Source organism: Pseudomonas sp. FEN, from assembly GCF_904067045.1.
Classification (GTDB): Bacteria; Pseudomonadota; Gammaproteobacteria; order Pseudomonadales; family Pseudomonadaceae; genus Aquipseudomonas.
The window spans coordinates 170,442-212,633 of record NZ_CAJFDC010000024.1 but is presented as its reverse complement, the minus strand read 5'-3'; the positions used below and the strand labels follow the sequence as shown (position 1 = coordinate 212,633).

The window sequence follows — 42,192 nt, the reverse complement described above, 5'->3', positions numbered from 1 at the left end:
CTCGTAAAACCTAGACCGTTCCTGAGCCGAATGGCGACCTGAATACCGTAAATTTCCAAGTCAAAAGACTTGCAATCGCAGCTCAGCTTCTATCTTAAATTATGCTAGCTACCCACCACATCCGAAACAACTCATTTCTTAACCCGTATTCACCCAAAAAGTTCATAACCAAGGACAAACTCGTTTAAAAATCTTATATAAGTGTCAATCGGCGAGCGCTTCCTGCATAACGTCATGCAAAACTTGACACGTTTTGTCTATCTCCGAAGAGGCCAGTGTCGGATGCACCATGAACATCAAACTAGTATCCCCCAACTGTCTGGCAATCGGTAAACGCTTCAGCGGCCGCAACTGTGTGTTATCGAATGCCTTTTCCAGATAAACTTCAGAGCACGAACCCGAAAAACAAGGAACACCGCGAGAGACAATTTCATTGAGAATCCGATCCCTATTCCAATCGGGTTTCAATGCCTGAGGCTCGATGAAGACATAGCACTTGTAAGCCGCATGCAAGCAATCCTCCGGGACCGCAGGCACTCGCAGCCCCCTCAGTTGATCTGCAGCGGTCCAAATTCTATGAGCATTGGCCAATCGTGCTTCGTGCCATTGAGCCATACGTCGCAACTGAATACGCCCCAATACTCCTTGCACCTCAAGCATGCGCCAGTTGGTACCAAATTTATCATGCAACCAACGAAAACCTGGCGCATGTACTCGCTCGTAGACGGCCTCCCAACTCTTGCCATGATCTTTGTAGGACCACATGTCGGACCACAAATCACGATCATTCGTCGTGACCATCCCTCCTTCGCCTCCCGTGGTCATGATCTTGTCCTGGCAAAACGACCACGCCCCAACATGACCAATGGAACCGACTGGACGCCCCTTGTATTTTGCACCATGGGCCTGAGCACAATCTTCGATTACCTTGAGATTATACCTCTCGGCCAGGGCCATGATCGGATCCATGTCGCAAGGCCAACCCGCAAGATGGACACACACTATTGCTCGGGTGCGCGATGTCAGGACGGCAGCAATGGTTTGCGCCGTAATATTCTGTGAATTGGGGTCTACATCAGCAAAAATAGGGGTCGCACCAGCATTGACGATACTGGACACTGATGCAAGAAAGGTCCGAGAGGTCACTATTACTTCGTCCCCAGCACCGACGCCCAATGCCTGTAATGCGAGATCCAGAGCAACTGTGCCGTTGGCCAGAGCGACAGCATAATGAGCTCCGCTCCAAGCAGCGAACTCTTTCTCGAACTCACGACACTCCAGTCCGGTCCAGTAATTGACTTTGTTGGAAAGGATGACGTCACGTACAGCGTTGGCTTCTTCTTCCGAAAAGGAAGGCCAGGGAGAAAAAGGAGAGTTCAGCACAGCCCACGTCCATTAATTTCAAGAAATAATTTAGAAAATCAATTAATTACATAAAACCCAACACATGCCACCTACATAGTCGATCTACCCTTACGCTGTAGGCGAGGCCCTCGCAGGTACACCAACAACCAACATGCCATCAGAGACGTCATTTACCACTGACGCGCCCCCCCCGACAATGGCATCAGCACCAATCTTGATCAATTGCCTCACGCAGGCACCTATTCCGATCCAACTCCGATCACCCACACTGACGGCACCAGCTAATCTGGCCCCCGGGCTGACATGGACAGCATCTCCTAATATGCAATCATGGTCGACGCTACAACCAGTATTGAGGATCGCTCCGATTCCAATTTTCGTGTCAACATTGACCACCGCTCCGGCAAAAACTACGGAACCAAGGCCAACGGAGGAGTATTGGCTGATGACCGCCGCCGGATGAATCAATGACACGACAGGCGCCCCCGCGCCGATCAAAGCTGTCAGCTTAAAATGCCGAATGGTGTTATTTCCGATTGCAACAGTGACACCTTGATAGTCTTGGAGTCGAGCGTAAATCGTCGCCAAATCCCCCACTACGGACCAACAGCCATTGCGCTCGACTCCGGGCCATGCATCATCGTAAAAATCTACTTGATCCCAACCGCAGCATTGTGCAGTGTCGGCGACAACTTTCCCATGCCCACCAGCCCCGAGAATCGCCAATCTTCTCATTGCTTACCGCCAGTGAATTTAGACATAGTAACTTCACCTTCCGCGCTGATCCCCTCTTTGACAAGTACCTTCTTCACCGTCGCGAAAATAATCTTGAAATCGAGCAGGCAGGATTGATTGTCTACATACCAGACATCCAATTTGAATTTCTCATCCCAACTCAACGCATTACGGCCGTTGATCTGCGCCCATCCGGTTACACCGGGACGAACCTCATGACGGCGGTTCTGCTCCGGACTATACAGAGGCAGGTACTCCATTAGTAGCGGTCGCGGCCCAACCAAGCTCATATCGCCCTTCAACACATTCCATAACTCCGGCAACTCATCCAGACTACTGGCACGAAGAAAGCTTCCGAAAGGAGTCATTCGCTCCGAATCTGCCAAAGGATTACCATCGGAATCCACGGCGTCGCGCATCGTTCGAAACTTCACCATTTCGAAAGGTTTTCCATCGAGCCCAGGACGAACCTGCTTGAAGAAAACGGGTAACCCGAGCTTTTTGCGGACATTCCAGATGACGATAGCCATCACTGGCGCCAAGAGTATAAGAGCACACAATGAGGCACCGACATCAATAAATCGCTTGAACATTTGTTGATCCGAATATTAGTTGAGCGAGCTTACGCAATAAATACTGAACAACTACACTAAACAAGTGCAGCACAGCCATTAAATAAATAATAGGAGCAGATCGATACAGCCCCACCAACCCCATAACAATCTCAATTAAATACCTAAAAACAAAACACGTGAGAGAGCGAACATTCATCTGGAAGACAATCGCATCCAACGCTTCCCGGCGGTGTAACGACAAGATCATATTCTTTAGGAGATACGAGCAAATCAACCTACTGCTAATCTTGCCCCCTCTCAACCTGGGCAAGGAGTAGATCGCACTGCAGATCATTTCACGGAAGACATAAGCGTCATTGAATTTCATCTGCATAACGCCTAGCTTGCCTGCGATTCACTTGGGAGAAAAGCGCTCTCACAGCAATAAACCATTAGTTCGATGCACTCATTTCCAATGATCAGCCTCCAAGTGGACTCACACACTCTACCCTCTTGACAGATCATGATGGTAGCAACGCAGACCAACGCAGCTTTCACTGACGAATCGATTGCGACGAAGCTCGCAACTGATCGTCGAGGGGCTGCGACGCAGCATAAGAACCACCTCGCAAAAACTGGAATTTACCGAATGACTTCAACGTGACATCCCCTCAGCACAGGATCCAATATAGAGCATCGCGGCACCCTACCTAAGAGCAACGTGTCGCAGCCAGTTTTGCGACTATCGCTTTCATGACTGCGAATGAGAAAATTTCCGCAAGGTGTCACCATACACAGAAACAAACACATCAAAATTCCGAAAGACAAATTTGAAGGTTATCATAAAAACAGCTCCTTTCGTCAAGCATTGAACAGCGCTACCTGTTCTCATAGCCTCCTTGAACGCAATGTAGCATTTCGCCAGTAGATACTGATTGAAGCAGCCTCAAAAAAATCCACCTCGGTTTTTGATGCATTTACCACGAAAATCAGCCCGAATCACTCGCATGTCTAGGCGAACGCGCGCGCCCGTACACCCGCACTCGCAAAGCGCTTGTAGACGCTCAGCTTACGACCGACAAGCACGCCATTCACTCATGCTACTTGCCAGAGCCGCTCCATCCAGTATCATTCAACACCTTCCAGCTCATGGCATCTGCTCGCACGCCATGGCCTTGGAGCCCTGCATGGCGCTCAACTCGCACACACAGAGATAGAGGGCCTCATTCGAAGCCCACAAATCACAACATGCGTTGCGACCCAGAGCCCCCCCCCGGATGAAAACCGGAACGTTGAGAACATTACGTATTCGGCATAGGAAGGTGGAATTGAATAGCTGGCTGAAGAAATCCCTAGCGCTGTATTCAGCCAATGGCTTGAATTTTCTACTGAACATTCTGATTATTCCTATTCTTGTTCACTATGTCGGCTTTCAAGGGTATGGATTCTATTCGGTTTATATTATTCTATCGAGCACACTATTGTTTCTTGATTCGGCCTTATCCAAGTCAGCGGTAAGCACCATTTATTCGGCAAAGGAAGAGCAACGCGCTCAGCTAATCAACTCTTGCCGAGCGGCTTACATCATTGTGGGCATTGCGCTGCTACTGACTACCCCAATAATTGCCATGGGCACTTCAACCCTATTTCCATTGCGTACAGATCAACTGAACCTGGCGTACTGGATCGGTATAGCAGCAGCGGTCGAGTACGCACTGGCCTTGCCAGGTCAGTATTTTCAGATGTTGAATGTCCTACGAGCACGACACTTTACCTACGCGCAATATCAATTGTGCATCCAGCTGAGCCGCTTCTTTGCAGTAGCGATTGTCGCCGCCTCGACACATCAGATCGAATGGGTGTTAGCCGCCGTTGTACTCCGAAAGATCCCCGACTATCTGATTCTTTGGCTGTTCTGGCGCAACCAAGAAATGGAACCCCGCAGTCCAGTCGAGTGGTCTTTGGTGACCACTCTTTACCGACTGGCGGCGCCGATCATCGGAGTCGCTCTCCTGCAAGTGCTTGCGACCGAATTTATATCCATCTATGTCAGTCACGCCTACGGTGCAGAAACACTGGGCAAGTACAGATCCGTCTACGACATACTGAACAAGATCTGGTTCGTTGCAACTCTCTATCCGGTTCTGATCTATCCTAAGATTTGCGAATGGCTAGCCGATACGCACAGAAAAGCATGGCTTAAGGACATGATGTCCAATCTAACACTAGGGAGCGCACTCATTTACGGGGCGTTCACGCTCGCGGGACTCACCATCTATCCGCTACTGGCTCAATGGTTCCCCACACTCCAGGATGCCGGTCCATTCCTTGCAGGACTACTTGCTGGGGTCTGCATGTCTGGGCACGTTCGTCTCGGGTATGAATTTTTACAGGCACAGAAAAATGCAGGAGCTGCACTTCTGATCAATTTACTCTCACTTGGAGCTGGCGCCGCAACGCTTTTCACCTTCTATGGCTGCGCAACAAGAGAAATCGGATGGGCATGGTTCACGTCTCAACTGCTGGCGGTCGCAATTGTCGACGTCCGTAATGGTATACTTTTGTCATCCTCAGTCCGAGGATCTATACTCGGGCTTTTGCCTTGGCTCGGGGTAGGTTTAGGGGTATTTTTGACAACTTCAATCAACGGCATGGTAGGAACAGTTGCGACGCTACTCCTACTTGCTGTTTTCATGATCAGCCTCGCCTTTCTGGCGAAAACTCTGCGCGATCTGAGGCAGGCAAAATGCGCAGAGTGAACTACATCTCAATCGGGGCAGCGCTGATCGCTTTTGCCTCCGTGGCCACGGCACCGCGCTTCGGAAAGCTACCAATCGGAATTGGCGAGCTTGCTGTTATTCCGTTATTTCTGTGGACCTTATGCTACAGACACGCGGTGCGTTATCTGACCCACCCCATTATGCTCTTCTGGATAGGCTTTATTACGATTGCGGGAATAGCCGCACTGCTCAGCCCTCTCGAAGGAGCCAGCTCCGCTCACACAAGTGTGGCATACGTATACACAGCGTGCTTCTCACTTATGGCGCTGACCTGCATTGAGCAGGCATCGCAACAGGAGTTCAATAGTTTCATCAGAGCTCTGAGCTCGATATCAATCATGCTGCTAGCTGTCCCATTTTTTTGCTTCCTGACGGACTCTTACAAACTGGCGGAATTGCTCGGGATCAATGCCGAATACCCGCGCCTTTCCGCCTGGTCCGCGAACCCCAACCAGCTCGCACTCTTCCTGCTGCCGATTCCGATGTGGCTGATGGCTATTTACCGTGACTCGAACTGGCACGGTGCACACTGGCTGCGAAACTTTCTACTTCTCTGGGTGTTTTTTCTAATCGGCATTTCCGTGCGTAGTGACGCACTGTTGCTTTCCTGGTGCATTGGTTTACCGCTCCTAGCAATCATGACGCTTCTCTGGGTAAAACGATCCAACTGGAAAATGCTCACCACAATGCTGGTCGCTTTTGTATTAGCATTTGGTTCATTCAAACTTGTGATCGACGGGCCTGGCCGAGACAAACTCATTGAGGTCAAGATAGCTGTTGCCAGTGCTGCCGCCTCAATGTTTGCTCCAACCGACAACGAAACCCCGCTGTCAGGCCCCCCGATAGCTTCCGCTCCTAGCAAATCGGACTCCATGATCGGAATCGGCTTCGATCAAAATAAGGCCGGAGTGCGCGAAACCCTGTGGGTCCATGCGTACGAAGTATGGCTGCAATCGCCCATTATCGGACATGGCCCTGGCGCGTTTTCCTACCTGGAAGATCCAGCAAAGAAGGAGGAGGCTCACAACATTGGCCTCGATATGCTGACCCAGGTCGGAATAGCAGGCGTGCTGCTGTTCGCCGCTATGTACCTATGGCTTCTCGTCAAGGCATATCAAGCCCGAGACCCTTATTCGCTAGCGGTACTGGTCGTTCTGATGGTTTTTTCCGGGGCTCACTTTATGCTCCGGCAGCCCGTATTCAGTCTCTACATGATCATCTGTGCGCTAGCGGTCAAGAATCACAGTTTTACTACCATGCGTAGAAGCCTCAACCCATCTGATTAAAATGAGATTGTTCCATGTGCGGTATTGCTGGGTTTTGGCACCCTAACAGCCAAGGCAGGTATGACGAGCCAAACGCCCTCAAGCGTATGACCAACGCTATTTTTCATCGCGGCCCCGATGACGCTGGCGCCTGGGACAATGGCGCCGGCCTGTTCCTTGGCCACCGCCGACTTGCAATTGTTGACCTGACTTCAGCCGGTCACCAGCCTATGACGTCACCAACAGGACGTTACGTTATTGTTTTCAACGGTGAAATCTACAACTTCCAGGCACTGCGCAAAGCACTCGACGCAGCACAGCAGAGCCCACTGCCCTGGCGCGGCCATTCGGATACCGAAGTGATGCTGGCGGCATTCGAACACTGGGGTATCGCTGAAACCTTGCGCAAGCTGGTTGGCATGTTCGCGCTGGCGGTATGGGACCGCACCCGAGAAACCCTCACACTTGCGCGTGACCGGATCGGAGAAAAACCGCTCTATTACGGCCTAAAGAACGGCGCGTTAATCTTCGCATCGGAGTTGCAGGCACTCAATGCGCATCCGAGCTTTGACGCAGAAGTTTCACGCGGCAGCTTGGCGCAACTATTGAAATATGCGTACATACCTTCACCAAACTCCATTTATGAGGGTATTCACAAACTGCCACCCGGCAGTTGGATCGAACTCAATGATGCAGTCCTCGCAAGTGGCACGATTGGAGCGCCACAGACCTATTGGGAGCTGCCCACGGTGCAATCGGGGAGTGGCCCGACGCTTTCCGACGCCGAAGCAATCGAACAACTTCATGAGCTGATGCGCACGACGATACGCGACCAAATGGTGGCCGACGTCCCCCTCGGCGCATTCCTTTCTGGAGGCATCGACTCGACTCTGATCGTCAGTTTGATGCAATCACTATCGTCCCAACAGGTCAAGACCTTTACCATCGGCTTCGACAATCCCGGCTACAACGAGGCTGAGCACGCAAAAGCTGTGGCCCGCCATCTCGGCACCGACCATACCGAACTCTATGTATCAGGCGCGGACGCCCTTAACGTGGTGCCAAAGTTATCCGACATATACGGCGAACCCTTTGCTGACTCATCGCAAATACCCACCTATCTCGTATCGCAGTTGGCACGCACCCAAGTCACTGTGAGCCTGTCTGGTGACGCGGGCGACGAACTATTCGGTGGATATAATCGCTATCAGTTCCTACCCAGCCTATGGCGAAAACTTAGTCGCGTGCCGGGACCTGCACGCAGACTGGTCGCCCGACTGATTGAGTCCACACCGCCGAATCGCTGGGACTCTATCGCCAATGGGTTAAACCCAATCATTCCCAGCAGCCTGCGTGTGCGGTTGCCTGGCGAAAAGCTCCACAAACTCGCCGGCATCATGCGCTACGACTCTGCCAGCCAAATGTATGATCGCGTGGTATCACAGTGGCCGAATGCTACTGACGTGGTGATTGGCGCACACACCATGTCAAGCCAGGCATCTGTCGGAAATAGCGACTTCGCTTCCTGGATGATGCGTCAGGACACACTGACCTACCTACCGGACGATATATTGGCCAAAGTAGACCGCGCGGCAATGGCCGTCAGCCTGGAAACCCGTGTGCCATTCCTGGATCATCGAATCGTCGAATTTGCATCGACGTTGCCGATGTCGCTCAAAATCCGCAATGGCAGCACCAAATGGATACTGCGCCAGCTACTCTATCGCTACGTTCCACGAGAACTCATCGAGCGCCCCAAAATGGGCTTCGGTATTCCGCTACACGATTGGCTTCGTGGCCCTTTACGCGACTGGGCCGAATCCTTGTTGGACCCACAGCGATTGGCAAGCGAAGGTTACTTCACACCCGGCCCAATCAGGGCCGTCTGGGAAAGGCACCTTCGAGGACAAGGAAACTACCAGCAACAACTTTGGCCTGTGCTGATGTTCCAAGCTTGGCTCGATAGAAAACGAATCATCTGAATAAAAGATTCCATTATTAGAGTAAAATCCATGCATTCGAGAAAAATATCAGTGGTAGGACTTGGCTATGTTGGCTTGCCTGTAGCTGTGGCATTTGGCAAACACGGACCAGTTATCGGTTTCGACATTAACGAAAACCGACTGCAAGAACTACGCTCGGGACAAGACCGTACAAACGAAGTCAGCCGCGATGAGTTGGCACAGACGCAAATTGAATTTACCAGTAAAATCGAGGTTCTTACCCGGGCGGATTTCCATATCGTTGCTGTACCCACACCGATTGACGATGCTCACCAACCAGATCTGACTCCGGTGGTAAAAGCATCCGAAACTGTTGGTAAAGCGCTCAAACAGGGCGACGTTGTCGTATATGAGTCGACTGTCTACCCCGGCGTCACGGAGGATATCTGTGTTCCAATCCTCGAACGTCTATCAGGCTTGAAATGTGGCACCGACTTCACAGTAGGCTACAGCCGGAACGAATCAACCCGGGCGACAAAGAACACACATTCACCAAAATCATGAAGGTGGTATCTGGACAAGACGCCGCTACGCTCGAAATCGTTGCCGATGTGTACAGCTCTGTAGTCACGGCCGGTGTTTACAAAGCCGCGTCCATCAAAGTAGCCGAAGCCGCCAAGGTGATCGAAAATACGCAGCGCGATCTGAACATTGCTCTGATGAATGAGCTGGCATTGATCTTCGACCGCATGGGCATTGACACTCTAGATGTTTTGGAAGCAGCAGGGACCAAGTGGAATTTCCTGAGATTCAAACCGGGACTGGTAGGCGGACACTGCATCGGCGTAGACCCCTACTACCTGACGCATAAGGCCGAAAAGCTCGGCTATATTCCTCAGGTCATTCTGGCAGGTCGTCGCATCAATGACAGCATGGGAGCCTTTATTGCACAGCAGACAATCAAGCAGATGATCCATGCCGGCCACCCTATTGCCGGTGCCGTAGTTACAGTGCTTGGTCTGACCTTCAAAGAGAATTGCCCTGATCTGCGCAACTCTCGCGTCATCGATATCATTCGGGAACTCGAGGAATTCGGGATCAAGGTACAAGTTTTCGACCCAGAGGCCGAACCGGAAGAAGCCCTACACGAGTACGGCGTCTTGTTACACAAACTCGATGAACTCCAACCTGCTGCCGCAATCGTAGTTGCTGTTGCACATGATGCTTATGCTAGCTGGACAAGCAACGATTATCTGAAGCTTATGCACAACGCTCCCGTTGTGATCGATGTCAAAGGCGTTTGCGACGGCCCGGCTCTAGAAAGTGCAGGTACGCGCTTCTGGCGCCTTTAATGGAGAATGACATGAACACTTACGAATTACTGCGCCAAGAACTAGCCGCTTCGCCGCGCACCTGGCTAGTCACCGGTGTGGCCGGTTTCATCGGCTCAAATTTGCTTGAGGCACTACTTCATCTGAATCAGCGCGTGATCGGTTTGGACAACTTCGAAACAGGCCACCAACGCAACCTTGACCTAGTGCAGCAGACCGTTTCAGATACAACCTGGGCACAGTTCAAGTTTGTGCAAGGCGATATCCGCCAACTGAAAGACTGCCAACGCGCTCTGGAGGAGGATGTCGACTACGTTCTTCACCAAGCGGCACTGGGTAGCGTACCCCGTTCGCTAGAGGACCCGATTCGAACCAACAGCACGAATATCGATGGCTTTTTGAATATGCTAGTTGCTAGCCGGGACGCTGGCGTCAAGCGCTTCGTCTATGCCGCATCAAGCTCCACATATGGTGATCACCCTGGCCTGCCCAAGGTTGAAGATCGGATCGGTCTGCCACTATCACCCTATGCCGTCACCAAGTACGTTAATGAGTTATACGCGGATGTGTTTGCACGTTGCTATGGATTTCAGACCATAGGACTACGGTACTTCAACGTATTCGGCCCAAGACAGGATCCTGATGGTGCATATGCTGCTGTTATTCCAAAGTGGTTTGGCGCACTGCTCCGCGACGAAACAATTCATATCAACGGTGACGGCGAAACCAGCCGTGACTTTTGCTTCGTGGCCAATGCTGTCCAGGCCAACCTGCTAGCCGCCACAACACAAGAAACCAGGGCGTTGAATCAGGTGTTCAACGTGGCTGTCGGCGACCGTACCACACTGAATGAACTGTTCTCCCGTATTCGGGAGCTTGCCTGTGCTGCCAAGCCTGAACTGAAGGATGTGAACCCGGTGTACCGTGACTTCAGAGCCGCCGATGTGCGTCACTCTCAGGCGGATATCAGCAAGGCACAATCATTGCTCGGTTACACACCGACACATCGTATTGCAGAGGGATTACGGGATTCTGCAACCTATTACACAACTCATGTAGGCAAGCATGTCTAAGATTGTCGTAATAGCTGGACTCGCTGAATCACTAATCAGGTTTCGCGGAGATCTTCTGGATGCAATGCGAGCGAACGGCCATGAAGTCGCTGCTATTGCACCGGAGGAGGATGACGTGGTGCGCAAACGACTCGCCGATAAAGGGATTGCATACCATGTTGTGCCGATGGCACGCGCAGGGCTGAATCCATTCGCCGATCTGCGCTACCTGCTACAACTTATCCGGTGCTTGCATAGAATAAATCCCGACGTAGTACTCGCCTACACTATAAAACCAGTGGTCTATGGCTTGCCTGCTGCGTTTCTGGCGCGGGTCAAGCGACGCTATGCCCTGATTACCGGGCTAGGCTATGCGTTCACCGAGGTCGAGGCAAGCTTCAGTCGTGGCCTCATAAATCGCTTAGCATCGATTTTGTACAAGTTCGGATTGCGCTTCGCTAACGGCCTGTTCTTCCAGAACCCGGATGACCGACAGCTCTTCGAGGACCAAGGACTTTTCAACGCGAAACTTCCGACTTGGATCGTTAATGGTTCGGGGGTCGACACAGAAAGCTTCCCGGTAACCCCATTACCACTCCAACCGAGCTTTTTGTTCGTAGGCAGGTTGCTGCGTGATAAGGGTGTAATTGAGTATGTGAACGCCGCTCGCATGCTGAAATCTGCATACCCGCAAGCAACTTTCCATTTAGTCGGACCACTGGACTCCAACCCCTCGGGAATTAACGCAGATATCGTTTCAGGCTGGGAAAAAGAGGGAATAGTCCAATATCATGGAGCAGTCAGCGATGTGAAGCCATACCTCAGTGCTTGCAGCATATTTGTGTTGCCCTCATACCGAGAGGGGACTCCACGATCTGTGCTCGAAGCAATGTCCAGCGGACGAGCTATAATTACCACCGATGCACCGGGATGCCGCGAGACGGTTCAGGACGGGGTCAACGGGTTTCTTGTCCAACCGCGTGACACAGCTGATTTAGCAGCAGCGATGGCTCGCTTGGCAGGCTCGAGCGAGTTACGTGAGCAAATGGGGCTCACAAGTCGTGCCCTTGCAGAGCAAAAGTATGACGTGCATCGTGTAAACGCAGCCATGATCGACGCAATGGAATTGCGCCGCTAATAACCCCGCACCAGCTCGGTGGCTGTAAACACCACCGGGCTGGTAGCATTTCCTCTGTCCCAATAGCGCCCTCCCCATCGTATCGATGAACAATGTAGTGGACTAGTGAAATCCATGGTCATCCATTTAGCCAAGAGTGCTTGGCAGATCAAGGTGTCGGATAGCCAATAACGCCGCTATTTTTCTGCTGAATTGAAACGCGAGGCAGCCTTAGCATCCTGTCGGTGATACGCGAAAACAGGCAAGCTCAAGGCTCTGTAGTTTGATACATGAGTCTGGCTTCATCAGCAATCAGCCAGGTTCTCATGCCTATGAACGAGCAATGGCCGAGTAGCTGAACATCACGAAATTTTTAACCGGAGGCGTGATGCCTTACGACTTGAGCCTAACACGGCGATATTACTTAACTTGCATCTGAATTCAGGAAAAATGGCATTTCCTGTCTGTCGTGCTGTATTTTTTCACACACCGAGCAGCAAGCCAGGCGCTATCGGAAAAACCAAATGCAGGGCAGGCTATCAACTCGTATACGAGCAACGTGGAAGAACTCGGGGCCTGCTGTTTCACTGGAGAATCTAAGGGTTACTCACCAGTTGCTGTAGCGTTATCGCATACGTCGCCGAGGATATTGCTGGGACAATGCTCCATCAGCTAATTGGTCAGATATTCTCTTCATCCTCATCCTCATTCACCCGATCCCGCAACTCCTTCCCCGGCTTGAAATGCGGTACAAATTTCCCATCCAGACTCACCGACTGCCCGGTCTTCGGGTTTCGCCCTACCCGCGGCGCCCGGTAATGCAGCGAGAAACTCCCAAACCCCCGAATCTCAATCCGGTCGCCGGTCGCCAGGCACTGGGACATCTGCTCAAGCATGGTCTTGATGGCCAGCTCCACATCCTTGGATGAAAGCAGCCCTTGATGGGTGACAATTCGTTCGATCAGCTCCGACTTCGTCATATTTTTCCCTTCTTTTTCAAGCAGCTAGGAAAGCACTTCGAAGGTTTTAGCATGCGCGGAGGATTTTGAACAGCCCATCTATTGACTAATCTGCATGAGGAGGAAACATCGAGCTCAACCATCTAATTGCAAATCACAAGCATCGTGCGAGTAACGGCACCTGCCGGATTCCAGCCAAAAAAATACCCTCCCTCCTCATCCTTGGCGTCGCTGGACTTGGTGACGACCTTATACCCCTGAGTCTTACACTCCCGGGCGGCTCGCTTGTAGCACTTATCCCAATCCGATCCCAACCCCGAGCAGTCGATCTCTATACCGCTCACATCGTGCCTGACGTGAGTCTTGGCGTGCGTAGCACACCCTGTCAGCATCAACAGCGCGAGAACAGCCATTAGCTTGCTCATTCATCTCCTTGGTCATGAGGATCCCGAACCACTCACTGCCCCCCCCTGATGACAAAACCTTTAAACTCACGCATGAGACCACCTCACAATAAATTCGTTTCAGGCTTCGAACATCAAATCCCAAACACAAAAAAGGGCGACCGAAGTCGCCCTTTTTCTATGGTCCGACAGAACTCAGTTCTGTTTTTCCATCTGTGCACGCAGCAGAGCACCGAGAGTGGTGTCGACTGGAGCATCCGAAGCAGCTGGCTTGTCGCGCAGGCTCTGGATGGCTTCTTTTTCGTCTTCAACGTCTTTCGACTTGATCGACAGCTGGATCACGCGGCTCTTGCGGTCAACGCTGATGATCTTGGCTTCTACTTCCTCGCCTTCTTTCAGGACGTTACGCGCGTCTTCAACGCGGTCACGGCTGATTTCGGAGGCTTTCAGAGTCGCTTCGATATCGTCGGCCAGAACGATGATGGCGCCTTTGGCGTCAACTTCTTTCACGATGCCTTTAACGATGGCGCCTTTGTCGTTAACCGAGACGTACTCGGAGAACGGATCGCTTTCCAGTTGCTTGATACCCAGGGAGATACGCTCACGCTCTGGGTCAACCGACAGGATAACGGTGTCCAGCTCGTCGCCCTTCTTGAAACGACGCACGGCTTCTTCGCCCACTTCGTTCCAGGAGATGTCGGACAGGTGAACCAGACCGTCGATGCCGCCGTCCAGACCAATGAAGATACCGAAATCGGTGATCGACTTGATGGTGCCGGAGATCTTGTCGCCCTTGTTGAACTGGCCAGAGAAGTCTTCCCATGGGTTCGACTTGCACTGCTTGATGCCCAGGGAGATACGACGACGCTCTTCGTCGATGTCCAGAACCATGACTTCCACTTCGTCGCCGACTTGTACGACTTTCGAAGGATGGATGTTCTTGTTGGTCCAGTCCATTTCGGAAACGTGTACCAGACCCTCAACGCCTTCTTCCAGCTCAGCGAAGCAGCCGTAGTCGGTCAGGTTGGTAACACGAGCGGTAACGCGAGTGCTTTCTGGGTAACGGGCTTTGATAGCAACCCATGGATCTTCGCCCAGCTGCTTGAGGCCCAGGGAAACACGATTGCGCTCGCGATCGTACTTCAGAACCTTGACATCGATCTCGTCGCCAACGTTGACGATTTCCGATGGGTGCTTGATACGCTTCCAAGCCATGTCGGTGATGTGCAGCAGGCCATCGACGCCACCCAGATCGACGAATGCGCCGTAATCGGTGAGGTTCTTGACGATACCTTTGACTTGCTGACCTTCCTGCAGGGATTCCAGCAGAGCTTCACGCTCGGCGGAGTTCTCGGCTTCGAGGACGCTGCGACGGGAAACGACAACGTTGTTGCGTTTCTGGTCGAGCTTGATGACCTTGAATTCGAGCTCTTTGCCTTCCAGGTGCGTGGTGTCGCGCACTGGACGGACGTCAACCAGAGAACCTGGCAGGAACGCACGGATGCCGTTAACGTCGACAGTGAAGCCGCCTTTAACCTTACCGTTGATAACGCCCTTGACCACTTCTTCGGCTGCGAAGGCTGCTTCCAGAACGATCCAGCATTCAGCGCGCTTGGCTTTTTCACGGGACAGCTTGGTTTCACCAAAGCCGTCTTCAACCGAATCCAGCGCCACGTGAACTTCGTCACCGACGTTGATGTTCAGCTCGCCAGCATCGTTGTAGAACTGTTCCAGCGGGATCAGAGCTTCAGACTTCAGACCAGCGTGGACAGTGACCCAACGAGCTTGGTAATCGATATCAACGATAACACCGGTGATGATCGAACCAGCCTGAAGATTAAGGGTCTTCAAGCTCTCTTCAAAGAGTTCCGCAAAGCTTTCGCTCATTTTAATTCCTGTTGATAAGGGCGAAGAATACGCCCATCTGCCACACCCCAGACGATGTGGGTTACGTTCATATGAAAGAAGCCATGCAGGACTATGACTGGTCCCCCGCACGCTTCTTGGTCACCCGGCGATATCGCGAATGGCGATCTCGCTCATGATGCGTTCCAGCACCTGCTCGATGGACAATTCCGTGGAATCCAGCTGTATGGCGTCAGCCGCCGGCTTGAGCGGGGCTACCACTCGCTGGGTGTCACGCTCATCGCGGGCACGTATCTCATCTAGCAGACTCGACAGACTAACATCATCGCCCTTGGCCTTCAACTGCAAGTACCGGCGACGCGCCCTTTCCTCGGAACTGGCAGTCAGGAAAATCTTCAGTGGCGCATCGGGAAACACGACCGTGCCCATGTCCCGACCGTCGGCCACCAGGCCAGGCGGCTCCTGGAACGCCCGCTGGCGCTGCAACAGGGCCTCGCGCACCGCCGGCAACGCCGCCACCTGGGAAGCCCAGGCGCCAACCTGCTCGTTACGGATATCCTCGGTCACGTCGTCGCCTTCGAGAATGATCCGCGCCGTGCGATCGTTGGTCGCACCGACGAACTGTACATCCAGGTGAGCGGCCAGGGCCTTGAGGAGCTCCTCGTTGGTCAGGTCGACCCCATGGTTGCGCGCGGCGAACGCCAACAACCGATACAGGGCGCCGGAGTCCAGCAGGCACCAGTTCAGGCGCTTGGCCAGGATTCCGGCGACCGTGCCCTTGCCCGAACCGCTCGGCCCGTCGATGGTGATAACTGGAGCTTGAATATTCACGACCGTGCCTCTTTGTGATCATCATTGGCGTTCAGGGTGCCCTTGCGGGCACGGCGAGCGAGGATTCTGCCGAAATGCTCGCGCGCCGCCTGCGCACGCTGGAACACCTCCAGCAATTGTGGCCCATCCCCGGCATCGACGGCGTCGCGCAAGACGTCCAGGTCAGCGCGAAAGGTATCCAGCGCACGCAGGACGGCATCCCGGTTCGCCAGGAAGATATCGTGCCACATCACCGGATCACTGCCGGCGATCCGTGTGAAATCACGGAATCCACCCGCCGCGTAGCGAAAAATCTCCAGGTTCTCATTGCGCTTGGCCAACGAGTCCACCAGGCCGAAGGCCAGCAGGTGCGGCAGATGACTGGTCGCCGCCAACACTTCGTCGTGGCGTTCGACCTGCATATGCTCGACATCCGCGCCCAGGGCCCGCCAGAGCGCATCAACCGTCGCCAGCGCCGAGGGATCGGTCTCGGCCAGCGGCGTCAGGATCACTTTGTGCCGACGGAACAGGGCGCCATTGGAGGCGCGCACGCCACTCTGCTCGGACCCGGCAATCGGGTGCCCCGGGACGAACCGCGACGGCATGCCCGCAAACGCGCGGGCAGCGGCACGCACGACGTTACCCTTGGCACTGCCGACATCCGTCAGGATCGCCCGGCCCAGGTCCATGCCCGCCAGCAAGCCGAGCATTTTCTCCATGGCCAGGATCGGCACCGCCAGCTGAATCACATCGGCGCCCTGGCAAGCGACAGCCAGGTCGGCCTCGCAGCGATCGACCACGCCCAGTTCAACCGCCAGCTCACGCGACAGCGGATCGAGATCGACGCCCACCACTTCCCGGCACAGACCGCTTTCCCGCAGCCCCTTGGCAAAGGATCCACCAATCAAACCCAGACCGACCACCACAAGACGGCCGATCATAGGCTCCACGGATTGCATCGGCATGACATCAACCACGAGCCAGGACCTTGGCCAGCGCTTCCAGCAGACGACTGTTCTCACTGGCCAGGCCGATGCTGACCCGCAGGTGTCGCGGCAGACCATAGCCGGCCACCGGACGTACGATCACACCTTCACGCAGCAGCCCCTGATACACCGGGCCCGCCTCACGCGCGACATCGACCGCGATGAAGTTGGCCTTCGACGGGATCCAGCTCAGCCCCAACTGGCGAAACCCCTCTTCCAACTGCTGCATGCCAGCTTCGTTCAGGCGTCGGCTGTGGGCGACATATTCGACATCGTCCAGTGCGGCGCGGGCCGCGACCAACGCCAGGCTGTTGACATTGAACGGCTGGCGAACGCGGTTGAGGATGTCCGCCACGGCAGGCGACGACAGCGCATAGCCGACTCGCAAGGCCGCCAGGCCATAGGCCTTGGAGAAGGTGCGCGAGACCAGCAGATTCGGATAGCTCGCCAGGTAGTCCAGGCCATCCGGCAGATCGACGCCCTCGGCATACTCGATATAAGCCTCATCCAGCACCACCAGGACATCCCGCGGTACCGCGGCAAGAAATGCCTCCAGCGCCCGCGGACCAAACCAGGTGCCTGTCGGGTTGTTCGGGTTGGCGATAAACACCACGCGGGTGTTTTCGTCGATGGCCGCGAGCATCGCCGTCAGGTCATGCCCCCAATCCTTGGCTGGCGCCACGCGAGCATCGGCGTTCACCGCCTGGGTCACGATGGGATAGATCGCAAAGGCGTGCTCACTGAACACCGCGTTCAACCCCGGCGCCAGGTAGGCACGGGCGACCAGTTCGAGAATGTCGTTGGAGCCGTTGCCCAGGGTGACCTGGTTGGCCTGCACCCGGCACAACTCGGACAGGCGCTGCTTGAGTTCGAAGCCATTACCGTCCGGGTAACGGGTCAGATCCGCCAGGGCATGGTGAATCGCCGCCAGGGCCTTGGGACTCGCCCCCAGCGGATTTTCATTGCTCGCCAGCTTGATGATCCGCGCCGGATCGATATCCAGTTCACGGGCCAGCTCGTCCACGGGTTTGCCTGGAACGTAAGGCGACAGTTGTTGCACGCCCGGCTGCGCCAGGGCGAGGAAGTTACCGCTCATGATCAACGCCTTTACAGAACCGCTTTCGGGTAGGAGCCCAGCACCTTGAGGGCGACGGCTTCCTGACTGATCTTCTCCAGCACACCCTTGACCAGCGGGTCACGGTGATGGCCGACGAAGTCGATAAAGAACACATACGTCCATTTACCACTGCGCGAAGGGCGGGTCTCGATTCGCGTCAGGTCAATCCCGTTGTCGTGGAACGGCACCAGCAGCTCATGGAGCGCGCCAGGCTTGTTGCTCATGGAAACGATGATCGAGGTCTTGTCGTCGCCGGTGGGCGGCACTTCCTGGCTGCCGATGATCAGGAACCGCGTGGAATTGTCCGGCCGGTCCTCGATCTTCTCCGCCAGGCGGGTCAAGCCATACAGACCGGCCGCCATGTCGCCGGCAATCGCCGCCGAGTTCCACTCGCCCTTGACTCGCTTCGCCGCTTCGGCGTTGCTGGAAACCGCCACGCGCTCGACATTCGGGTAGTGGGCGTCCAGCCATTTGCGGCACTGGGCCAGGGACTGGGCATGGGAGTAGATGCGGCTGATGCTGTCGGTCTTGGTGTTTTCACCCACCAGCAGGTGGTGGTGAATACGCAGCTCGACCTCACCGCAAATCACCATGTCATGCTCGAGAAAACTGTCGAGGGTGTGGTTGACCGCACCCTCGGTGGAGTTCTCCACCGGCACCACGCCGAAATTCACCGCGCCCGCCGCCACTTCGCGAAAAACCTCGTCGATGGCCGCCATCGGCTTGCTGATCACCGCATGGCCGAAATGCTTCATCGCCGCGGCCTGGGTGAAGGTACCTTCCGGGCCCAGGTAGGCCACCTTCAGCGGCTGCTCCAGAGCCAGGCAGGAAGACATGATCTCGCGGAACAACCGCGCCATTTCTTCGTTGCCCAGCGGCCCCTGGTTACGCTCCATGACCCGTTTGAGCACCTGAGCTTCACGCTCGGGACGATAGAACACCGGCACTTCGCCTTCGGCCAGCGAGGCCATTTTTACCCGCGCGACTTCCTGGGCGCAGCGAGCGCGCTCACTGATCAGCTCGAGGACTTTTTCATCGAGGCTGTCGATACGCAGGCGCAGTGCCTTGAGTTCTTGCTCGGACATCAGCCGTGTTCCTTCTCGAACGCCGCCATGTACGCCACCAGTGCATTCACCGCATGGATGTCGACAGCGTTGTAAATGGAGGCGCGCATGCCACCCACCGAACGGTGGCCCTTGAGGTTCAACAGGCCGCGCTCTTCGGCGCCGGCCAGGAAGGGTTTGTCCAGGCGGTCATCGGCGAGGCGGAATGGCACGTTCATCCAGGAGCGGTTGCTCTTGTTGATCGGGTTGCTGTACAGGCCACTGGCGTCGATGAAGTCATACAGCGTGCGCTGCTTGACCTCGTTGAGCTTGCCGATGGCTTCGACACCGCCCTGCTCCTTGAGCCACTCGAAGACCAGCCCCGACAGGTACCAGGCCAGGGTCGGCGGGGTGTTGTACATGGAGCCGTTGTCGGCCGCGACCTTGTAGTCGAGCATGGTCGGACAGATCGAGCGCGCGCGACCCAGCAGGTCTTCGCGGACGATATTGACGACAATGCCGCTCGGGCCGATGTTCTTCTGTGCACCGGCGTAGATCATGCCGAAGCGGGAAATGTCCACCGGACGCGAGAGGATGTCCGAGGACATGTCCGTCACCAGCGGTACGTCGCCGGTTTCCGGAATCCAGTCGAATTCCAGGCCGCCGATGGTTTCATTCGACACATAGTGAACATAGGCCGCGTCTTTCGACAGCTTCCATTCGTTCTGGCCGGGAATGGCGAAATAATCGTAGGACTTGGCGCTGGCGGCGACATTGACGTTACCGAAACGCGAGGCTTCCTCGATGGCTTTCTTCGACCAGATGCCAGTCTCGATGTAATCGGCCTTGCCGTCTTCGGGCAGCAGGTTCAAGGCGACCTGGGCAAATTGCTGGCTGGCGCCGCCTTGCAGGAACAGCACCTTGTAGTCCGAAGGAATATCCAGCAGGTCACGCAGGTCCTGCTCGGCCTTGGTGGCGATGGACACGAACTCATCGCTGCGGTGGCTCATTTCCATGACCGACAGGCCCTTGCCGTGCCAGTCGAGCAGCTCGGACTGGGCACGCAACAGGACAGCTTCAGGCAGCGCAGCGGGACCCGCGCAGAAGTTAAAGGCTCGTTTGCTCACATCCACTCTCGCTATGCTTTTGAATACACACCGGCCATTCTACGCCACACGCCTGCAGGAGCGAGCTTGCTCGCGATAACGCAAGGGCACCTGGATCCCCCTGACACAACGAAGAGGTCCAACAATGACCGCTTCGCGTTCGATCGCGAGCAAGCTCGCTCCTACAACAGCCGCGACAGGCGCAGACGCTCAATTACTCTTGCGGCTCAGCCTCATCGGTTGCAGCGTCAAACGGCTGATCGTCGTTCAACACGTCGCCGTCAAACTCGACGCCCTCCTCACCTTCCAGCGCCTCGCCTTCGACTTCCGACGGTTCCTGGACACGCTCCAGGCCCACCAGCGTTTCGTCATTGGCCAGTTTGATCAGCGTCACGCCCTGGGTATTACGACCCAGGCTGGACACTTCATCGACGCGGGTACGCACCAGCGTGCCCTGGTCGGAAATCAGCATGATCTCCTCGCCGTCCAGCACCTGCACCGCACCGACCAGACGACCGTTACGCTCGTTGCTGACCATGGCGATCACACCCTGGCCGCCGCGCTTGTACTCGGGGAACTCGGTGATCGCGGTGCGCTTGCCAAAGCCACGCTCGGAGGCGGTGAGGATCTGGCTGCCCTCCTCCGGAATGATCATGGAGATCAGCTTCTGACCTTCGTTCAGGCGCATGCCACGTACCCCACGAGCCGTACGGCCCATGGCACGCACATCGGACTCCTTGAAGCGCGTCACCTTGCCGGCGTCGGAGAACAGCATGACCTCACGCTCGCCATCGGTGATCGCGGCGCTGATCAACACGTCGCCTTCGTCCAGCTCCAGCGCGATCAGGCCAACGCTGCGCTGGCGACTGAAGGCTTCCAGCGGGGTCTTCTTCACGGTACCGTCGGCGGTGGCCATGAAGATGAAGTGACCTTCGGTGTACTCCTCCACCGGCAGCATGGTGGTGATGTATTCACCCTCATCCAGCGGCAACAGGTTCACCAGCGGACGACCACGGGCGGCACGGGAGGCTTCGGGAATCTCGTAGGTCTTGAGCCAGTAGACCTTGCCCTTGCTGGAGAACAGCAGCAGGGTGGTGTGGCTGTTGGCAACCAGCAGGTGGGCAATGTAGTCCTCATCCTTGACGCCGGTCGCCGATTTGCCCTTGCCACCGCGGCGCTGGGCCTGGTAGGCCGCCAACGGCTGGGTCTTGGCATAGCCGCCGTGGGAGATGGTCACCACGCGCTCTTCTTCCGGGATCATGTCGCCCAGGGTCAGGTCCAGACGGGCATCGAGGATCTCGGTACGCCGCACGTCGCCGTACTCGGCACGAATGACTTCCAGCTCCTCGCGGATCACTTCCATCAGGCGCGTGGCACTGTTGAGGATGCGGATCAGTTCGCCGATCTGGTTGAGGATCTCCTGATACTCGGCCAGCAGCTTCTCGTGTTCCAGCCCGGTCAGGCGGTGCAGGCGCAGCTCCAGGATGGCTTGCGCCTGTTCCGGCGACAGGAAGTACTTGCCGTCACGCAGACCGTATTGTGGGTCCAGGGTCTCCGGACGGCACGAATCGGCACCGGCACGTTCAACCATCGCCACCACCGCGGACGACTCCCAAGGCATGCTGATCAGCGCTTCCTTGGCTTCCGAGGGCGTCGGCGAGGCCTTGATCAGGGCGATCACCGGGTCGATGTTCGACAGCGCGACCGCCTGGCCTTCGAGGATGTGTCCACGCTCGCGGGCCTTGCGCAGTTCGAACACGGTACGCCGGGTCACGACTTCGCGACGGTGACGCACGAAGGCTTCCAACAGATCCTTGAGGTTGAGGATCCGCGGGCGACCGTCGATCAGCGCGACGATGTTGATGCCGAACACGCTCTGCAGTTGGGTCTGGGCGTAGAGGTTGTTGAGAATCACCTCTGGCACTTCGCCACGACGCAGCTCGATGACCACGCGCATACCGTCCTTGTCGGACTCGTCGCGCAGCTCGGTGATGCCTTCGAGCTTCTTCTCTTTCACCAGCTCGGCGATCTTCTCGATCAACCGGGCCTTGTTCAGCTGGTAAGGCAGCTCGGTGATGACGATCTGCTGGCGACCGCCGACCTTGTCGATGTCCTCGATGGTCGAACGGGCGCGCATGTAGATGCGCCCACGCCCGGTGCGATAGGCCTCGATAATGCCGGCACGGCCGTTGATGATCGCGGCGGTCGGGAAGTCCGGCCCCGGGATGTACTGCATCAGGTCATCGACGCTCAGTTCCGGGTTGTCGATGAGGGCCAGGCAACCGTCGATGACTTCACCGAGGTTGTGCGGCGGGATATTGGTCGCCATGCCCACGGCGATACCGCTGGAGCCGTTGACCAGCAGGTTGGGGATACGGGTCGGCATGACCGCCGGGATCTGCTCGGTACCGTCATAGTTCGGCACCCAGTCCACGGTTTCCTTGTGCAGGTCGGCCAGCAACTCGTGCGCCAGCTTGGTCATGCGCACTTCGGTGTATCGCATGGCCGCGGCGTTGTCGCCGTCCACGGAGCCGAAGTTGCCCTGGCCATCGACCAGCAGGTAGCGCAGGGAGAATGGCTGCGCCATCCGAACAATGGTGTCATAGACCGCGGTGTCACCGTGCGGGTGATACTTACCGATCACGTCACCGACCACACGGGCAGATTTCTTGTACGGCTTGTTCCAGTCGTTACCCAGCTCGCTCATCGCGAACAGTACACGCCGGTGCACGGGCTTCAAGCCATCGCGCGCATCAGGCAGTGCCCGCCCGACAATCACGCTCATCGCGTAGTCGAGGTAGGACTGTTTCAGCTCGTCTTCGATATTGACCGGGAGGATTTCTTTGGCCAGTTCGCCCATGAGAAGCCTGATTCCTTTTTCTGGTGAAACTTCGTCACATCCATATGGGACGAACGAAGCTCGCCGCCGCGGGCCTGATGCCCTGCAACGACTTACGACAAATCAACGAGTTATGCCTTGGATCTGCGCAGTGAAGGCAGCCGGTTCGGGCTACCCTGGAAACCGTCGGATGTTATCACAATCGCCGCCACGCACCTACCCCGGCATAGGCAAGGAAGTAGACGGGCGGCCACTGCAATCCACCGAGAGCGCGCCGAGAGGGGCCTACAGGCAAGTCGAGCACCTCCCAGCCGCGCAAAATACCGCTCAGCCTGGGACAAAAAGTCGCTCAATGCAGGCGCTTGCGGCACATCAACTGCGCCATCTTCGCGGTGTCCGGACGTTCGACAATACCTTTTTCGGTCACGATGACATCGATGAGGTCCGCCGGCGTCACGTCGAAGACCGGGTTGAAGGCCTCGACCTCGGCCCCGACCCGCTGGCCACCGACACTCAACAGCTCACTGCCGTCGCGCTCTTCGATCGGAATATCGTCACCACTGGCCAGATCCATGTCGATGGTCGAGCTGGGCGCCACCACCATGAAACGCACGCCATGGTGCATGGCGCAGACCGCCAGTTGATAGGTACCGATCTTGTTCGCCACGTCGCCATTGGCGGTAATCCGGTCGGCACCGACGATCACCCAGGTCACGCCCTTGGTCTTCATGATGTGCGCGGCGGCCGAATCGGCGTTCAGGGTCACCGGAATGCCTTCATTGGCCAGTTCCCAGGCGGTCAGGCGCGAGCCTTGCAGCCAGGGCCGGGTTTCATCGGCATAGACCTGTTCGACCATGCCCTCCAGAAAGGCCCCGCGAATCACCCCCAGGGCCGTACCGAAGCCGCCAGTGGCCAGGGCGCCAGTGTTGCAATGGGTAAGGATCGCCTGGGCATTGCCCTGGTGCTTGCGGATCAGGTCGACCCCCAACTGCGCCATGGTCAGGTTGGCCTCGCGATCGCTGTCATGGATCGCCACCGCCTCGGCCTCCAGGGCCGCCAGCGGATCGACGGCGCCCTTGACCCGCTCCAGACGCTCACGCATGCGATCCAGGGCCCAGAACAGATTGACCGCGGTCGGCCGCGAATTCGCCAGCAGGGCAAAATCGGCCTCCATCGCCGCCAACCAATCACCGCCACGCGCCAATCGCGCCCGCGCCGCCAGCACCACGCCATACGCCGCGCTGATGCCGATGGCCGGCGCGCCCCGCACCACCATCGAGCGAATCGCCTCGGCGACCCCCGCGGCGCTGTCGTAGGCCAACCAGGTTTCCTCGAACGGCAGAACGCGCTGATCGAGCAGATACAAGGCACCATCACGCCAATCGATGGCCTTCACTTTTTCCGCAGCCAACAATCGATCGCGCATGATTCACCCCACACTCCGGAACAAAAGCCACCGATTATAGCGATCCGCCCGTGAGGACGCTCGGGTATACTTCGCCATTATTTCAGATAAAGCCCGGAAACCGTCCACGATGCCGAATGCCGCAGCCCCGCTCGATCTTCTCCTGCTACCGACCTGGCTGGTCCCTGTCGAACCCGCCGGCGTGGTATTCAGGGAGCATGGACTGGGCATTCGTGACGGACGCATCGCTTTTATCGGCCCCCGGGCCGAGGCCTTGAAACTCGGCGCCAGGGAAGTGCGCGAATTGCCGGAGACGCTACTCGCCCCCGGCCTGGTCAATGCCCATGGCCATGCCGCCATGACGCTGTTTCGCGGCCTGGCCGACGACCTGCCGCTGATGACCTGGCTGGAACAGCATATCTGGCCCGCCGAAGCCCGATGGGTCGACGAAGCCTTCGTCCGCGATGGCACGGATCTGGCCATCGCCGAGCAACTCAAGGGCGGCATCACCTGTTTCTCGGACATGTATTTCTTCCCTAAAATCGCCAGCGAACGCGTGCACAACAGCGGTATTCGCGCACAGATCGCCATCCCGATCCTCGACTTCCCGATCCCTGGCGCCGCGAGCGCCGATGAGTCGCTGCGCCAGGCCGTCGAGCTGTTCGGCGACCTCAAGCACCATCCGCGGATCAAGATCGCCTTCGGCCCCCATGCACCCTACACCGTTGGCGACGAAAACCTGGAAAAAGTCCGGGTCATCGCCGAAGAACTCGATGCCGCGATCCACATGCACGTGCATGAAACCGCCTTCGAGGTGCAACAGTCGGTGCAACAGCGCGGCGAACGCCCGTTGGCGCGCCTGGGTCGCCTCGGCTTGCTCGGTCCGCGCTTCCAGGCCGTTCACATGACCCAGGTCAGCGATGACGACCTGGCGCTGCTGGTAGAAAGCAACACCAGCGTGGTCCACTGCCCGGAATCGAACCTGAAACTGGCCAGCGGCTTCTGTCCGGTGGAGCGCCTGTGGCAAGCCGGCGTGAACGTGGCCGTGGGTACCGACGGCGCGGCGAGCAACAACGACCTCGACCTGCTCGGCGAAACCCGCACCGCCGCCCTGCTGGCCAAGGCCGTCGCCGGTTCCGCCACGGCACTGGATGCACACCGCGCGCTGCGCATGGCGACCCTCAATGGCGCGCGCGCCTTGGGCCTGGAGCTGGAAATCGGCTCGCTGGAAGTCGGCAAGGCCGCGGACCTCGTCGCTTTCGACCTGTCGGGCCTGGCCCAGCAGCCGATCTACGACCCGGTGTCGCAACTGATCTACGCCAGCAGCCGCGACTGCGTGCGGCATGTCTGGGTCGGTGGCAAGCCACTGCTTGAAGACCGCTGCCTGACGCGCCTGGACGAGCAGCAACTGGGCGCCACCGCCCGGGCCTGGGGCCAGCGCATCGGCAGTCATACGCATTGAATAGAAGATGGCGCCGCCCGGCGGGCGACATCAACCTGATTTCCAAGCTTTAGAGGATAGTCCATGAGCAACGTCGACCACGCTGAAATCGCCAAGTTCGAGGCCCTGGCCCATCGCTGGTGGGACCGCGAAAGCGAGTTCAAGCCGCTTCACGACATCAACCCGCTACGGGTCAACTGGATCGACGAGCGGGTCAAGCTCGCCGGCAAGAAGGTCCTCGACGTCGGTTGCGGCGGTGGCATTCTCAGCGAGGCCATGGCCCAGCGTGGCGCCACCGTCATGGGGATCGACATGGGCGAAGCGCCCCTGGCCGTGGCCCAACTGCACCAGTTGGAATCCGGTGTCAGTGTCGAATATCGACAGATCACCGCCGAAGCCCTGGCCGAGGAAATGCCCGAGCAGTTCGACGTGGTGACCTGCCTGGAAATGCTCGAGCACGTCCCCGACCCGTCCTCGGTGATCCGTGCCTGCTTTCGCATGGTCAAGCCTGGCGGCCAGGTGTTCTTCTCCACCATCAACCGCAACCCCAAGGCGTATCTGTTCGCCATCGTTGGCGCGGAGTACATCATGGGCCTGCTGCCGCGCGGCACCCATGACTTCAAGAAATTCATCCGTCCATCCGAGCTGGGGGCCTGGAGCCGCGAGGCCGGTCTGGCGGTCAAGGACATCATCGGCCTGACCTACAATCCCCTGACCAAACACTACAAGCTGGCCGCGGACGTCGACGTCAACTACATGATCCAGACCCTGCGCGAGGAGTGACCCATGCGTTTGAGAGCGGTTCTCTTCGACATGGATGGCACCCTGCTCGACACCGCGCCGGACTTTATTGCCATCTGCCAGGCCATGCTGGCCGATCGCGGCCTGCCACCGATCAGCGAGCGATCGATTCGCGACGAGATCTCCGGTGGTGCCCGCGCCATGGTCGCCGTGACCTTCATGATGGACCCCGAGTCGCCAGGCTTCGAAGCGTTGCGCCAGGAGTTTCTGGAGCGCTACCTCAAGGCCTGCGCCGTCCATAGCCGATTGTTCGACGGCATGGCCGAACTGCTGGCCGACATCGAGAAGGCCAATCTGCTCTGGGGCGTGGTCACCAACAAACCGCTGCGCTTCGCCGAACCGATCATGCACCAGTTGGGGCTGGCACAGCGTTCGGCGCTGCTGATCTGTCCGGACCATGTGACCAACAGCAAGCCTCACCCGGAGCCGCTGATCCTGGCCTGCAAGATGCTCGACCTGGATCCGGCCAGTGTCTTGTTCGTCGGCGATGACTTGCGTGATATCGAATCCGGACGCGACGCCGGGACCCGCACCGCGGCGGTTCGTTACGGCTACATTCACCCGGACGACAACCCCGATCACTGGGGCGCCGATGTGGTGGTCGATCACCCGCTGGAGTTGCGCAAGATACTGGATAACGCGCTGTGCGGTTGTTGAGCCCTGAGCTGGCAAACACCGCGCCTACACATCTCTGTAGGCGCGAGCTTGCTCGCGATGGTGGTTCAGGCACCGCGGGCTATCAGACGCCCCGCGCTATCGTTGACATCCAGCGCGAGCAAGCTCGGCTCCTACAACGTGCGCGGTGAGCCGCCTATCTGTTTTCTATTTGTAGAGGTTTAGCCATGTTCGATTATTCCGCCCGCCCCGACCTGCTCAAGGACCGCGTCATCCTGGTCACCGGTGCCGGCCGTGGCATCGGCGCCGCCGCCGCGAAGACCTATGCCGCCCATGGTGCCACCGTGCTGCTGCTGGGCAAGACCGAAGCCAACCTGAGCCAGGTCTATGACGAAATCGAGGCCGCCGGTCACCCGCAACCGGTGGTCATCCCGTTCAACCTGGAAACCGCCCTGCCGCACCAGTACGACGAACTGGCGGCCATGGTCGAAAGCGAATTCGGCCACCTCGACGGCCTGCTGCACAACGCCTCGATCATTGGCCCGCGCACACCGCTGGAACAGTTGTCCGGCGAAAACTTCATGCGGGTCATGCACGTCAACGTCAACGCCATGTTCATGCTGACCAGCACCTTGCTGCCCCTGCTCAAGCTTTCCCAGGACGCCTCGGTGATCTTCACCTCCAGCAGCGTCGGCCGCAAAGGCCGCGCCTACTGGGGGGCCTACGGGGTGTCCAAGTTCGCCACCGAAGGGCTGATGCAAACCCTGGCCGATGAGCTCGATACGGTAGCCCCGGTGCGCGCCAACAGCATCAACCCCGGCGCCACCCGCACCAGCATGCGGGCCCAGGCCTATCCCGGAGAAAACCCGGAAAATAACCCGACACCCCAGCAGATCATGCCGGTCTATCTGTACCTGATGGGCCCCGACAGCAGCGGCGTCAACGGCCAGGCCTTCGACGCACAGTAAACACCGGCCTCTCCTCCCGCCCCTGCGTGCCGGTATACCGGCACGCAACGCGCTTAATTTCAAAAAGCCATCAGCACACGTCAAACAACTGCCATCCTTTCTGGCAACGATGTTTTCCCCAAAAAACAAGCCGCTGAATTCAAAGGGATTTTATTCGACTGAAGCGATTGGCACGACTTTCGCTCTAACTTCCTCAGACACGCAGCGTGAGAGCTGTCTGGGGGAGCTGCATCGACCGGGTACAAAAGCCCCGGCCAAAAGGACTAGACTGATATCAATCGTCCTGCGGGACTGATGGACCAGTAAGATGCGTCGCCCCAAGCCGCTCTCGCCCAGCCTGTAAGACCGTATTCCGTGCTTAGGGGCTCGCCACCATGAAAACACCTACCCAGACCAACGCAATTGACTTTGATCGCGCCAGATTGCAACGCCTGGGCTTTGGCCAGCTCCCGCACATCCAGCAACGCCCCATCAGCCTGGTTCAACTGCGCCAGCAACTGGCCTTGCAGTTGCAAGTCAGTCTGGAACCGGAGCGTATCCTGGAGACCTTCTTCCGCGAAATTCAGCGCGTGGTCCCGCTGGACGCCCTGAGCTACCTGCATTCGGGCAGCGATTTGCGCCTGGAGTTCGGCCATCGCGGCCGCCACTCGATCAGCTACAGCCTGAGCCATGAAGGCGAATATCTGGGCGAACTGATATTCCGTCGCAACCAGCGTTTCAGCGAACCGGAACTGGGTAACCTGGAGTCATTGCTGGCGAGCCTGCTGTACCCGATGCGTAACGCCCTGCTCTACCGCGCCGCCACCCGCAGCGCCCTGCGTGACCCGCTGACCGAAACCGGCAATCGTGTCGCCATGGAGCAGGCCCTGCAACGGGAGTTCGAACTGGCCCGTCGCCATGGCCAACCGATCTCGGTGCTGATGCTGGATATTGACCACTTCAAGCAAATCAACGACAACCACGGGCACAGCGTCGGCGACAAGGTGCTCAAGAGCGTAGCCGCCTCGATCAAGGACCAACTGCGTAACGTCGACAGGGTGTTCCGCTATGGCGGCGAGGAGTTTCTGATCCTGCTGTCCAATACCCATCGCGAGGCGGCGGCCTTGGTGGGTGAACGCTTGCGCTGTGCGGCGCAGGCCCAGGATTATGACGGTGACGGCCAACTGATCACCCTGACGGTAAGCCTGGGTTGTGCCACGCTGTTGCCGGGAGAGTCCACGGAAAGCCTGCTACGTCGGGCGGACAGCGCCCTGTATGTGGCCAAACGCGAAGGTCGCAACCGACTGGCAATGGCGGGCTGAGCCCAAGGCACGTACTTGGTTGTAGGAGCCGACTTACCGGCGATGAGGCCCGCAAGAGCGATGCAAACCTTTTAAGGCCGCTATCGCCGGCAAGCCGGCTCCCACAACAAGTCAACCCTCGGCGAGGGCGGCCTGGCGTTCGCGGGTGACCGGCGCCTTTTCCGATGGCTCCAGTTGCATGCACCGCTCGAGGAACAGGTACATGTAGTCGTAGCTCTTGCAGATCGCCTGCCGGAGCTCGACCTGCAACGCCTTGGCAGGATTGTTGCCGGCCAGGGTGCAGATGATTTCCAGCGCTTCCCATGGATGGGCATCATCGTACTGGGCATGCATCTTCAACCATTTCATCGCACGCTTGCGGTCCTCCTCCGGGAACGCCGCCGCATAGACTCCCGTCGAACAAACCAGCGCGGACCACTCGCCAGTAGCCCCCTCGATCGCATAGTTGGTCGCGGCAATCGCCACGATCAGCGGGTCGGCCGAACTGGTATGCCAGCACCAATGACTCAGCGCGTGCAGTTCGGGCGGCACCAGTTGCGCCTGCAGGTCCTCAAGGGTCACGCCGTGAGCGCGACTCCAATGCAACCAATAGTCGGCGTGGTTCAGTTCCACACGGATGTTGCGCATCAGCCAACGCCGCGCCATGTCCTCGCCGGGATGGCGGGCAAAACGGGTCTTGGTGAGGTTCTGTGCCATGTACAACGCAAACTGTTCAACCACCGGCCAGCCGCCAATCAGATAGTGGCGCATGGTTTTAGCGCTCAACCTGTTGTCGCGCATCCGCTGGTAAAGTTCGTGTTCGACAACCCGGCGCTTGCTCTCGCTACAGTCCTGAATGAGCTGCTGCGCCCAGGCGGGGTAGCTGGAGGCCTCCATGAGCGGGCCGGTTCTGCTGAATGTGTCGATCACTATCGGGCTCCTTCTGAGTGGTGATTTAAGCAGATCAGCAAAGGTTTCAGCGGAATGTACCAGGCGCCTTGAACAGGAGAGGCCGAGGTCGCGCGGGTCGACACAACAGACTTTCGCAGGTGAACAATTGCGGTCGCTCGATAATGTAGCCTTGAGCATAGTCGACACCGATTTCGAGCAGGGCCTGCTCGATCTGCGCTGTTTCAACAAACTCTGCAATCGTTCGCTTCCCCATGACATGGCCGATGTGATTGATCACCTCGACCATGGCACGGTTAATCGGGTCGTCCAGCATATCCTTTACGAAACTTCCATCGATCTTCAGGAAGTCTACAGGCAAATGTTTGAGATAGGCGAATGAAGACATTCCGGCGCAAAAATCGTCCAGGGAGAACCGACAGCCCAAGTTCTTGAGTTCATTGATAAATCGTATGGCACTGCCGAGATTGGCAATGGCACTGGTTTCAGTTATTTCGAAACAAATCATATCCGGCGGAATGCCGTGCAGCTTGAACTGCTCATGCAGGAAGCCCAGGAAACCGTCGTCGCCAATGGTAATGCCCGACAGATTGATCGCACACATTGCCATCTGCCCCTCGTGCCGCTGGGCGATGCATTCGGCAATGACCTTGAAGACGTTCTCCACCACCCAGCGGTCGAGCTGGGTCATCAGGCCATAACGCTCGGCGGCCGGGATAAAGCTGTCGGGCAGGATCATCCGGCCGGCCTCGTCATGCAGACGCAGGAGGATTTCCACATGGCCGCCGGACTGATCGGCCGGCCCCAGCGCGGCAATTTCCTGTGCATACAGGCAGAAACGATTTTCTTCCAGGGCCATGTGCAAACGCTGGACCCAGGCCATCTCGCCGAAACGCAAGGACAGCTCGGAATCGTCCGCGTGATAGACCTGGACCCGGTTGCGCCCCTTTTCCTTGGCCATGTAGCAGGCCATGTCCGCCGCCCGCAGCGAGGCCTCCAGCGTGGTCGGCGCCTGGGCGATGTGCACCAGGCCGATACTGACCGTGGTCACGAATGGCCGCCCTTTCCAGACGAAATGCAGGTTCTGCACGGTCTGGCGCAGGCCTTCGGCGATTTTTTCCGCAGCCTCCGACGGACAATTCTCCAGCAGTATGCCGAACTCGTCACCGCCCAGGCGGGCCAGGGTATCGCCCTCACGCAGCCCGGATTGCAACAGCGCGCAGATGTGCCGGAGCAGTTCATCGCCGGCCGCATGACCACAGGTATCGTTGACCAGCTTGAACTGGTCCAGGTCGAGGAACATCAACGAGTGACGCGCGGGCTGGCGGCTCAGGCTGTACAACGCCTGCTCCAGGCGATACTCGAACTCACGTCGATTGGCCAGGCCCGTCAGGGCGTCATGGGTGGCTTGCCAGGACAGGTTGGCGATGTACTGCCGCTCCTGGGTCATATCGTGCAACACCAGTACCGTGCCACTGACCTTGCCGGCGTTGCGGATCGGTGCTCCCACCAGGGTTACCGATACGGTACTGCCGTCCAGGCGCTGGATCAGCTTGGAATGTTCGCTGCCACCGCTCAGCCGGCCACTGAGGATATGCTCGATCAGGGTGAAACCTTCGTCCTGGGCATTTTCATCCAGCAGGTTGAACAGCGCCGCCAGGGGCAAGCCACAGGCCTGTTCGGCCTTCCAGTGGGTCAGTTGCTCGGCGGCCGGGTTCATATAGGCGATAGCGCCTCCCACATCGGTGGTGATGACCCCGTCGCCAATGGATTCGAGCGTAATCTGTGCCCGTTCCTTTTCCAGCTGCAAGGCATCGGCAAAGGCATGCCGCTGGGCCAGCAACTTGTGCGTGCGCAGCAAGGCCAGGACGATCAGCCCCAGGGCCGTGGCCAGGTTGGTGATCAGCAGCAGCCGGAGAATGACTCGCGAGCCTTCGCCGAGGGCATCGCTGAAGGCTTTCGCGGCTGGCGTCACGCCATCGTTGATGGCATAGATCTGACTCTTCCAACGCTGGATATCGGTATTGCTCTCCTGGTTGGCGGAAATAGCCTGGTGCATCTGCTGGGCAACGCTGTCCAGCCGCACCAGGTAGCTGTCACCCAGCGTCCACTTCTCAATGGCCCGCTCCATATAGCTGAAGTGCCGGAAGTTCAGGTACAACCAGATGATGCTGGAAACATCGTCGGGATGGTTGCCGCCTTGCAGGATACCGCGCCGGGCACCCGCAAGATCCGGGATCGGCGCATCCAGGGCGACACGCAGGTCATGCCCACCCTGGGGCACGGTAATGGCGTCCTGGTATTTACGGAAAATCGTTTCGTCGCGGCTATCCGCGTACAGGTTGAGGTAGTAGATCGCATCCTTCTGCCCCTTGGACCAGAGGCTTTCGCCAGCCACATAACCGCGCACGGCGGAAAGCACATACAGGCTCCCCCCCCCCAGCAAGGCCTGAAAAAGAACAACAGCGATAAATGGCCAGACGATACCCAACAGCCGTGGCGTTCCGAGAGTCCGCGTTTGCTTCATGAGATCCCTTGCATCAGCACTGCCAGATGAGCACTCGAGAGAAATCCACCTCCGATAGCGCAGCCTAGGCTAATTTCCACGATATCGAAGGAATCAACAATCCGCTCCAGATTCCTGGAGCTTATCCATCGCCCGCACGCACAGAGAAAAAAAATATTTCCGTCAGCCAATTCAATCACTAAGAACAGAAAACCGAGCAAAACTCAAGCACGTCAAATTTTTTGCAGATGCCCGTACAGCTTGGCATAAAGGCCGCCGTCGGCAATCAGTTGCTGATGATCGCCGTCTTCGGCAATCCGCCCGCCATCGAACACCAATACCCGATCCGCCTGTTTCACCGCGGACAGGCGGTGGGCAATGATCAGGGTCGTGCGACCGCTGAGAAACCGGCTCAAGGCTTGATGCAGGTTGTACTCGGTGGCCGCGTCCAGTGCCGACGTCGCTTCGTCGAGGATCACCACCTTGGGCTCGGCCAACACCATCCGGGCAATGGCCAGGCGCTGACGCTGACCACCGGACAGGCGCACCCCGGAACGCCCGACGATACTGTCCAGGCCTTGCGGCAACAGCTTGATCGTAGCGTCGAGCTGGGCAATTTCCAGTGCCCGCCAGCAGGACTCATCACTGCGCTCGCGCCCCATGGTGAGGTTGGCGCGTACCGTATCGTTGAACAACGCCGGATGCTGCAATACCACCGCCACGTTCTCGCGCACGGTGTCCAGGCCAATATCGACTTGAGACACGCCACCGAAGCAAATGGTCCCGGCCTGGGGCGTATACAACCCCAGCAGCAGTTGCACCAGCGTGCTTTTACCGCCGCCGCTGGCCCCGACTATCGCGACTTTTTCGCCAGCGGCGATGGACAGGTCCAGTTGATCGAGCACCGGCTCCGCGCCATAGGCGAAATTCAGCGCCCGCACCTCGATGCCCACGGTGTCATGCCCCTCGAAGGGGTCAATGCCACCGGGGTACTGCGGCTCATCGGCACGCGCCAGCAGCTCGTTGATCCGCTCGAGCGCACCGCCAGCGGCATAGAAGGCATATTGCAGGTTCAACAACTGCTCCACCGGCCCGATCATGAACCAGAGGTAACTGAACACCGCGAGCATCTGGCCAATGGACAGGTCCGAAAACAGTACCGTGAGCATCGCGGCGGCCCGGAAAATATCGATGCCGAACTGAAACAACAGCCCCGTGGCCCGGTTCGATGCGTCGCTTTTCCATTGGGAGGCCACGGCATAATCGCGCACTTCCCGGGCCCGCCTGCCGAGGCGACCGAGGAAAAATCCCTGGCGATTGCCCGCGCGCACTTCCTGGATCGCGTCGAGGGTCTCGGTCAGGGCCTGGGTAAAGCGCGAGGTGCTGTCGTTTTCCAGCTTCTTCAGGTGCTTGACCCGCTTGCCCAACAGCACCGTGGCATAGATCACCAATGGGTTGAACAGCAGGATCAGCAGCGCCAGCTTCCAGTGCATCCAGACCAGGATGGCGGAGGTGCCCAGCAGCGTCAGCATCGCCACCAGAAAGCGACTCAGGGTTTCGCCGACGAACTTGTCCAGGGTATCCAGGTCGGTCACCAGGTGCGTGGTCACGGTGCCACTCCCGAGACTTTCGTACTCCCCCAGGGAAATGCGTTTCAAGCGTTCGATCAGCCGTATACGGATGCGATAGACGATATCCTTCGCCAGCCCGGTGAACAGCCGCGCCTGCACCACGTTGAACATCAAGGCCCCACAGCGCAGGCTCAGGGTCACCAGCAACATCAGGCCGATGTAGCCGACGGCGCGCTGCCAGGCACCGGGCAGCAGGTGATTCATCACCTTGAGCGCGGCATCTCCGTGCCCCAGCAGGACTTCGTCCACCAACAGCGGCAACAGCAGGGGAATCGGCACACTGCACAAGGTCGCCAGTACCGCCACGAGGTTGGCGATCCACAAGGCTTTTTTGTGACGCAGGGCCAAGCGGCGAATTTCTGCCCAGCTCAGGCGGTCCGCGGGTGGCTTGAAGGGTTCGGGTTGATCAGGCACAGGCCGCGCGCTCCAGCCAACGGCCGAGCAGCGGAGCAAGTTCAGCCAGCGGCTGGTAGCCATTGGTCAGCAACGCCAACTGACCGTTGCGCTCGGCCAGCAAGGTCGGGAAACCGGCGATGCCCAGGTCCTGGACCCAGGTGAAGTCGGCGGCAGTGGCCGCATGCTGCTCGGCCGTGTCGAAAGCGCCGGCAAACTCGATGCGCGGCAAACCGGCCTGTTCCGCCAGTTCCACCAGCACGCGGGCTTGGGTGACATCGCGCCCCTCGATATAAAAGGCCCGCTGGATCAGCCCCACCAGCGCCCACGCGCAGTCCGGCGCCAAGCTGCGCGCGGTGACGACCGCTCGACAAGCCGGCTCGGTGTCGTAGACGAAGCCGTCCGGCAAGGCGCCGTCGAGCTTGAACAACTGGCCGGTGGTCTCGGTGACCGCCTGCCAGTGCTCGAGGATATAACGCCGGGTCGTCGGCTCCAGCGCGGAGCCGCTGCCGGTGCGCAAGCCGCCCATGACCAGGTGCAGCTCGACACCCGCCGCCTGCGCCTGCTTGACCAGCGCCTCGGCCACCGGGGCAAACCCCCAGCACCAGGAACACATCGGGTCCATCACATACAGCAGGCGCGCGGACATGGTTCAACCCTCGGAAGATTGACGATAGTTGTAACCGATCGGGTGCGGCTGGTTACGGGCCTTGGCCAGTTCGATCTGCTTCTGGCGATCAGTGGCGCTGCGCCGGGTTTTCTCGCTCAATGTGTCCCAGCAATGCGGACAACTGATACCCGCCACATAGTGCTCCGAGGCACGATCCTCGACGCTGACCGGGGTACGGCAGGCATGACATTGATCGTAGTCGCCTTCGCTCAGGTCATGGCGCACGGTGACGCGATTGTCGAAGACAAAGCAGTCGCCCTGCCACTTGCTCTGCTCCTGGGGCACCTCTTCAAGGTACTTGAGGATCCCGCCCTTGAGGTGATAGACCTCGTCGAAGCCCTGGCTGAGCATATAGCTGGAAGCCTTCTCGCAACGAATGCCGCCGGTGCAGAACATGGCGACCTTCTTGTGCCGGGCCGGGTCGAAATGGGCTTTGATGTAGTCGGGAAATTCGCGAAAACTGGTGGTTTTCGGGTCGACGGCGCCTTCGAAAGTGCCAATCGAGACTTCATAATCGTTGCGGGTGTCGATCAGCAGCACTTCCGGATCGGCGATCAGGGCATTCCAGTTTTGCGGATCGACATAGGTGCCGACCTGCTTGTTCGGGTCCACGCCCTCGACACCCAGGGTGACGATTTCTTTCTTCAGCTTGACCTTGGTCCGGTAGAACGGCTGGTCGTCGCAATAGGATTCCTTGTGGTCGATGTCGACCATCCGCGGATCCAGTTTGAGCCAGGCCAACAAGCCATCGATGCCTTCACGGCTACCGGAAACGGTGCCGTTGATGCCTTCCTCGGCGATCAGCAGAGTGCCCTTGATGCCGTTGTCGACCATTGCCTGCAACAGTGGCTCGCGCAAGGCAACGTAGTCTTCCAGGGTGACGAACTTATAAAGTGCCGCCACGACTATAGGTTGAGTCATGGGTGATTCTCTCCAGGTGGCTGCCCTCGCAAAGGGCGAACCGGATGCAAAAAAAACGCGCCGACAAAAGCGGCGCGTTGCGGATTCTAGCAAAAAAACACCGGTCAAAAAACCAGGATCAATGCCCCCCGCCAGCGCAGACCGGCGATGCCGGTGCCGCGCCGATTTTCACCCACTCTTCAGGGGTGTAGGTATGCAGGGCCAACGCATGGAATTCACTCATCAGGTCACCCAGGGCGGCGTAGACCTTCTGGTGGCGCTTGACGCTGTTCAACCCGGCAAACTGTTCGCTGACCAACACCGCCTTGAAGTGGCTCTGCAACCCGCGGCTGTGCATATGGCTTTCGTCCAGGACTTGCAGGTACTCGGGTTGCAGGGCGCCCAGTGCGGTTTCAATACGTTGCTGCATGCTCATCTCAGGCTCCGCTTACGGCTTTTTCTTCGCCGCTGGGGCTGCAGCCTTGGCAGGCGCCAGTTCGTTGGTCATGTCTTCCAGCAGTTTGTTCACCACCGGTACCGCGCTTTCCAGCTTGGCCTGGGTCATCTGGGCCGATTGCTGGGTCAGCTGCGGCATTTTTTCCAGGACTTTCTTGCCCAGTGGCGATTGGTAGAACGCCACCAGGTCCTTGAGTTCGGATTCGCTGAAGTTGTCAGTGTAGAGCTTGACCATATCCGGCTTCAGCTTGTTCCAGCCGATGGCCTGGTCCAGGGCGGCGTTGGCCTTGGCCTGGTAGGTATCCAGCAACGGCTTTTTCGACGCCGGCGCCTGGGTCTGCTCGAAACGCTGGGCGAACATTTGCTGCACTTGGGCGTAGACCGGGGTTCCCAGCTTGTCGGCATGGGCCAACGTCAGGAATGCTTCGGCACTGGCATTATGGCTGGCGGTATCGGCGAAAACCTGGCCGCTGGCGCATACCAGAGCAACCGCGGTACAGATGGCACGAAGACGAGTCATCGAGTGTCCTTTCTAAACAGGCGAGGTAAAACCCCAAGGGGGCCCATTCTGCGCCTAACAAAGTGTGTCACTCAACCCCGAGGCAATCGCGTCGGTGTCCAGTGGTCGCGAAGCGGGTAAAAAACCGCAAGGGAACCCAAGCGTTCGATCAGGACCTAAACTGCGCTAACCCGCCATCAGGAGTGAACCCGAATGAGTCGCATCGAAACCGACAGCCTTGGCCAGGTGAACGTACCGGAAGAAGCCTATTGGGGCGCCCAGACCCAGCGTTCGCTGATCAATTTCGCCATCGGCACGGAGAAAATGCCGTTGGCGGTCATGCACGCCCTGGCGCTGATCAAGAAGGCCGCCGCACGGGTCAACAACCGCAATGGCGACCTGCCCGCCGATGTCGCCCGGCTGATCGAACAGGCCGCCGACGAAGTGCTGGCCGGCGAACATGACGAGCAGTTCCCGCTGGCGGTCTGGCAGACCGGCAGTGGCACCCAGAGTAATATGAACGCCAACGAAGTGATTGCCGGGCGCGCCAACGAGCTCGCGGGCAAGGGCCGTGGCGGCAAGTTGCCAGTACACCCCAACGATCACGTCAACCGTTCCCAGAGCTCCAACGACTGTTTCCCCACCGCCATGCATATCGCCGCCGCCCAGGCGGTATACCGGCAGTTGCTGCCGGCCATTGCCGAGTTGTCCGGCGGACTGACGGAACTGGCCGCACGGCACATGAAACTGGTGAAGACCGGGCGCACCCATATGATGGATGCCACGCCGATCACCTTCGGCCAGGAAGTCTCGGCTTATATCGCGCAACTGGACTACGCCGAGCGCGCGATTCGCTCGGCGTTGCCGGCGGTCTGCGAACTGGCCCAGGGCGGCACCGCCGTGGGCACCGGGCTCAATGCGCCCCATGGTTTTGCCGAGGCGATCGCCGCCGAACTGGCGGCGCTGTCCGGCTTACCATTCATCAGCGCACCGAACAAGTTCGCCGCCCTGGCCGGCCATGAGCCCCTGACCACCCTCTCCGGGGCCCTGAAAACCCTGGCCGTGGCCTTGATGAAAATCGCCAATGACCTGCGCCTGCTGGGCTCCGGTCCGCGTGCCGGGTTGGCCGAGATCAAGCTGCCGGCCAACGAACCGGGCAGCTCGATCATGCCCGGCAAGGTCAATCCGACCCAGTGCGAGGCACTGTCGATGCTGGCGTGCCAGGTGCTGGGCAATGACGTGACGATCGGCTTTGCCGCGAGCCAGGGTCACCTGCAACTGAATGTCTTCAAACCGGTGATCATCCACAACCTGCTGCAGTCGATCCGCCTGCTCGGAGATGGCTGCAGCAACTTCCAGCAGCACTGCATTGCCGGGCTGGAACCCGATCCCGTGCAGATGGCCGCGCACCTGGAACGCGGCCTGATGCTGGTGACGGCGCTGAATCCGCATATCGGCTACGACAAGGCGGCACAGATCGCCAAGAAAGCCTACGGCGAAAACCTGACCTTGCGTGAAGCGGCGCTGGAACTCGGTTACCTGACCGACGAGGAGTTCGACGCCTGGGTCCGACCGGAGAACATGCTTGAATCCGGCAAGAACGGCTGATGCCATGCTGTTCGCTAAGGAGTCACCGCCTTGCGCGTGCGCCGGGCCTTGAGCCCGGCCATCAGCGACGGCCCCAACGCCACCAGCGCCGAGCCGAACACCACTAGCAACGCGCCGCCATAGCCCAGGCCATTGATGTCTTCAGCCTGCACGAAATCAGGCCACAACCAGGCCGCCAGGGCCACCGCGGCAAAAGTCACCAGGGGCGTGATCGCCAGGGTCGCGCTCACCCGCGAGGCTTCCCAGTGCGCCAAGGCCTCGGCAAAGGCGCCGTAAGCCACCAGGGTATTGAGACAACAGCCCAACAACAGCCAGCCCTGCAACGAACTCAGTTGCAGGACTTCGCTCGGGTGCGCCCAAGGAGTGAGCAACAAGGCGCAAAACAGGTAGATCACCATCATCACCTGCAACGAATTCCAGGCCGTCAGCAATTGCTTCTGGCTCAAGGCATAAAAGGTCCACACGGTGGACGCCAGCAACACCAGCAATACGCCTGCGGTGTAAGTTCCCAGGGACGTCAGCAACTCAACCAGACGCTGGTTGAAAAACAGACCAAAGCCGAACAGCAGCACCAGCAGGCCGATCCCCTGCCCCAGGCTGAAGCGCTCCTTGAACACGAACAGGCTGGCGATCAACAGGAAGATCGGCCCCATCTGCACCACCAGTTGGGCGGTACCGGGACTGAGCCGGTTCAAGCCCATCAGGTAAAGCACGTAGTTGCCCACCAGGCCGAACACCGCCAGCAGTACCAGCCAGCCGCCCCGCGCTCCGAGGTCATGCCGGCTCGGCAAACGCCGGGTCGCCGCCAGATAAACGAAGAGAAAGCCCCCCGACACGATCAATCGGCACCAGGTCACGGTCACCGGATCCATCACCAGCAACACCTGCTTGAGCTTGATCGGCAAAATGCCCCAGAGCACGGCGGTCAGCAGCGCCAGGAACAGACCATAACCCCAGCGCCCGGATGAAATGTGCATGAAGAGTCCTATGGACGTTGGGGAAGCCGCCATTCTAGGCCCTGCATGGCCGACAACACAGCCGGGAAGCGAAGCCCGATGCGACCTCAAGCATGCTGGAAGCGCCGCCAATAAACTGCCTATAACCATTGATCGGACGATTGGACGCGCTATCTTTATAAGTTTTATGCTGTATTTCTGACAGCTACGCTCACCAGTGAGATTTCGCCATGTACGGCAAACGCGCGCAAGACAGCTCCGAGGCCACGCATTTTCGCAGCCACCGGGTCACGGTCATCAATGGATTGTTTTTTTTCAGCACCCGGGAAAACACCCTGGAAGGGCCCTTTTTTAGCCGAGACGATGCCGAGCGCGAAACACAGCTGTATCTGAAGCGCATGCAACTGGCCAAAGACATTCGCGCCAGCCAGGCCCTGTAGCAGACTCGAGATTGCCAAAAGCTTCGCGGGCAAGCCATGCTCCTACCGTTCTGCGTCGAATACGGATTTGCCATACGACACGAATCCGTGGGAGCAGAGTTCGTCGGATCGCGCACCGTCGCGAAGGGGCCCGCAAGACCGCCGACAGCCTTGCGGACAAGCCCGTCCGGCACTGAGCCTCAGCGCAACGCTTCGAACAATCCCGTCGCGCCCATGCCTCCGCCCACGCACATGGTGACGATGCCATAACGCAGCTTGCGCCGTTGCAGTTCGCGCACCAGGTGCCCGACCTGGCGCGAGCCGGTCATGCCGAACGGATGGCCGATGGAAATCGAACCACCGTTGACGTTGTACTTCTCGTTGTCGATGCCCAACCGATCACGGCTGTACAGGCACTGGGAAGCGAATGCTTCGTTCAATTCCCACAGGTCGATATCCGCCACGCTCAGGCCCTTGGCCTTGAGCAACCGGGGCACCGAAAATACCGGGCCGATCCCCATCTCGTCCGGTTCGCAACCGGCCACGGCAAAACCACGGAACAAGGCCTTGGGCATGAGCCCCAGTTGCAGGGCTTTTTCCAGGCTCATCACCAGGGTCATCGAAGCACCGTCGGACAGTTGCGACGAGTTGCCCGCCGTTACCGAACCGTCTTCGGCAAACACCGGCTTCAAACCGGCCAGGCTTTCCAGGGTGGTGTCCGGACGATTGCAGTCATCGCGGTCCACCACCCCTTCCAGGCGCTGGATCTGCCCGCTGGCCTTGTCCTCGACGGCGTAGGTCACGGCCATGGGCACGATTTCATCGTCGAACAGCCCCGCGGCCTGGGCGGCGGCGGTACGCTGCTGGCTTTGCAGCGCGTAAAGGTCCTGCTGCTCGCGGCTGACGCCATAGCGCCGGGCGACGATCTCGGCGGTCTGGCCCATGGGGAAATAGAGCCCCGGCACCTGCTCCTTGAGCAGCGGGTTGATCAGGTTGTCGGTGTTGACGCTTTTCATCGTCAGGCTGATGGATTCGACCCCACCGGCGACGATGATCTCGCTGCAACCGGAAGCAATCTGGTTGGCGGCAATGGCAATCGCCTGCAAGCCCGATGAACAGAAGCGGTTGAGGGTCATGCCGGCGGTGCCGGTTCCCAGCTTCGACAACACCGCGACATTGCGTCCGATGTTGTAGCCCTGGGCACCTTCGTTGGAGCCGGCGCCGACGATGCAATCCTCGACGCTGGCCGGATCGATGCCATTGCGGCTGAGCAAGGCATTGACGCAATGGGCCGCCATGTCATCCGGCCGGGTCTGGTTGAATTTGCCGCGAAAGGACTTGGCCAGGCCAGTCCGCACGCTGTCGACGATCACCACTTCACGCATGGCCCACCTCATTGATTGTTGTTGTCGGTTTGAAGGATCGAGCGAGCATAAGCCCACCCGATTCCCGACCGCGACAAT

The 42,192-nt window shown here is 58.2% G+C and carries 33 protein-coding genes and 2 pseudogenes; 13 read left to right on the top strand and 22 right to left on the bottom strand.

Annotation, left to right across the window (positions count from 1 at the left end):
• Window positions 1-204 precede the first annotated feature (204 nt).
• The 3 genes from PFEN_RS21525 to PFEN_RS21515 all read right to left on the bottom strand — a co-directional run bounded on the left by PFEN_RS21525 (window position 205) and on the right by PFEN_RS21515 (window position 2,693).
• Complete coding sequence (locus PFEN_RS21525) at window positions 205-1,383, bottom strand: DegT/DnrJ/EryC1/StrS family aminotransferase (RefSeq protein ID WP_191488718.1); 1,179 nt, start codon at window positions 1,381-1,383, stop codon at window positions 205-207.
• Window positions 1,384-1,473: 90 nt separating this feature from the next.
• Entirely contained in the window at window positions 1,474-2,100 is a 627-nt protein-coding gene (locus PFEN_RS21520) for an acetyltransferase (protein ID WP_191488717.1), read from the bottom strand.
• Entirely contained in the window at window positions 2,097-2,693 is a 597-nt protein-coding gene (locus tag PFEN_RS21515) for a sugar transferase (RefSeq protein WP_191488716.1), read from the bottom strand. Before PFEN_RS21515 ends, PFEN_RS21520 begins: the two co-directional genes overlap by 4 nt.
• Before the next feature lie 1,289 nt (window positions 2,694-3,982).
• Here PFEN_RS21515 and PFEN_RS21510 point away from each other — a divergent pair.
• From PFEN_RS21510 to PFEN_RS21485, 6 genes and pseudogenes are all read left to right on the top strand, one after another.
• Entirely contained in the window at window positions 3,983-5,413 is a 1,431-nt protein-coding gene (locus PFEN_RS21510; RefSeq protein ID WP_191488715.1) for a lipopolysaccharide biosynthesis protein, read from the top strand.
• The gene (locus PFEN_RS21505; protein ID WP_191488714.1) at window positions 5,401-6,720 is read left to right on the top strand and encodes an O-antigen ligase family protein; all 1,320 of its coding nucleotides are present in this window, start codon (window positions 5,401-5,403) and stop codon (window positions 6,718-6,720) included. The genes PFEN_RS21510 and PFEN_RS21505 overlap by 13 nt, the downstream gene beginning before the upstream one ends.
• A gap of 14 nt (window positions 6,721-6,734) precedes the next feature.
• Window positions 6,735-8,681, top strand: coding sequence for an asparagine synthase (glutamine-hydrolyzing) (asnB, locus tag PFEN_RS21500; protein ID WP_191488713.1), 1,947 nt, complete (start codon window positions 6,735-6,737; stop codon window positions 8,679-8,681).
• 30 nt (window positions 8,682-8,711) lie between these two features.
• Window positions 8,712-9,994: pseudogene (locus PFEN_RS21495) on the top strand (nucleotide sugar dehydrogenase).
• Between the two features lie 11 nt (window positions 9,995-10,005).
• On the top strand, window positions 10,006-11,046 hold the full coding sequence (locus PFEN_RS21490; protein WP_191488712.1) for an NAD-dependent epimerase/dehydratase family protein: 1,041 nt from the start codon (window positions 10,006-10,008) through the stop codon (window positions 11,044-11,046).
• Window positions 11,039-12,163: a glycosyltransferase family 4 protein gene (locus PFEN_RS21485; protein WP_191488711.1), complete on the top strand. Its 1,125-nt coding sequence runs from the start codon at window positions 11,039-11,041 to the stop codon at window positions 12,161-12,163. The genes PFEN_RS21490 and PFEN_RS21485 overlap by 8 nt, the downstream gene beginning before the upstream one ends.
• Window positions 12,164-12,822: 659 nt before the next feature.
• On the opposite strand, the gene ihfB is transcribed toward PFEN_RS21485, so the two are convergent.
• From ihfB to mtnA, 10 genes and pseudogenes are all read right to left on the bottom strand, one after another.
• The gene (gene ihfB / locus PFEN_RS21480; protein ID WP_191488710.1) at window positions 12,823-13,122 is read right to left on the bottom strand and encodes an integration host factor subunit beta; all 300 of its coding nucleotides are present in this window, start codon (window positions 13,120-13,122) and stop codon (window positions 12,823-12,825) included.
• Between the two features lie 122 nt (window positions 13,123-13,244).
• Window positions 13,245-13,526, bottom strand: coding sequence for a hypothetical protein (locus tag PFEN_RS30790; RefSeq protein ID WP_224771035.1), 282 nt, complete (start codon window positions 13,524-13,526; stop codon window positions 13,245-13,247).
• A gap of 174 nt (window positions 13,527-13,700) precedes the next feature.
• The gene (gene rpsA, locus PFEN_RS21475; RefSeq protein WP_100939090.1) at window positions 13,701-15,392 is read right to left on the bottom strand and encodes a 30S ribosomal protein S1; all 1,692 of its coding nucleotides are present in this window, start codon (window positions 15,390-15,392) and stop codon (window positions 13,701-13,703) included.
• Window positions 15,393-15,512: 120 nt separating this feature from the next.
• Window positions 15,513-16,202: a (d)CMP kinase gene (gene cmk, locus PFEN_RS21470; protein ID WP_191488709.1), complete on the bottom strand. Its 690-nt coding sequence runs from the start codon at window positions 16,200-16,202 to the stop codon at window positions 15,513-15,515.
• Window positions 16,203-16,222: 20 nt separating this feature from the next.
• Window positions 16,223-17,146 (bottom strand): annotated as a pseudogene (locus tag PFEN_RS21465) (prephenate dehydrogenase/arogenate dehydrogenase family protein); the annotation flags it as partial.
• 4 nt (window positions 17,147-17,150) lie between these two features.
• Window positions 17,151-18,263 (bottom strand): histidinol-phosphate transaminase, encoded by a 1,113-nt coding sequence (gene hisC / locus PFEN_RS21460; RefSeq protein WP_191488707.1) that lies wholly within the window; start codon window positions 18,261-18,263, stop codon window positions 17,151-17,153.
• A gap of 11 nt (window positions 18,264-18,274) precedes the next feature.
• The gene (gene pheA, locus PFEN_RS21455; RefSeq protein ID WP_191488706.1) at window positions 18,275-19,369 is read right to left on the bottom strand and encodes a prephenate dehydratase; all 1,095 of its coding nucleotides are present in this window, start codon (window positions 19,367-19,369) and stop codon (window positions 18,275-18,277) included.
• On the bottom strand, window positions 19,369-20,454 hold the full coding sequence (serC, locus tag PFEN_RS21450; protein ID WP_191488705.1) for a 3-phosphoserine/phosphohydroxythreonine transaminase: 1,086 nt from the start codon (window positions 20,452-20,454) through the stop codon (window positions 19,369-19,371). Before serC ends, pheA begins: the two co-directional genes overlap by 1 nt.
• A gap of 193 nt (window positions 20,455-20,647) precedes the next feature.
• Window positions 20,648-23,293 (bottom strand): DNA gyrase subunit A, encoded by a 2,646-nt coding sequence (gyrA, locus tag PFEN_RS21445; RefSeq protein ID WP_191488704.1) that lies wholly within the window; start codon window positions 23,291-23,293, stop codon window positions 20,648-20,650.
• 328 nt (window positions 23,294-23,621) lie between these two features.
• Window positions 23,622-24,698 (bottom strand): S-methyl-5-thioribose-1-phosphate isomerase, encoded by a 1,077-nt coding sequence (gene mtnA / locus PFEN_RS21440; protein ID WP_191488703.1) that lies wholly within the window; start codon window positions 24,696-24,698, stop codon window positions 23,622-23,624.
• Window positions 24,699-24,807: 109 nt separating this feature from the next.
• On the opposite strand from mtnA, the gene PFEN_RS21435 reads away from it, so the two are divergent.
• The 5 genes from PFEN_RS21435 to PFEN_RS21415 all read left to right on the top strand — a co-directional run bounded on the left by PFEN_RS21435 (window position 24,808) and on the right by PFEN_RS21415 (window position 29,803).
• The gene (locus tag PFEN_RS21435) at window positions 24,808-26,139 is read left to right on the top strand and encodes a TRZ/ATZ family hydrolase (RefSeq protein WP_191488702.1); all 1,332 of its coding nucleotides are present in this window, start codon (window positions 24,808-24,810) and stop codon (window positions 26,137-26,139) included.
• A 63-nt stretch (window positions 26,140-26,202) separates the two neighbouring features.
• Window positions 26,203-26,901: a bifunctional 2-polyprenyl-6-hydroxyphenol methylase/3-demethylubiquinol 3-O-methyltransferase UbiG gene (gene ubiG, locus PFEN_RS21430; protein ID WP_100939083.1), complete on the top strand. Its 699-nt coding sequence runs from the start codon at window positions 26,203-26,205 to the stop codon at window positions 26,899-26,901.
• 3 nt (window positions 26,902-26,904) lie between these two features.
• Window positions 26,905-27,576 carry an N-acetylmuramic acid 6-phosphate phosphatase MupP gene (mupP, locus tag PFEN_RS21425; protein ID WP_191488701.1) on the top strand — a complete coding sequence of 224 codons (672 nt, stop codon included), beginning with the start codon at window positions 26,905-26,907 and terminating at the stop codon, window positions 27,574-27,576.
• Window positions 27,577-27,761: 185 nt separating this feature from the next.
• A complete protein-coding gene (locus PFEN_RS21420; protein ID WP_191488700.1) occupies window positions 27,762-28,502 on the top strand; it encodes a YciK family oxidoreductase in 741 nt (246 codons plus the stop codon).
• A 374-nt stretch (window positions 28,503-28,876) separates the two neighbouring features.
• A complete protein-coding gene (locus PFEN_RS21415) occupies window positions 28,877-29,803 on the top strand; it encodes a GGDEF domain-containing protein (RefSeq protein ID WP_191488699.1) in 927 nt (308 codons plus the stop codon).
• A gap of 111 nt (window positions 29,804-29,914) precedes the next feature.
• Here PFEN_RS21415 and PFEN_RS21410 read toward each other — a convergent pair whose 3' ends face one another.
• The 7 genes from PFEN_RS21410 to PFEN_RS21380 form a co-directional block, all read right to left on the bottom strand.
• Window positions 29,915-30,679, bottom strand: coding sequence for a TenA family transcriptional regulator (locus PFEN_RS21410; protein WP_412071463.1), 765 nt, complete (start codon window positions 30,677-30,679; stop codon window positions 29,915-29,917).
• A 79-nt stretch (window positions 30,680-30,758) separates the two neighbouring features.
• Window positions 30,759-33,218: an EAL domain-containing protein gene (locus tag PFEN_RS21405; protein ID WP_191488697.1), complete on the bottom strand. Its 2,460-nt coding sequence runs from the start codon at window positions 33,216-33,218 to the stop codon at window positions 30,759-30,761.
• A 212-nt stretch (window positions 33,219-33,430) separates the two neighbouring features.
• Window positions 33,431-35,242: an ABC transporter ATP-binding protein gene (locus PFEN_RS21400; protein WP_191488696.1), complete on the bottom strand. Its 1,812-nt coding sequence runs from the start codon at window positions 35,240-35,242 to the stop codon at window positions 33,431-33,433.
• The gene (locus PFEN_RS21395; RefSeq protein WP_191488735.1) at window positions 35,235-35,837 is read right to left on the bottom strand and encodes a DsbA family protein; all 603 of its coding nucleotides are present in this window, start codon (window positions 35,835-35,837) and stop codon (window positions 35,235-35,237) included. The genes PFEN_RS21400 and PFEN_RS21395 overlap by 8 nt, the downstream gene beginning before the upstream one ends.
• A 36-nt stretch (window positions 35,838-35,873) precedes the next feature.
• Window positions 35,874-36,812 carry a rhodanese-related sulfurtransferase gene (locus PFEN_RS21390; RefSeq protein WP_191488695.1) on the bottom strand — a complete coding sequence of 313 codons (939 nt, stop codon included), beginning with the start codon at window positions 36,810-36,812 and terminating at the stop codon, window positions 35,874-35,876.
• A gap of 118 nt (window positions 36,813-36,930) precedes the next feature.
• On the bottom strand, window positions 36,931-37,227 hold the full coding sequence (locus PFEN_RS21385; RefSeq protein WP_191488694.1) for a BolA family protein: 297 nt from the start codon (window positions 37,225-37,227) through the stop codon (window positions 36,931-36,933).
• A gap of 12 nt (window positions 37,228-37,239) precedes the next feature.
• Window positions 37,240-37,767: a DUF2059 domain-containing protein gene (locus tag PFEN_RS21380; protein WP_191488693.1), complete on the bottom strand. Its 528-nt coding sequence runs from the start codon at window positions 37,765-37,767 to the stop codon at window positions 37,240-37,242.
• Window positions 37,768-37,959: 192 nt separating this feature from the next.
• Here PFEN_RS21380 and PFEN_RS21375 point away from each other — a divergent pair, with 192 nt between their 5' ends.
• Complete coding sequence (locus tag PFEN_RS21375) at window positions 37,960-39,354, top strand: class II fumarate hydratase (RefSeq protein WP_191488692.1); 1,395 nt, start codon at window positions 37,960-37,962, stop codon at window positions 39,352-39,354.
• 14 nt (window positions 39,355-39,368) lie between these two features.
• On the opposite strand, the gene PFEN_RS21370 is transcribed toward PFEN_RS21375, so the two are convergent.
• Complete coding sequence (locus PFEN_RS21370; protein ID WP_191488691.1) at window positions 39,369-40,331, bottom strand: DMT family transporter; 963 nt, start codon at window positions 40,329-40,331, stop codon at window positions 39,369-39,371.
• A gap of 209 nt (window positions 40,332-40,540) precedes the next feature.
• Here PFEN_RS21370 and PFEN_RS21365 point away from each other — a divergent pair, with 209 nt between their 5' ends.
• Complete coding sequence (locus tag PFEN_RS21365) at window positions 40,541-40,750, top strand: DUF6316 family protein (RefSeq protein ID WP_191488690.1); 210 nt, start codon at window positions 40,541-40,543, stop codon at window positions 40,748-40,750.
• Window positions 40,751-40,929: 179 nt separating this feature from the next.
• Here the strand turns inward: PFEN_RS21365 and PFEN_RS21360 are convergent, their stop codons facing one another.
• Window positions 40,930-42,114 carry a thiolase family protein gene (locus PFEN_RS21360; RefSeq protein WP_191488689.1) on the bottom strand — a complete coding sequence of 395 codons (1,185 nt, stop codon included), beginning with the start codon at window positions 42,112-42,114 and terminating at the stop codon, window positions 40,930-40,932.
• Window positions 42,115-42,192 lie beyond the last annotated feature (78 nt).

What these genes read in the sequence shown, in the direction of transcription:
- PFEN_RS21520 (WP_191488717.1), bottom strand. Translation starts at nt 2,100, where the DNA reads ATGAGAAGATTGGCGATTCTCGGGGCTGGTGGGCATGGGAAAGTTGTC.
- PFEN_RS21515 (WP_191488716.1), bottom strand. Translation starts at nt 2,693, where the DNA reads ATGTTCAAGCGATTTATTGATGTCGGTGCCTCATTGTGTGCTCTTATA.
- PFEN_RS21505 (WP_191488714.1), top strand. Translation starts at nt 5,401, where the DNA reads ATGCGCAGAGTGAACTACATCTCAATCGGGGCAGCGCTGATCGCTTTT.
- asnB (WP_191488713.1), top strand. Translation starts at nt 6,735, where the DNA reads ATGTGCGGTATTGCTGGGTTTTGGCACCCTAACAGCCAAGGCAGGTAT.
- PFEN_RS21490 (WP_191488712.1), top strand. Translation starts at nt 10,006, where the DNA reads ATGAACACTTACGAATTACTGCGCCAAGAACTAGCCGCTTCGCCGCGC.
- PFEN_RS21485 (WP_191488711.1), top strand. Translation starts at nt 11,039, where the DNA reads ATGTCTAAGATTGTCGTAATAGCTGGACTCGCTGAATCACTAATCAGG.
- ihfB (WP_191488710.1), bottom strand. Translation starts at nt 13,122, where the DNA reads ATGACGAAGTCGGAGCTGATCGAACGAATTGTCACCCATCAAGGGCTG.
- PFEN_RS30790 (WP_224771035.1), bottom strand. Translation starts at nt 13,526, where the DNA reads ATGAGCAAGCTAATGGCTGTTCTCGCGCTGTTGATGCTGACAGGGTGT.
- rpsA (WP_100939090.1), bottom strand. Translation starts at nt 15,392, where the DNA reads ATGAGCGAAAGCTTTGCGGAACTCTTTGAAGAGAGCTTGAAGACCCTT.
- hisC (WP_191488707.1), bottom strand. Translation starts at nt 18,263, where the DNA reads ATGAGCGGTAACTTCCTCGCCCTGGCGCAGCCGGGCGTGCAACAACTG.
- pheA (WP_191488706.1), bottom strand. Translation starts at nt 19,369, where the DNA reads ATGTCCGAGCAAGAACTCAAGGCACTGCGCCTGCGTATCGACAGCCTC.
- gyrA (WP_191488704.1), bottom strand. Translation starts at nt 23,293, where the DNA reads ATGGGCGAACTGGCCAAAGAAATCCTCCCGGTCAATATCGAAGACGAG.
- mtnA (WP_191488703.1), bottom strand. Translation starts at nt 24,698, where the DNA reads ATGCGCGATCGATTGTTGGCTGCGGAAAAAGTGAAGGCCATCGATTGG.
- PFEN_RS21435 (WP_191488702.1), top strand. Translation starts at nt 24,808, where the DNA reads ATGCCGAATGCCGCAGCCCCGCTCGATCTTCTCCTGCTACCGACCTGG.
- ubiG (WP_100939083.1), top strand. Translation starts at nt 26,203, where the DNA reads ATGAGCAACGTCGACCACGCTGAAATCGCCAAGTTCGAGGCCCTGGCC.
- mupP (WP_191488701.1), top strand. Translation starts at nt 26,905, where the DNA reads ATGCGTTTGAGAGCGGTTCTCTTCGACATGGATGGCACCCTGCTCGAC.
- PFEN_RS21420 (WP_191488700.1), top strand. Translation starts at nt 27,762, where the DNA reads ATGTTCGATTATTCCGCCCGCCCCGACCTGCTCAAGGACCGCGTCATC.
- PFEN_RS21415 (WP_191488699.1), top strand. Translation starts at nt 28,877, where the DNA reads ATGAAAACACCTACCCAGACCAACGCAATTGACTTTGATCGCGCCAGA.
- PFEN_RS21410 (WP_412071463.1), bottom strand. Translation starts at nt 30,679, where the DNA reads ATGGAGGCCTCCAGCTACCCCGCCTGGGCGCAGCAGCTCATTCAGGAC.
- PFEN_RS21405 (WP_191488697.1), bottom strand. Translation starts at nt 33,218, where the DNA reads ATGAAGCAAACGCGGACTCTCGGAACGCCACGGCTGTTGGGTATCGTC.
- PFEN_RS21395 (WP_191488735.1), bottom strand. Translation starts at nt 35,837, where the DNA reads ATGTGTTCCTGGTGCTGGGGGTTTGCCCCGGTGGCCGAGGCGCTGGTC.
- PFEN_RS21390 (WP_191488695.1), bottom strand. Translation starts at nt 36,812, where the DNA reads ATGACTCAACCTATAGTCGTGGCGGCACTTTATAAGTTCGTCACCCTG.
- PFEN_RS21385 (WP_191488694.1), bottom strand. Translation starts at nt 37,227, where the DNA reads ATGAGCATGCAGCAACGTATTGAAACCGCACTGGGCGCCCTGCAACCC.
- PFEN_RS21380 (WP_191488693.1), bottom strand. Translation starts at nt 37,767, where the DNA reads ATGACTCGTCTTCGTGCCATCTGTACCGCGGTTGCTCTGGTATGCGCC.
- PFEN_RS21375 (WP_191488692.1), top strand. Translation starts at nt 37,960, where the DNA reads ATGAGTCGCATCGAAACCGACAGCCTTGGCCAGGTGAACGTACCGGAA.
- PFEN_RS21370 (WP_191488691.1), bottom strand. Translation starts at nt 40,331, where the DNA reads ATGCACATTTCATCCGGGCGCTGGGGTTATGGTCTGTTCCTGGCGCTG.
- PFEN_RS21365 (WP_191488690.1), top strand. Translation starts at nt 40,541, where the DNA reads ATGTACGGCAAACGCGCGCAAGACAGCTCCGAGGCCACGCATTTTCGC.
- PFEN_RS21360 (WP_191488689.1), bottom strand. Translation starts at nt 42,114, where the DNA reads ATGCGTGAAGTGGTGATCGTCGACAGCGTGCGGACTGGCCTGGCCAAG.